This window comes from Microcoleus sp. bin48.metabat.b7b8b9.023 (assembly GCF_013299185.1).
GTDB lineage: Bacteria > Cyanobacteriota > Cyanobacteriia > Cyanobacteriales > Microcoleaceae > Microcoleus.
This window is the reverse complement of the sequence record NZ_JAAFKG010000038.1, coordinates 1-49,649: the sequence shown is the minus strand read 5'-3', so window position 1 is coordinate 49,649 and position 49,649 is coordinate 1. Positions and strand designations below refer to the sequence as shown.

Genomic DNA, 49,649 nt, shown 5'->3' with positions numbered 1-49,649 from the left:
CCACAGATGGAGAGGACTGAAGTCCTTACTACGAACCACAGATGGAGAGGACTGAAGTCCTTACTACGAACCACAGATGGAGAGGACTGAAGTCCTTACTACGAACCACAGATGGAGAGGACTGAAGTCCTCACTACGAACCTGATTTTAAGTCTTGAGTGTCGCAATTGTCGATCGACCTACAGCCCACTGGATAAGCCGATTTGTAAGTTGTCGATCGCTTGCCAAACAAAGTATAGCGGTTATCGCGCACTTGTTCGTACAGGCGATCGCCCATCCACTTCATTCCCGGCATTGCCCGGTAAGCTGCCACAAATACCTCGCCAGCAGGCAATATCCGCCCGATTTCCTCGGCTGCATCGCTACCTTGCCAGCGTTTTTCGGGATTATTCTTATCTATCAAAATCATCCCCATTTCGCAATCCTCAGCAGTTATATTAAACCGCTTTAATCCCTCTAAATCTTGCATGGAAATATACTCAAATTTCTGGCCTCGATCTAGATTTTCAAGTGACTGCACCAAGGTGACGCAGAGATTGCAATTGCCGTCGTAAATTACGTTATAATTCATAAGTCAATAACCTAGAAAACTGGGCGGTTGAAACCGCTTCTAGACAAGCAAAACCAGCCTCCGCGGGTTGAATGCAATGCGGTTAAAATACATTATCTTCTTCAGTCCGCGGAGGCGGACATTGTTTGTATAGACGCGGTTTCAACCGCCGTCTGATCTATGGAATTATAACTCATAATTTCCAATTTTACCGCTAACTTCTAGCGACAGGAATCTCGATCGCAAATTCCGTACCTTGACCCGGTGCGGAATTGCACTTCAGCCGCCCGCCGTGCTTTTCCACCACAATTTGATAACTGATAGACAGCCCCAAACCAGTACCTTTCCCCGGTTCTTTCGTAGTAAAAAACGGATCGAACAGCCTTTCATGAACATCTATCGGAATCCCCGGCCCGTTGTCAGCAATCCGAATCACAATATAAGCAGGACGGCGAATAGAATCAGCACAAACAGCAGCCTGTTCGTATTTTACCTCAGTACAAATCCGCAGCGTCGGCGAAGGACAAGAAGGAATAAACGCCTGTTCCCCGTCGCCCCACTTTCCGGTTTCCATTGCCTCTTCCAAAGCATCAATTGCATTGCCAATAATATTCATAAATACCTGATTCAACTGTCCTGCATAACACTGTAAGCGGGGCAAATTGCCGAACTCTTTAACCAGCGTAATTTTCGGATGTCCTGCTGTTTCTTTCAACCTGTGCTGCAAAATCAACAAAGTGCTGTCAATCCCTTCGTGAATGTCCACCTGTTTTTGTTCTGCTTCATCCAATCGCGAGAAATTCTTCAGTGACAGCACAATCTGGCGAATTCGCTCGGCTCCCATTTTCATTGAACTTAATAGCTTTGGCAAATCTTTGAGCAGAAATTTCAAATCTATATCATCTATTTCTTCTCGAATTGCCTCTGTTGGTTCCGGGTATTCGCACTGGTAAAGTTTCAGCATTTTTAGCAAGTCTTGAAAGTAATCGTCAGCGTGCATGACGTTGCCGTAAATGAAGCTAACTGGATTGTTGATTTCGTGAGCGACGCCAGCTACTAATTGCCCCAAACTTACCATTTTTTCATTTTGAACCATCATGCTTTGAGTTTTATGCACGTCCCGCAGGGCTTTCGCTAATTCTTCATTTTTAGTCCTCAATTGACTTTCGGAAAGCCGCACTGCTTCTTCGGCTTGTTTGCGATCGGTAATATTTTTGCGAATTGCTACATATTGATGGGGTTCTCCCCGAGAATTTAAGAAAGGTACAATCGTAGTATCCAACCAGAATAATCTGCCGTCTTTAGCTTGATTTTTCATTTCTCCCCGCCAAACATTTCCCTGGCGGATTGTTGACCAAAGCTGCTTGAAAAAATCAGTTGGGTGATAGCCGGAATTGACAAGTTTGTGGGTTTTGCCGTTCAATTCTTCCCGAGAATATTTAAACAGTTCGCAGAATTGATCGTTGACGTAGGTAATAACGCCGAATTCGTTGGTATTTGAGACAATTGCCGATTGATCTAAGGCAAATTTTTCAAATTCTAATTCTTGGAGAGTTTGGCGCAATTCTGCTTCGGCTTGTTTGCGATCGCTAATATCGGTAATCATCCGCAAAACCCCGGCAAATTCGCCCTCAGCGTCGAACATTGGTGTCGCTGAGACGATCGCCCACAAGTGAGAGCCATCTTTGCGGGTAAACTGAAAATCGTGGCGTTCGCGAATGCCTTGCCGCCTGCGCTCTACATAACTTTCGGCTATTTCCCGAGCCTCGTCATCGATAAACTCAAATAGCGATCGCCCCAGCATTTCCTCCACAGTATACCCCAGCATTTCGGCCATCCGACCGTTCGCAAAAGTCGTGCTGCTGTCGGCGTCAAACATCCAAACGCCCTCCGAAGCAGTTTCGACGATGCAGCGGTAATAACTCTCGCTTTCCCTGACAGATTCAGTAGCTTGTTTGCGATCGGTAATATCAGTTTCCACCGCAATAAAACCTTCAAGTTCCCCGGTTTCTCGATAAATTGGGGCGATCGAAAGCGCCACCCAATAACCCTTTCCATCCTTCCTGTAATTGTAAATTTCCTGATTAAACGGCTCGCCTGTATCCAAAGCCGATCGCAGTTCAGCAATAGTTAACGGATCTGTTTGAGGGCCTTGCAGCACATCACCCGGTTTTTTTCCCAGCATTTCTTCTAACACGTAACCGCTAATCCGAGTAAATGCTTCATTCACCCATTCAATGCAGCCTTGAGCATCAGTAATAATCACACCATTTTGCGTTTTTTGAGCCACGATCGCCAAGCGCGACAATTCTGTTTCAGTTTTTTTGCTTTCGGTAATATCTTGAGAAATACCCAGAATGTACTTAGGCGAGCCATCTGCGTCAAACAAAGGAACTTTTTTTGTGTGCAAAATCCGTTTTCCCCGGTGCGGAAGTTGGATGATTTCTTCTGGTATATCAACCTCTTTTCCCGTGGCAAATACTTCTATATCTTGTGCTTGGAAATAATTTGCCTGATCGGCTTCCAACAAGTCAGCAGCATTATTTCCCAGCACTTCGTCGCTCGAATAGCCAAACAATTCTTCGCTAGCAGTATTCCAATAAATAAATCTTTTTTCCACCGCATCTTTAATAAAGACGCTAACCGGCAGATTTTGCAGTACCGCATTCAGAAAATCTTGAGTGTTTCGCAGCTTTTCCTCAGCGCGCTTGCGCTCAGTAATATCCAAAATCACTCCGTCGAGATAGACAACCTGATACGGAGAATTTGCGATCGGCGAAACCGACGAAACTACACCCGACAAAAATTCCTCAATTTCTTCTTGTTCCTCTTGTCTTTCTCTAGCCTCATCCCCCTCGCCACAAACAGCTTGTCCTTTTTCGTAAACCCAGCTAATTTCGCCGTCAGCCCGGAAAATGCGGTATTCCAGGATATACGGAGTTCTAGTTGCTACACTTTTTTTGAGAGCATCCTCCATGTTTTTTCGGTCTTGAGGATGGATAATGCTCGCAAAAGAACGGACGCGATCGTTGATAAAATCAGAGGATGGATAGCCAGATATTTCTTGAACAGCCTCGCTCAAAAACGCCATTGTCCGTATTAATTCGCCGTCGGGCCCCGTCCAGTCGCAGTTGCAGCGGTATACAGCACCGGGAATATTAGCTACTAAATTTTTATATCGTTCTTCGCTGCTTAACAAAGATGAGCTGTCTTCGTTATGGCGATCGCCATTCTTAAATTTAGAAGAATTCGAGGAAATTTGCATGATTTTTTCACTTGTGACTGCGGGGGCAAGTGTTAGAGTAGATGCCTATATAAAAAGTGAATTTAATTGGCGAAATAATACGCTATCAACTAATATAGTACAAAATTACTTGTCCGAACATTCAAAAAATTTGAGGGCGACTAATAGGCAGAGCTAATCAAGGATATTATGTAGAAGGCAGAAGGCAGTTCGGCAAGGGATTGTATAACGGATGTAACGGATGGATGTTCGGGGAAAATTTTTCCAATTCTCCAACTCCCCCAATCCTGCAATCCCCGACTCTCCCGCTCCCCCAATCCTCCACTCTCGTTACAATAAGATAAGTTGCCTTGCTACCGATCGCCCTCAAACAAAAACCATGACTCAACAACAACCCCGGATTTGCATTCTCGGCGGAGGCTTCGGCGGACTCCACACAGCCCTCCGCTTGAGTCAGTTACCCTTCTCCAAAACCGAAAAACCCGAAATAGTCCTAGTTGACCGTCGCGATCGCTTCCTGTTCGTTCCCCTACTCTACGAGCTCCTCACCGGCGAACTCCAAACCTGGGAAATCGCCCCGCCCTTTGCCGAACTCCTACAAAACACAGGCGTGCGCTTTTGTCAAGGCACAGTCTCCGGCATCGACGTGGAGTCCAAGCGAGTGCAGTTGCACGACGGGCCAGAAATTCCGTGCGATCGCCTAGTATTAGCTTTAGGTGGCGAAACACCCCTAGATATGGTAAAAGGAGCCGTTGAATACGCTTATTCCTTCCGCAGCCTCGACGACGCCTACCGCTTGGAAGAAAGACTGCGGTTTCTCGAAGCTAGCAACCCCGACAAAATTAGGATTGCGATCGTCGGCGCCGGTTATTCGGGAGTAGAATTAGCTTGTAAATTAGCCGATCGACTCGGAGACAAAGGTCGCGTCCGATTAATCGAGCAAGGCGACACGATTTTGCGGACATCACCCGAGTTCAACCGCGAAGCCGCCAACAAAGCATTAGAAAAACGCAAAGTCTGGATCGACTTAGAAACAGCAGTAGAGGCGATCGAATCCCACACCATATCCTTGCTCTACAAAGGACAATTAGATGTTCTTCCCGTAGACATAGTATTGTGGACAGTAGGAACCCAAGTTAGTCAAGCAGTGCGATCGCTCCCCCTGAAACAAAACCACCGCGGTCAATTAATAGTTAACTCCCAGATGCAAATCATCGACCATCCAGACATATTTGCCTTGGGAGACTTAGCCGAATGTCACGACGCAACAGGTCAAAAAATCCCATCCACAGCGCAAACAGCATTCCAACAAGCTGACTACACCGCCTGGAACATATGGGCCTCGTTGAGCGATCGACCATTACTACCTTTCCGGTACCAGCCGCTAGGAGAAATGATGACATTAGGAATAGACGAAGCCACCCTGACAGGTTTAGGAATCAAACTCGACGGACAACTAGCACACATTGCTCGCCGCCTAGCCTACCTCTATCGAATGCCAACATTTGACCACCAACTAAAAGTTGGTTTCAACTGGATTAGCAAGCCGATTCAGGAGTTGCTGAAAAAGTAATATAGCGGTTATCAGAAAGATGAGGTACGTTGTTGGGCTTGGGCCCTCTTGATTTAAATGGTTATGTAAGCTGTCAGTTATACCTCATCTTTTTGAGAAAGGCTATAGATAAGACGGCGAATAGAATTCGCGTCTACACAAACTATGTCCGCCTCCGCGGACTGAAAAAAATAACTTAATGACCTTCGCCCAGTCTTATTCTGATTCTTCAACCTGCGGAGGCAGGTTTTGTTTGTGTAGACGCGAATTCTATTCGCCCGGTATTCTATTACTCGTTTTCAAATTTATTCTAACCAATGACAAAAATTATCTTTTTAGATGCAGCAGGCACACTATTTTACGTTCGCGGTAGCGTCGGCGAAGTCTACGCAAAACTAGCCAAAAACTTCGGAGTAACAGTTAATAGTAAAGACTTAAATACAGCATTTTACCAAAGCTTCGCCTCAGCAAATCCGATGACATTTCCAGGAATCGAAGCAGCAAAAATTCCCCAACTAGAATTTGAGTGGTGGCTAGCAGTTTCGGCAAAAGCTTTTCAAATAGCAGGCGTTTTCAATCAATTTTCAGACTTTCCCAAATTTTTTGCCGAACTCTACGCTCATTTTGCCACCCCCGAACCTTGGTTCGTCTATCCCGACGTATTCCCAGCATTAAATAAATGGCAGCAACAAGGAATCGAATTAGCAGTAGTCTCGAATTTCGATTCGCGACTTTATCCAGTATTAAAAGCCCTCAATTTAGCAGAATATTTCACATCAGTCACAATTTCCACCGAAGTTGGTGCAGCCAAACCCCAGGCGGAAATTTTCACCGCAGCTTTACAAAAACACAACTGCACAGCCGAGAACGTCTGGCATATCGGCGACAGCTTCAAAGCCGATTATTGCGGTGCCAAATCCGCAGGCTTAAAAGCAATTTGGTTGAACAGAGAACAGGAAAAAGTAGCAACAGACAAATTGCCTTTAACAGAAACGAAATTAGAACAGTGCAGCCGCCTTGATTATTTGGCAATTTAACCTGATAATGATCGAGATGTAAAATCGTGTCCGCTCAATTACCCGCAATACAAAAGGTTTGTAGTGAGGACTTTAGTCCTCTCCAAATCCGGACTAAAGTCCTCACTACAAACCAATCTTAGTACGATCGTTAGAACAGTGCAGCAGCCTCGATTATTTGGCAGCTTAACCTGATAATGATCGAGATGTAAAATCGTGTCCGCTCAATTACCCGCACGGACTAAAGTCCTCACTACAAACCAATCTTAGTACGATCGTTAGAACAGTGCAGCAGCCTCGATTATTTGGCAGCTTAACCTGATAATGATCGAGATGTAAAATCGTGTCCGCTCAATTACCCGCAATACAAAAGGTTTGTAGTGAGGACTTTAGTCCTCTCCAAATGCGGACTAAAGTCCTCACTACAAACCAATCTTAGTACGATCATTCGATCGGACATGATATAATATTTATTCCCGTTAATTGACAGGACTCGATATCAATTCTGCAAATCACCGAATAGCCGGGGTTTGAAGCCTTTACTCAGGTCGGCAGATTGTGATAAGAACGGAGTTTAAATCTCCGTTCTTATCACTTCGCTGTCAACTGTCAACTGTCAACTGTCAACTGTTTAACTCGCCCAACCATGAAACAAACCTCAATTAAAACTCTACTAACAGACACAATGACCGTGTTTTGGGGAGAATGGCTAGATTTGCGAGTCCGAATCCTGCCAATTGCCGCTGCTGGTTTAACATCCCCATTAATTTACATTCTAGCTTTTGGTTTCGGATTGGGCAGTTCCATGCCTAAACCGGCAATTGGTGGCAATTATCTAGAATTCATGCTGCCGGGAATGGTTGCACTTTCATCGATGACAGTAAGTTTTACAGGCGCAGTATTTTCTATTTGTGGCGAACGCCTTTTTAGTAAAACATTTGAGGAATTGCTACTGCTGCCGGTACACCCCCTAGCTTTGCACGCAGGCAAAATGCTAGCCGGAATACTGCGGGGACTGCTAACTTCGGTTTCCGTGATTTTAGTAGCAGTTGTGTTTACTCAAAAGCTAGTATTTTTGCATCCGCTATTTTTGTTAGTGATAATTCTCAACTCCGCTGTATTTGCGGGCCTGGGAGTGATAGTGGGTTTAAACGTAAAATCTCTCGAATCAGTCGGATTGTACAACAATTTTCTGATAACTCCGATGTCATTTTTAGGTGCGACTTTTTTCGATCCCACGTCGCTACCGATCGCCCTAAAAGGCATAGTTTATCTGTTACCGTTAACTTATGCCAGCATTGGATTGAGGGCTGCTGCCTACGATATCGGCAAGTTTCCTTGGTACAGCGTACCTGTTTTGTTGGTGGCTGCGATCGCCTTTTCTGCGATCGGCGCCCGCCAGTTTTCTACCCAACAAGACTGAAGGAAGTCCGCACTCAAATCATCTCCCATCAATTACCCATTTCATTTGTCCGCAAGCGGTCTCAACCACTCAATCCTCACAGGAGTAGCTAACTAGGATTGAATATTACCAGAAAGAATTGGTTGAAAGTCGCAACCCTTGGGCGTAGAAATTAAAATCAGACTATTCATTACTCCAATCCTCTGACTTTTAGGTAGAGGTAGCTTTTAAACTGTCAACTGTCAACTGTCAACTGTCAACTGTTGAAGCCTCGATCGCACTTGCAGGGCCTTTTGTGGCGATCGTATCAGTCACCTTAAAGCCAGCAGAGGAAAGCAAATGATAAAATTCATCTTCCCTCCGCATAAAAGTACCGCCTATCACAAACAAAGTTAGGCTACCCATACCAATAAAAGGGGACATTTTGCCTGAAGGCAGCATAAAATCAACAATCAGCAGGCGATCGTTAGCTGTCATAGCTTCATAGCAACTTTTAAGAATTGTAATAGCACGCTCATCATCCCAATTGAGGAGCACACGAGAGAGTAAGTAAAGATCCCCACCACCCGGCACCGCCTCAAAAAAGCTGCCTCCAACGACTTGACACCTATCTGCAACTCCAGCCGCGTGCAAAACCTGAGGTGCATCCACAATCACATCTTCGCGATCGAACAAAATAGCTTGCATTTGGGGATTAGCATTTAGAATAACAGCCGTGAGAGTTCCAATGCCCCCTCCAACATCCACAAGCATCTTAAACCCAGAAAAATCATAAGCTTCAAGCACCGGAAGCAGCCACTCCCTTGTTGTCTCCTTCATCCACTCATTGAAATTTATAGCCGCCTCAGAATTCTGCGTCAAATAGCTATAAAAACTCATCTTAAAAGTATGTTCAAAAGCCGTTTCTCCCGTCTTTATACTGTACAATAAATTCCCCCATCCCTGATATAGTTCATCACCCATTGCCAGAACTGTACCTCGTAAAGAATCAGAAGTACCAGTCAAGAGATGCTTGCCCAAAGCATTCAAGCAAAATTTGTCATTATCTTCCATAGAAAACACACCAACACTTACCAGCATACGCATCAGGTGATAAATACCCTGAGAATTTACACCAGCAGCTTCCGCAAGTTCATCAGCAGTCTTAGAACCATCACTCAGAATATCTGCTATTTCAAGTTTAGCCGCTACAAAAAGAGCCTGGGATTTTTTAAATCCATACATCATTTCTAGTAACACTGACGATGATTTTTCGTTTTCAGCTTGGGTATTTTCTGTGTATAAAACCATTATTTCTCCAATTATAAGTATTTGGTATGTTGTTGGGCTTCAGCCCCAAGAGCTCTTTGGTATGTTGTTGGGCTTCAGCCCCAAGAATTCTTTGGTATGTTGTTGGGATGCGAGCCCTAAGAGCGCTGAAGCGCAACTACGTACCTCAGAGCGCTGAAGCGCAACTACGTACCTCAGAGCGCTGAAGCGCAACTACGTACCTTAATCATCCCATCCTTTTCCATAATCTCTTACCGGATATTCTGTCCATGCACTTCTTAGCCACTCTCTTCCTTGATACTCTAAATACCAATGTACGCTACTTGCTGACCAATCATAAGGAGATTTTGCCCAGCCATGTTTGACAGGATTGTAATTGATATAATTAATAGTTGTATAATAATGCCTTTCGGAACGAATAGCGCGATCGCTAAACGAACACCACACTTTACCTGTAAAATTATCCTCCCTATTCCATTGTCGAGCCAACGGGCCGTGAATCGAACGAAATAGCATACTTAATCGTCGCATATTAACATGATGGACTAAGAGATGATAATGATTTGGTAAAACTACCCAAGCATTAATTTCGATACCATCGGAAATAAACTTCTCAAAAATTGAATCTAAAAGTTGGTGACGGCGTTCCTGAGTATTAATCCGAGATTTATGCTCAAAACAACTAACTGTAAGATGATAAAATTCAAAATCTCGCACTGGATGAGGTGGAGAATGAGCAGGATATCCCTTAGCCAACCTTTCATTAACAATTTGCACCCGTTGTTCTAAAGTCAATTTCCGATATTCATACATAAAAGGTACGTTGTTGGGCTTTAGCCCTCAAAAGGTACGTTGTTGGGCTTCAGCCCTCCGAAAGGCACGTTGTTGGGCTTTAGCCCTCCGAAAGGCACGTTGTTGGGCTTTAGCCCTCCGAAAGGCACGTTGTTGGGCTTGGGAGCTCCGAAAGGCACGTTGTTGTGCTTCAGAGATCCGAAAGAGGGCTAAAGCCCAACAACGTACCTACCTAATCAATAAATCCTCTAAGTTGTTCGGCCATAACCTGAACATGAGGAGGGTAATTCATAGTAATATGATTTCCCGGTACCTCTCGAACCTCTATCCCTCCCCCAGCCACATCAATCCATGGCAATTCAGGATTTTTAGGATTAACTTCATTTTGTTCGCTAGCACGAAAAAAGATAATTCGACCCGGATAAGCTTGAGGGATGTAATTTCGCATAGCTTGACCGTGTACTTTAAACAGATGAAGAAACTCACGAATTTCAGGCAATCCAAAATCGGGAGGAACTACCCTATTAGCAATCTTTACTTGCTCCAAAAAGTAGAGAAGTTGGTCATCTGGCTCAAGCTGTTGGAGGACATCCAAAGAAAGAGACAGATCGAAACCAACACCTAGTATATAAACCAGAATAGCTGTATCATCTTCTCTCGCTAAAACAGGCATTTGACCGGGGCCAGGAGTATCTATCAGAGTTAGCAATGCTACTTTTTGACCGATCGCATTCAGTTGTTGCGCCATCTCAAAAGCAACCGTGCCACCAAAGGAAGAACCTCCTAGGAAATAGGGCCCTTCAGGTTGGCGAATCCGCAGCGCTTCGATATAGCGAGTCGCCATTTCCTCAACAGTAGTACAGGCATCTGTTTCATCAACCGCAGCAGGTGCTTGTATTCCCACAATAGGCCGCTCTGAAGCGAGATAACGTGCCAAATCCCGATAAATGTAAACGTGTCCGCCTACCGGATGCACTAAAAACAAAGGTTGTTTCAAACTCCCCCGCCGAATCTCCACTAATAAGGACTCAGAAGCTGACTGGGATTGCCGATTATCGCTCGCAGACAACCCGGAATCATCTTTAATTAATTCAGCCAAAGCTGCAATAGTTGATGATTGTAACAGGCTGTGGGGAGACAAGTTTTGTTGCAGTTTTTCGTTTAACTTAGTTATTAGTTGAACTGCTAATAATGAATCCCCTCCTAAATCAAAAAAGTCATCATCAATTCCCACTTGCTCAATTCCCAGAAATTCTTGCCATATCGCAGCAATAGTTTGCTCAGTTTCATCTCTAGGAACACTATAAGTATTTTGTAGATTCGGCCGAGAATGGAGTTGTGCTGAATCTACATTTGGGGAATTGTCATCGGGTAAAGATCCAATTTGAATCGGTTGCTCGATTCCTGGTGGTTCAATCCAGTAACGTTGGCGCTCAAACGGATAGGTTGGCAATGGGAGACGATAACGCTGCTCATCAGCATAAAATTGAGACCAATCTATTTGTACTCCTCCTAACCAGAGTTGACCCAATGTAGTAAGTAAGAAAGCTACATCTGAGTTTTGGTCTTGCGGATGGCGCAATGAAGAAAGTATAATCTGTTGAGATGGCTTATTTTGGTGTTGTTTTGCTAGCGCGTTCAATGTCCGTCCGGGGCCCACTTCTAGCAATATTTGATTGGGCTGGTTTAATAGCTGTTGTAAACCCTCTGCAAACCTTACTGTTTGACGCAGGTGTTGAGCATAATAACTGGGGCTTGTTGCCTCCCCTGCTGTAATCCAATTCCCAGTAACATTGGATATGTAGGGAATTTTTGGTGATTTGAGCTTGACTTTTTTCACCTCTTCGGTAAATGGCTCTAAAATTGGCTCCATCATTTGTGAATGAAAGGCATGGGATGTGTGCAACCTGCGACACTCTACACCTTTTTCTTTTAGTTTTTGTTCCAATTCATCTACGGCATCGATGGCACCTGAAATCACGCTTAGAGATGCTCCATTGATCGCAGCTAGATCCAGCTTATTGCCGAGTAAGGGTTTGACTTGCTGTTCTGTAAGTGGCACTGCAAGCATGGAACCAGCAGGCAGTTCTTGCATCAATTTACCTCGTGCAGCTACCAAGGATAAGCCCTCTTCCAAGGAGAACACGCCAGCCAAACAAGCTGCTACATATTCGCCAATGCTATGACCAATAATTGCTTGAGGATGCACTCCCCAAGACATCCACAATTTAGCTAAAGCATATTCGATCGCAAATAATGCAGGTTGTGCGATCGCAGTCTGTGTTAGTTGGTTGGTAGCTGCTTCTGCTTCTGCTGCGCTTGGATAAAGTACGTGGCGCAAGTCAAGGCCCAAGTAAGGTTTCAGTATTTCCGAACATAGATCCATCTGTTCGCGAAATGTTGGTTCAACTTGATAAACCTCCAAGCTCATATTGATGTACTGGGAACCCTGTCCTGAAAACATAAATACGACAGGTGGATTTTTGGACTCTTGGAAGTTGGTAAAAACTCGTTTTGAATCGAGATTCTCAAGGGCTGTTAAACCATCTTGGCTGTCATTGCAAACCACTATGCGCCGATGGTTAAAAGCCTTGCGACCGACTTGCAGCGTGTAAGCCACATCAGCCAAATTTACATCGGTGTTTTGTTTCAAATACTTGCTTAAGTTGGCAGTAGCACTATCAAGTGCCGAGCTAGTTTTTGCCGACAAAACTAACAGTTGCGATGGGCGAGATTCTCCTGATGCTTCTACAAGAGGCGCTTCTTCAAGAACTACATGAGCATTTGTTCCACCAATGCCAAAAGAACTAACTCCAGCACGACGGGGTGATTTACCTGCTTTCCATTCGGAAAGTTGGGTATTGACATAAAAAGGACTGTTGGCAAAATCAATCTTAGGATTTGGCTGTTCAAAATGCAAGCTAGGGGGTATTAGCTGGTGTTTGAGAGCCTGGACAGTTTTGATTAAGCCAGCGACACCAGCCGCAGTATCTAAATGTCCGATATTGGTTTTTGCCGAACCGATCGCACAAAAGCCTTTTTTCTTAGTTTCCACAGAGAAAGCTTGCGTCAGCGCAGCGATTTCGATCGGATCGCCCAGGGGTGTTCCGGTGCCGTGAGCTTCTATATAGGTGACGGTTTCAGGGGGAATCTCGGCTAGTGCTAAGGCATCTGCGATCGCCTGCGCCTGACCGTCTATACTAGGAGCTGTGTAGCCAGCTTTCACAGCACCATCATTATTAATAGCGCAACCTTTGATTACCGCATGAATGTAATCTCCATCTGCGATCGCCTCCTCTAATCTTTTCAAAACCACAATTCCCACACCGCTACCGCTAACAGTTCCCTGTGCACTAGCATCAAAAGCTCTACAGTGCCCGTCTGGAGAAAGAATCATGCCCTCTTTATAAAAATAGCCTGTCTTTTGATTGACACCTATAGACACGCCACCAGCCAAAGCCATATCGCATTGGTAATTTAGCAAACTTTGGCAAGCCATGCCGATCGCAACTAATGAAGTCGAACAGGCTGTTTGGACAGTAACACTCGGCCCCTTCAAGTTTAATTTATAAGAAACGCGAGTTGACAGAAAATCTTTCTCATTGGCGATCGTAAGTTGGAAATCTCCAACCGATTCTCTAAGCTGACGATTAGGATAAAGGTTATTCAAAAAATAAGTATTGAAACTCCCTGCGCCTGCGTATACCCCAATCGAACCTTCGTAAGTTTCGGAGTTGTAGCCCGCATTTTCTAGAGCCTCCCAAGCCGACTCCAAGAAAAAGCGGTGCTGTGGATCTGTGATTTCAGCTTCCCTAGGATTCAACCCAAAGAATGAAGCATCAAACAACTCAATATCTGCTAGTACCGCTCTGGCTTTTACATAGCGAGGATCGTGCACGACTGATGGCTCAATCCCGAAAGATTCTAGTTCTTGTTCCGAGAAGAAAGAAATAGATTCCACACCATCACGCAGGTTTTCCCAAAATTCATCAACATTTTTCGCGCCAGGAAAGCGACCCGCCATGCCGACGATCGCGATACCTTCTAGAGAAGATTGGGTGGTTTTTTCAGAGTTATCCATTTTGATTCTTTCCTGGTAACAATACTTTGGACAATTGAATCGGTATGTTGTTGGGATGCGAGCCCTCTTAGGTATGTTGTTGGGATGCGAGCCCTCTTTGAGGATGGTATGTTGTTGGGCTTGAGCCCTCTTTCGGGATGGTATGTTGTTGGGCTTGAGCCTCCTTCCGGAGCGCTGAAGCGCAACTACGTACCTAAGAGCGCAACTACGTACCTCATTTGGAAAATTTAGAGTTATCGATTTTTATTCTTTCCCTTTAGCGCTTGTTTTTGCTTTTGGCTGTTCATGGCATCTTTTTGTTTTTTGATCCGCTCTTGACTTGACCCAACAGAGGATTGTTCCGCAGCCTCCTCACTTAAATATTTAGCCAAAGAGCTGATGGTTGGATATTTAAACATTTCAACGATTGACACATCTCTGTCCACCACTTCGCGCAGTTGGCTGTGAGCCTGAGCCATCAATAATGAATGACCTCCTAAATCGAAGAAATTATCATCTACACCTACTTTTTCCAAGTGTAATAGCTGTTGCCAAACAGTAGCGATAGTTTGTTCTATCTCAGTTTTAGGAGCCACATAAGTTGCTGACAACTCTGGGTTAATAGCCTCAGGTTCAGGCAGTGCCTTACGGTCTACTTTGCCATTGGGTGTAAGTGGGAAATTAGGCAAAAATACAAAGCTAGAAGGCACCATATAGTCGGGCAGTTTTTGCTTCAAAAAGTTGCGCCAACTGCCGATATCTGTGTGTTCTAGTCCGAGGTTGGAAATAATATAAGCGACTAAGCGCTGGTTGCCGGAGACATCGGAGCGGCTGATAACTAGAGACTCCTGCACATCTGGGTGTTGGCTTAATACCGCCTCAATTTCTCCTAATTCGATGCGGAAGCCCCGAATTTTTACTTGGTGATCGATGCGGCCTAGAAATTCGATATTGCCATCGGGTAAGTAGCGAGCTAAGTCGCCTGTTTTATAGAGGCGAGAACCCGGTTCGTTGCTAAAGGGGTTGGGAATAAAGCGTTCCGCAGTTAGTTCAGGTCGGTTGAGGTAGCCCCGCGCTAAACCTGCACCGCCAATATAGATTTCTCCGGGAATGCCGATCGGCACAAGCTGCAAATGGGCATCCAACAGATAAACTTGCGTATTGGCGATCGGGCGACCGATGGACGGCGGCTCTTGACTATCGGTACATTCGGCGATCGTTGCACAAACGGTGGATTCGGTCGGCCCATAAGCGTTAAAGAATCGACGACCCGGTGCCCACTTAGCCACAACATCGACGGAAACAGTTTCTCCCCCAACAATAATTGTTTGCAATGTAGAAAGCTCTTCAAAAGGAACAACTCCCAAGACTGCTACTGGTAATTCAATGTGGGTAATAGCTCGATCGCGCAATACCTCAATCAAATCAGAACCTGCCAAAAGAGCATTATTGATTGCGATACAGAGAGTTGCCCCCGAACACAAGGTAATCACCCAATCGGAAGTTGCAACATCAAAGCTCAAGGAAGCAAATTGGAGAACTCTGCTGTTCGGTTGTACGTCGAATATCTGAATCTGTGCTATAGCCAGGTTGCATAGTCCTCGATGCCCGACAAGTACGCCTTTTGGCTTCCCTGTAGACCCGGAAGTGTAAATCACATAAGCCAGGTTCTCAGAGGTTAAGCTGAATTCAGGATTTTCCTCACTCTGTCGCTCAATAATTTCCCAATCTGTGTCCAGACAGACAACTCGCGCTTGGTGTTTGGGAAGAGATTCAACTAACCGCCTCTGAGTCAACAGCACTGGTACTTGGGCATCTTCTAACATCAAGGCCAAACGCTCTGGCGGATAAGCTGGATCTAGTGGTACATAAGCCCCGCCAGCTTTGAGAATGCCCAGCAGTCCCACTACCATCTCCAAGGAACGCTCTACACAAATCCCCACCATTACTTCAGCGGTGACACCTAATTTGCCCAGATAATGCGCTAACTGGTTTGCTCGTTGGTTCAGCTCTTTATAGGTAAGTTGTTGGTCTTCAAATACTAGGGCAATAGCATCGGGCGATCGCTCTACCTGCTCTTCAAACAACTGGTGTATGCACGCATTTTGAGGGTAATCGGTTGCGGTATTATTCCACGCTACTAACTGCTGCCGTTCCCACTCAGTTAAAAGGGGTAATTCTGAGATTTTTTGCTCTGGATTAGAGACGATTCCTTCCAGCAGGGTTTGGAAATGTCCAACCATCCGATCGATCGTGTCAGCATTAAACAAATCTATGCTGTACTCAAAACGACCGACTATGCCCTCCGATGTCTCCTGTAATTCCAGGGTTAAATCAAACTTTGCCGTTTCAGTATCAATATCTAACTGGCTCCAATTCAGAATCGAATTAACGCCTGACATTGGGGGTTGGAGAACAAAAGCAACTTGGAACAGCGGGTTTTGACCCAAATTTCGCTCCGGTTGCAGTGCTTCTACCAACTTCTCAAAAGGCACATCTTGGCAAGCAAATGCTTCCAAAGTAACTTCTCGCACCCTTTCGAGCAACTGCCGGAAAGTCGGGTTGTCCTTGAAATCGGTACGCAGTACCAAAGTGTTGACGAAGCACCCAATTAGCTGCTGAATCTCCGGCTGGTTGCGTCCTGCGGTGACAGTGCCTACAACAATATCGGTCTGTCCCGTGTAGCGATAGAGCAAGGTTTTGAACGCTGCCAGCAGTGTCGTGTAGAGGGTAACGCCTTCTTTCTGACTCAATTTCGCGATCGCCTCGCTCAAAGTTTGAGGTAGCGCTAGACATTGCCTTGCACCCCGAAAAGTTTGGATTGGCGATCGCGATCGATCGGTGGGCAGTTGCAGCGTTGACAGATTCGCTAGTTGCTGTTTCCAGTATCTCAGTTGGTTTTCCAGCACCTCTCCCTGTAGCCATTGCCGTTGCCAATAGGCAAAGTCCGCAAACTGAACCGGCAGTTCTGGCAGGGGCGATCGCCAGCCCAAACAAAAGGCGCTGTAGAGTGTCGCCAGTTCCTTCATAAACAAGCTGTACAGAGAAACACCATCGATCGCGATGTGGTGTATGGTCAGGAACAACCTGTAATCCGCCTCGCCCAACCGCATGAGAGTACCCCGCAGCAGTGAGTCTTCAGTAAGGTCAAAAGGCTGCTGCGCTTCCAAAGTTGCCAGCCGCAATGCTTCAGACTCCCGTTCTGCCTCTGGCAATTCCCCAATATTCACCACTGGCAGGGTGAAATTAAAGGCATCTTTAATCACCATCACTGGCTGCCCATCCACGAGAGCAAAGGTCGATCGCAAAATTTCGTGACGCTTGATGATTTCGTTGATGCTGCGCTCCAGAGCAGCAATGTTGGCGGGACCAGGTAGGCGAATGGTAATCGGTTCGTTATAAAAAGGTAGATCGGGAGCCAGTTGACATAAAAACCACAGTTGTTGCTGGCTGAAGGATAGAGGTAAGTCCCGATGCCGCGAAATCGGTTGAATCGAGGAAGGCTGGGGTGTTGGAGATTTTTGAGTGGCGATTTCCAGATTGCGAGCCAGATCGGCGACTGTGGCAGACTCAAACAAGGTACGCAAAGGTAACTCTACCTGGAAAGTGTCTCGGATTCGAGTTGCAATCTGCGTGACTAGCAGAGAGTGACCTCCCAATTCTAAAAAATTGTCGCGAATACCCACTCGCTCTAGTCCCAGAACTTCGGCCCAGATTCCTGCCACCACATCTTCCACAGGAGTTTGAGGTGCGACATAATCTTGTCCTAGTTCGGGAATTTTAATGGCAGGCGCTAGTAGCTTCTGACGGTCTATTTTGCCGTTGGGCGTGAGCGGCATGGTTTTCAGGAACACAAAGCTGGAAGGCACCATATAGTCTGGCAACTTATCTTTCAGGAAGTTACGCAACTTGCCCGCTGTCGTGCGTTGCAAAAATTTTAAGAAGCCTTGAGTTTCTAGGAGGTAGTCGATACTCTGCTGAATCACAGCTTTTTCACTCGCTGTGAGAGATAACTCAATTCCTGCCTGATTTCCTTGACACCAAGCGACAGTTCCCTCAAAACATCGCTCTTCGGTATCTCCCGGTAGCACGAGGCGCAAGTGCAGGCGTTTACCTTTTGACCAATTATCTGGCACTCCGATCGCGCAAATCCCACCGATCGATATATCCTCTGTTTCTAGCTTAACTGAGCGATCGCCATCAAATTCTGCTAAACACTCGCTTTTAAAGGGTATTCGTTCTGCGGTGACCTTGGAAACAACATAAGCGGCGATCGAGCGCTTCTGTCCGGGGACATCTTCTTGTACTGCTACCACTGCTACCTGCACGTCGGGGTGTTGTCCCAGCACCGCTTCAATCTCGCCTAGCTCAATGCGGAAACCGCGAATTTTCACTTGGTGGTCGATGCGGCCTATAAACTCGATGTTGCCATCCGGCAGATAGCTACCCAAATCGCCCGTACAGTAAAGCCGATCGCCTGTATGGGGATGAGTGATGAAGCGTTTGCTAGTCTTTTCCTCATCTCGCCAATAGCACCTGGCTAAACCAATTCCCCCAATATAAAGCCCCCCGACTACTCCCTCTTGACATGGTTCCATCGCTTCGTCGAGCACATAAAAATGCTGGTTGGTCATTGACCCACCGTAAGGGATACTTTTCCACGTGGGGTCTATTGTGTCGATGGGATATAAAATCGACCAAATGGAAGCCTCCGTTGCACCTCCTAAGCCGATGACAGCAGGGATTAAAGATTGGTCTAGCTGAGACCTTGAATCAAGGCACTGGCCGGGCTGGACGCCCGCCCTACTCAACTGAGGTTCAATATCTAAATCTAAACTTTGCGACACCCACCTAGTAGAAACTAAATTTTTGATTCGATCGGGCAAAGTCAAAGGTATCCAATCGCCGCTGAGAAGGACTAATCGCAGAGACGAAGATAAATCTTTGCTATGAACAGCCGCATAATCTACCAGCATCTGCATCAATGCCGGTGCAGAGTTCCAAATAGTGACTTGTGCTTGCACTATCAAATCGACCCAGTGAGCTGGATCTGGCGTTGCTGATACTTGAGGGATTACAACCGTTCCTCCTGCTACCAGCAAGCCGAAAATATCATATACGGATAGGTCAAAGCTCAGGGAAGATAGAGCTAAGACCCGATCGCCCGCTCCCACTTCAAAGCGTTGGTTGATATCGAGTAGAGTGTTGACAGCACCCCGATGTTCGATCGCTACTCCCTTCGGTTGACCAGTAGAGCCGGATGTGTAAATCACATAAGCTAAATTATCCGATGTCACCCCACTGTCTGGATTTTCGTCTCTGGAGCGATCGACAGTTTCTAAATTTCCATCCAAACAGATGACACGCGCTTGATGTGAGGGAAGAGACCCGACTAAATGCTGTTGTGTAAGCAACACTGGCGTTTGGGAATGTTCCAACATAAATGCCAGTCTATTTGCCGGATAATGCGGATCTAGCGGTACATAAGCTCCCCCTGCTTTCAGAATACCTAATAGACCTACAACCATCTCCAGCGATCGCTCCACACAGGCTGCCACCAATACCTCTGGCCCAACACCCACAGTCTTCAGATAATGTGCCAACTGGTTAGCTTGAGAGTTTAAGTCCTGATAAGTTAGCTGCTTCCCTTCAAAAATTACGGCAATGGCATCAGGCGATCGCTCTACTTGGAACTCAAATAGTTCGTGAATGCACCTATCCGGGAAATTATCTAACATTTTATTTTTCCTTATATCGAGGTATACAGAGTTTTTTTTTCTTTGTTTTCGTAACTATTGCTGAGTTAAGCTGATCCAGCCAAAAGGCTTAAATTATTAACAAAAATGCCGTCATACATAAGGGGTTAAACCCCTTTATACAAGCCCATAAACCTAGTCACTGGCATCGTTATATTTTAGTTGCTATTCCTAAACTCACCTATTATATTTCTATAAGGTTCACTTAGCGCTAATGTCCGAAAATTAAGTACGTTGTTGCGCTTTAGCGCTCTCATATATAAGCCAATACGGTTTACTTAAGATGATCCTTCGAGAGGAACGAAGCAATCTCCGTATCTATTTTTCATAGGGTTTTACCCCCAGGGCGGTATACCAGTAAACGGTATTGATATATAAGCTAGAGCGCTAAAGCGCAACAACGTACCTTTATTTAATGTGAAACTTGCATCCATGACTGATGTACCAAAACCCTTGAAAAAGGGTATTGCCAATAATCGAAAGACGAAAATGTAGAATAATTTTTAACTATCAAATTTTCAGAAAATTTATACCTGCCACCTTCTCCTTATTAAATTTTCTGCTGAATAGGAATCTCAATCACGAACTCCGCTCCCTTACCTCGTGCTGAAATACAAGTTAAGCTCCCCTGATGTTTTTCCACCACAATTTGATAGCTAATAGCTAACCCCAAACCAGTACCCGATCCCACAGGTTTCGTAGTAAAGAAAGGATCGAAAATTTTTCGACATACTTCCTCAGTCATCCCCGCTCCATTGTCGGCAATAGATATCTCCACTTTATTACGGTTTACGACTCTGGTGCGAATGCAAATTTTTCCTTTATTATGCGTCACAAATTCTTTTTTCTGTGCAGCTACTGTGGGAAAAACCGCAAATGACTCTTCTATCGCATCAATCGAATTGTTGAGTATATTCATAAATACTTGGTTCAAAAAGCCGGGGTAACACTCTACCCTAGGCAATTTTCCATACTCTTTAACAATTTCAATACCTAATTTTGAGGTGCTGGCTTGTAGCTGATTTTGTAACAGCAGCAGAGTGCTATCGATCCCTTCATGGATATCTACTGGTTTCATTTGAGCCTCATCCAAGCGCGAGAAATTCCGTAGCGACAAGATAATCTGGCGAATGCGCTCTGCCCCTACCTGCATCGAATCAATCAATCTAGGAAAATCTGAAATTATGAATTCGATATCAATATCTTCTGCATAGTTTTGAATCTCAGGAGTTGCATTAGGCAATTGCTGCTGGTAAAGATTCAGCAACCCCAGCAAGTGATCGACATAGTCACTAGAGTGGGTAAGATTGCCATAGATAAAGTTAATCGGGTTATTAATTTCGTGAGCTATACCACCAACCAATTGCCCCAGACTTGACATTTTTTCAGTCTGAATTAGTTGAGTCTGTGTCGCTTGCAATTCCTGTAAAGTAAGTTCAAGCTCAACTGCTTGTTCTCTCAAAAGTCTATTTGTTTCTTGTAACTCCAGCGTCCTTGCTTCGACTTTCTGTTCCAGCCTTTGGTTGTAATCGTCTAATTGCTCGTTGGCTGTTTTCAATTTTTGAGTTGCGGCTTCCAATTTACCATAGAGCATCGCATTTTTAAGGGAGATAGCTATCTGTGAAGAAAGTATCTTCAACAATTCCAGCCTCTCCGTTGTAAAGGCACCTACTGTCAGATTATTCTCTAAATAAAGAATTCCAATTAGTTTGCCTTGATTAATAAGAGGCATAGACAAGATTGACTTCGGCTTGGTTTTGATGATGTAAGGATCGTTGATAAATATTCCTGAAACTGCTGCATCATTTAATGCGATATTTTCTTTGGCAATGCGAACATAATTAATCATAGAAATAGGAATATTGTCACTTGTTTCAAATGGTGAGTCTGAATACAATACAACCGCATCACTATCCACAACACCTGTAGCTTCTATCAAAAGCTTTCCATCTTTTTCTAGAATCAGGCAGCTACTTGTAGCTCCGGCATTTTCCATCACAATTTTAAGTAACTTATTCAGCAACTTATCCAGCACTATTTCCTCAGCCAAAGCTAGAGATGCTTTGTTGACAGTAGACAAATCCAATACCGCCGAATTTCCTCCTGCGACCGATGTTGTTGTCTTATTAATCTCTAGGCCTATGGATTCTCGCTTTAGAATCTCGGAAAATACCAAAGGATATCTAGACTCTAAATCTTTAACTTTGGCATTGGCTCCCCAACGAATATATCCATAGTAAGCCTGTGTCAGATAAATTTGAGCAAACTTGTCTCTGCCCAGGGATAAATAAAACTCTGCCGCTAGTTCTGAAGCTAGTGCTTCTTCCTGAATGTATCCTTGTTCTTTAGCTCCCGTTATAGCTCGGTCATAATAGTCCATTGATTCTACAATTTGCCCTTGAATCCTTGCTTTTTCGGCCTCCACAAGTTCGTACTTATGCTGGAAGTTAAAGGGGGCATGGAATGCCCATTTCTGCATTTGTTGTTGATTAGCTTCTACCAAGCTCATATATTGTTGTTGTTCGGCCTGAGAAACTTGAGGATAAACAGCGAGTAGAGCAAGGGAATAATAGAAGTTATGAGGAGCAGAAACTACCATACCCATGACGTTACCTGCGTGTTCTGCGCCTAAACTGGCGCTGGCAAGAGCATTCTTAGGTTCTTTAAATAGATAAGAAAGAATTGTTTTGGCAAGATAGGAAACATATAGCAAAGTTCGATTGTTAGTTTCAATAAAAACAGGCAGCATTTGTGTTTCATTAAAACTTTCGCCAATCAACTGACATTTTTCTCCACTTCTATCTTCAAGATTTAGCGTCATTTGGTGGAATATTTTGATGTAGTAGATTGAATAGTCTTGTTTTAGCTTGATTGCCAAATCAAGATATTGTCTTTGCTTCTGATCTACAATGTCTAATCGCTCCCCCGTCAAAAATATGCTCGCGCAATAAACAGTAATACAATAACCAGCATATTCTATATCTCCAGTTTCCAGTCCACTTTGTAGCCCAGAGAGTAAGGGTAACAACGCTTCTTTACCATGCGCTTTCCAATGTATAACCAAACCATAAAATATTTGATGTACTTTACATATAAGCGAGTTCGCATTAAATTTATCCAACAACTTTAAAGCCAAGTTGCCTGCATGATATCCAGCATCTATATCCCCGATTGCCGAACACAGTATTACACTATAAGAAACATACGCAACAGCACTAAGAGGGGAGTTGCCGTGTTCCAGGCAGATTTTAACCAAGCTCACTATAAGCAGGGGCAAAATTTCGGGATTAGCAGCAACAGCAGGAGAAACAAGGGATGTCATTATCCTTAAAGCCGCTATTTTGTAGGGGTCTGTCATTTCTGGGATATTTTCTAAGTCACTGAGCTTTGGTAACTCAAAAACAAAACCCCCGTCGCCCACTTCATTTGACAAGGAAACACCCAGCATATCCAATACTTGCAGACCCGTATCAATGGCTTTTAACATCTGATTTTGAGCCATATAAAACTGGATTTGGAGCTCGTATACCCTCACTCTTTCGAGCAGAGTATTTGCTTTTTGCAAAACAACTTCAGCCAGGGTTGCTGACCTTTCGTAATTGGTATTAAGATATTCCGCTTCTACGGCTTCTACATAGAGTGATAGTGTCATATTGTAGTTGGTCTGCCAACTGTTTTCTGCTAAGAGTTTTAACCCTACTCTTAGTTGTGTGACAGCAGCTTCATAAGCTGACGCTGCTTTGGCTTTCCGACCAGCTATTAAATTTAAGTGAGCCAGGTTATATTTTTCTTCTTGCTCGGTAAGGAATTCCACTCCGACATTTAGCTGGTTAACAATATCAAAGATATTGTCTTCTAGGATGTCTGGATTCATATTCTGTAACAAGAGTTGACCAATTTTCAGGTGCGTAGCTTTTTGCTGCTCAGCAGGAATCAGAGAATACGCCGCTTGCTGCACTCGGTCATGCAAAAATCTGTAGGAAACTTTGTAATTATTAATTTGTAATTGGGTTCCTTGAGTATTGGCTACTACCAAGGACTCATTACCCTGGCACAGTAACGGTATTTTGCAAGCACTTTCTCCCAAAGGCAAAATTAGACCAGTCTGAAGCCCCTCCCATAAAGCAGATGCCGTTTCTGATATAGATTTTTCATTGACTATTGCCAAAACATCCAAATCAAATCGGTTCCCAATACAAGCTGCTAACTTTAAAACTTTCTGGGTATCTGAAGGTAGTTTTTCAATGTTTCTGGCGATGAGTTCAACGACATTATAATCGGCGATTCCTACAGTTTGAATCTGTCCCATATCCCACTGCCATCTGCCAATGCTGAAGTCGAATGTCAACAGCTTTTCTGCGTAAAGGGTAGTGAGTAGCTGAGTTAAGAAAAAGGGATTTCCTTGAGTTTTATTGAAAACTAGCTCAGCTAGTAATTGCCATCTTTGTGTTTCATATCCATCGTTTCCTACAAGTAAACTTTCTTCCTCAAGTTGTTCTTGTTGAGCGAACAAGCAAGTCAGAGAAGATGCTGCTGATAAGAAGCTTTCACCCAAAGTATCAGCAACTAATTGACTGACGGTATTAAATGTCAACGGTTGAAGGATGATATTATTGACGATCGATCCAGATGAATAAATACTATCTAAGGTCTGCATTAAAGGATGAGCTGGGCTGACTTCGTTATTTCGATATGCTCCAATCACCAATAAATATTTGCTATCTCGGTCAGTTAGCAGCACATGAATCAATTTCAAAGAAGCAGAATCTGCCCACTGCAAATCATCTAAAAATAATACTAGGGGATGTGCTTTTTGGGTAAAAACATGAATGAATTGTTGAAAAACATGATTGAAACGGTTTTGTGATTCGCTTGCCCCTAGTTGAGTAACTTCGGGTTGCTCGCCAACAATTAATTGTAATTCGGGAATAACGTCAATTATGACTCTAGTATTTTGACCTAAATTATTTAAAATCTCCTGTTTCCAAAAATTTATTTTTTCAGAACTTTCTGTTAACAATTGTCGAATTAGTTCTTCAAACGCTTGAATCAAGGCTCCATAGGGAATATTGCGTTTAAATTGATCGAACTTACCAGCGATAAAATAACCCCTTGCTCTGACAATGGGTTTGTGGATTTCATAAACTAAGCATGATTTACCTATTCCTGAGTAACCGGAAACTAGCATCATCTCGGCTGTTCCAGCACTAACTCTATCAAAAGCATCCATTAGATTGGCTACTTGTGTTTCTCGTCCGTAGAGTTTTTGGGGGATCAGAAAATGACCTGATTTATCACACTTGCCCGGAATAAAGTTACAATCTTTTCCATTTTGCTGCAATTGATTTAGACATTGTTCTAGATCCGCCTTGAGACCATAACCACTTTGATATCTATCTTCAGCAGTCTTGGCTATTAATTTCATTACAATGTCAGAAATTGCTTTGAGAATCTCGCCATTTTGAATTTGAGATTTGGAGTAATCGCTGCTAATTTTTACCTTCCTATTTTGCTCTTTTGCACATATAATTTTCCAGGGCGATACAGGCTGTTTAGCGATATGGCAGTGAACTAATTCCATTGGATCTGTAGCTTTAAATGGCAGTTCACCGCACATCATTTCATAGAATGTGATACCTAAAGAGTAGAAGTCTGTGCGGTAGTCAATTGAGCGATTCATCCGCCCAGTTTGCTCTGGTGACATATAGGCAATTGTGCCTTCTAGTAAATTGGGATGGCTGAGTGTTTGGGTCGATCTAGACAATCGCGTAGCAATACTAAAGTCAGTAATTTTTACTTGGAGGGTGGCAGGATGGATGATGATATTTGTTGGTTTAATATCTTTATGAATAATTTGCTTGTCATGCAGCTTACCCAGAGTATCTGCTAACTGAATAGCGATTGATAAAAAATCTTTTAGTTTAAGCTTGTGATTGCTCAAAAAGTTTTTGAGTGCTTCTCCTTTTGAATCTTCTAATATCAATGCCAGACCATTGCGATGATTTTCTAATCTGTAGGGCTTGACAACACCTTCTAAATTGAGATTTCTAGAGAGTTCGTATTCATGTCTCAATTGCATAATCTCTTCGAGATTAGGATATTCTGCTCTCAAAATTTTGATGATTACAGCTTGTCGATCTTGCTTCCTCTGAGCCCGATAAACTACTGTATTCAAACCTTCGTTAATTTTTTCTATTAATTGGTAGTTAATCTTAATACTCATAAGTATTTAGTTAAATTAAATCTAGTGAGTGAATTATGTTATAATATACCACAGTCAAGCTAAAAGTGTGCTTTTATACACAATATCTGAGAGCTTTTTTTGAGAGCTTTTTGGGAGTTTTTTGCTTGACTATGTTTGTCATACAAACTATCTTAACGTACTTGGGGTCTGATTAGAATCCGTAATTTCCACATGATTTTCATTTTATTGCTACTACCAAAAGCGATCGCAAGTTTTGCCACCCTCTAAATACCAATAAAAAATTAGGATTGTTTATTGTATAGTTGGTTCGCTCAAACCTGATGTTCTTTTCGTCTGAACAAGTAAGCAAATTGGTATTCCTAAATTCGCGGTATAATTAGAGAACAAAAGGGTGCATCTGGTTTTTGAATATGGCTATAGCATGACCGCATATAAGTTATTAGTTATAATCTCATATTCACTGCGGTCATGCTTCGCCCCGGAGCGATATATTTTCTTGCACAAGCCGCTGCACCCAAACAAAATTATATTTTTTGGGAGGCAGAAGGCAAAGGTAATTATTTTTTATACTTGCTAATATTTCCCCAGCATCGTTTACATGATATCTGCCACTATAACAACAATACTCTTGAATGCCAGATGCTGGTGATAACTATGAGTACCTCTTTGGAAAGAGATTTGGTAATATGAGGCAACTTTTTTAGACAGGGATTTTTTGATAATACTTACCATCTTTTTGTATTGTGAATCTGTCTAACCATTGTTAGTTATAGGTTTTAACGGGGTTGTCACCCAGTCAGCTTACCAGAAAGAATTGGTTGAAAGCCCCAATCCCGATCGGGAGAAATTAAAATCAGACTATTCATTACTCCAATCCTCTTCCTTCTAGGTAGAGGTTGCTCTCAAACAGTCAACTGTCAACTGTCAACTGTTGAAGAACATTCTACCAGACTCATTTAAACCCACATTCCCCCACTTCAATAGCACTACAGAATATAGTATATTGCCACCTTTGTATGACTAAGTAAAAAATACTTACATATTTTAGGCTGAAAAAGTGAGGCTATCAAAAAAATATCAAAAATATTATATACCAAGGAGTTTTATTGTCTTGTGTTCGCTCCCCAGACTAACCCCCGCTAGCGAGCGCGGTTTTATGTGTCGAATTCCAAATAGGAATTCTTTTGTACTGTTTTGATTCTAGGGATGTTCGCCATTTCCCCGTTCTCTTTTCCCGGTCTACCGATTTTTCGTCCCCGTTGCGAAGCATCGCAAACTTTGGTGTTAGGGTTTATGTCTCCATTGACGGACAGTGGGTAGCGTGACCTTTGTGATTTTATGATACATCTCAAAAAGCCGTCCTAGAAAGACGGGGTTTTAGACCCATTTCTCTGATAAAAAAAACCCGCGCTGGCGGGTTTTTTTATGCGGGAAATTAGCTCGAAGTTGGCTTAAAGCGATCGATAAACGCGATAATTGATTTCGGGGAAGATGTTGTCGATCTCCTGAACCTTCTCCAACCAGCCGGAATCGACTTTGCCTTCTTTGACTTCATCGTACAGCTTGTGGAAACGCATTAAGTGCGATCGCGTCCGCCGCACCGCATAGGGAACCATCGTCCCTGTACGCATGATAAACGCCCAGTCAGACGATTGAGCTAACAACACTTCCCGCGCAGCTTGGTTCAAAGCCCGCAACTGCAACTCATCCTCTGCTTCCATATTTCCCAATTCAATCATCCGTTCCGCGGCTTTGTGCAAGTGCGGGTAAATCCAAGCATTGGTATCGTTGAGCCAATATTCGTGGAAACCCCGGAAACCCCAGCTAGACTGGGACGGACGGCATACTTGTTGAGTGGGATTTCCCCGCAAATAATCGGCTAGGTGCGTCATGTCGTAGGTATTTTGGTCGTACCAACTCTTGCGGAACAGGTAGTCTAAGAACCAAGGCCCTTCGTACCACCAGTGACCGAAAAGTTCGGCGTCGTAAGGTGAAACGATAATCGGAGGACGCTGCATGATGCCGTTGAGGTGCTCGACTTGGCGTTCGCGATTGAAGGCAAAGTTGCTGGCGTGTTCGGCTGCTTTTTCCCGCGCCCAATACGGATCGTATAACTGTTTGTCGCCTAAACCCAATCCGCGACCGGTGATTTTGTGATATTTAATCCCGGTGTTTTTGCGCTGGCCGTTGGGCATGATGTAGGGTTTGATGTAGTCGTATTCGGCTTCCCAACCTAAGTCTTTGTAAAATTCGCGGTATTCGGCGGCGCCCGGATAGCCGACTTCGGATGACCAAACTTGCTGGGATGATTCGTGATCCCGACCGAATGCTGCTACTCCGCATTCGGTGAAAATTGGGGCGTAGCTACCGTAGCGGGGACGCGGGCGGGCGTAAAGGATGCCGTGACCGTCTGTGAGGAAGTAGCGGAGGCCTGCGTCGGCTAACATCCTCTCTAAGCCTTCGTAGTAGGCGCATTCGGGCAGCCAAATGCCTTTTGGGCGGCGGCCGAAGTTTTGTTCGTAGCTTTCGCAGGCTACTTGTATTTGCGCCCAAACTGCTTCGGGGTACATTTTCATCAGCGGTAGGTAGCCGTGGGTGGCCCCGCAGGTCATGATTTCAAGGTTGTTGCTGTCTTGAAATTGTTTGAAGGCTTTGACTAAATCTCGATCGAACTTTTCCCAATAATTCCGAACTTGGGAGAAGTGGGCGGTGTAATGTTCGGCTAAGTACCGAACGTGACCGTTGTCGCTGTTGTGTTCAATTTCGAGCTCGGCTAGTTCTTCGAGTTTTGCTAAGTGGTCGTCGAAACGGTCTTGCAGCAAGGGGTCGCGCAGCATGGCTACCAAGGGCGGTGTCATGCTCATGGTAATTTTAAAGTCGATGCCGTCGCGTTTTAGTCCTTCAAAGACTTGCAGCAGGGGAATGTAGGTTTCGGCGATCGCCTCAAACAGCCATTCTTCTTCTAAAACGTAGTCGCTTTCGGGGTGGCGGACAAAGGGCAGGTGGGCGTGGAGAACGAGGGCGAGGTAGCCAATAGCCATAATGATTTGGATGACGCCTGTAGTTAGGGACAGCTTTAAAATATTTTAAGATTTTATCAAGAAAACGGGTTTAAAACCCCGTTCTAGAAGGACGGCTTTCTCTTCAAGCCTACGGTTAAAGCGTGGTTCCTTGTAAAGATTTGCAACACAAGCAACAATATTAGTCTACCACTGGTAGCATAAGAAAATCGTGATGAGGTCGAAGTCATGCTAATTTTTGAGTTCAAAACTTACGGTAAACTAGAACAATTTAATGCTGTCGATGCAGCAATAAAGACTGTACAATTCATCCGTAACAAAGCAATTCGCTTTTGGATGGATAACGAAAAAGTTAACAAATTTGACCTCAACAAATATAGTGCTGTCTTAGCGAAAGAGTTTCCGTTTTGCGACGAATTAAATAGCATGGCTAGACAGTCCAGTGCAGAAAGAGCCTGGTCTGCGATCTCACGATTTTACGATAACTGCAAAAAGAAGACTCCCGGTAAAAAAGGTTTTCCGCAGTTCCAAAAAGACAACCGTTCCGTTGAATACAAGACATCGGGATGGAAACTAGCATCAGACAGAAAGTCTATCACTTTCACTGATAAGAAAGGAATTGGAAAACTGAAACTAAAAGGAACGCGCGATTTGCATTTTTACTCGTTGACTCAAATTAAACGAGTCAGATTGGTTAAACGTGCAGACGGGTATTACGCTCAATTTTGTATTCAAGTTGACCGCTCAGAAGTGAGTGAAATTACTGGGAATACTATTGGATTAGATGTCGGACTGAAAGAGTTCTACACTGATTCTAGTGGCGTTGCCGTCGAAAATCCACGATTTCTGGGGAAGGGAGAGCGTAGGTTAAAGAAAGCCCAAAGACAAGTATCAAAACGAGTCAAAGGGTCGAAGAATCGGATGAAAGCTAGAGGGATTCTGGGTAAGTGCCATCTCAAGATAAGTAGGCAACGTAAAGATTTTGCGATTAAATTAGCAAGATGCGTAATCCAGTCAAACGACTGTGTAGCCTACGAGGATTTGAGAATCAAGAATATGGTGAAGAATCACTGTTTGGCGAAATGTATTAACGATGTTTCTTGGTATGTGTTCCGAGTTTGGTTGGAATATTTCGGCAAGGTGTTCGGAAGAATAACGATTGCCGTTCCACCAAACGGAACAAGCCAAGAATGCTCTAGTTGCGGAACGATTGTCAAGAAAAGTCTATCAACACGAACTCATGTTTGTAGGTGTGGGTGTGTTTTAGACCGCGACGATAATGCAGCTAGAAATATCCTCAGGAGAGGATTGAGTACGGTAGGGCATACCGGAACTTGGGGTAATACCCATAACGCTTGTGGAGAATTGACCGCTACTGATTTAGAAGTAATTCTCGATCGGCAAGTCAATTCGCTGAAACAAGAATCCTCGTGTATGAATGACTCGGGAGTGTCAATCTGAAATGAGACGCACAAAGTGCTGTGTTTTTTTTACAGACAAGAGCGAGCGGACTGAAGTCGGCACTACAAACGGAGCGAGCGGACTGAAGTCCGCACTACAAACGGTTTTTTATGGTAATCAAGCAGACATGGTATTATAAAACTTCATTAAGTTTGTAAGCATTAGTAAGCAATCATAGTATCATATAGTCACAAGGGTCGTACCGGCGAAAATTATCGCGAGCGTTAAAAAATGGAGAGTCTAAATGCAACTAGCAGAGAGACACATCATTAAATCCAGCGAACACCGTTTTATTGAAATAGACGAATTAGCCTTTAAATCCAAAAATTTGTACAATGCCGCTAACTACGTTATCCGTCAAAGTTTTGTCTATGGATGGGGTTATATAAATTACAACGAAATGAACCGTTTGATGAAATCTCATCAAGCATATAAAGAATTACCAGCCAAGGTAAGTCAACAAATATTAATGATATTAGACAAAAATTGGAAGTCTTTTTTTGAAGCAGTCAAAGCTTACAAAATCGACTTGCGCGTGATTTAGCGGTCGCCCGAAATTACCAAAGTATAAAGATAAAGTCAAGGGTCGGAATATTCTTGTTTATACAATTCAAGCGATTAGTAGCAAGGAACTAAAGAAAGGAATTATCAAGCTGTCCGGTACTAAGATTTTAATTAAAACCCAGGTCAAACCAGAGCAAATTTGTCAAATTAGATTAGTGCCAAAATGTGATTCCTATGTAATTGAGGTAATTTACAATGCCTGTACCCAGCCGGAGCCCACCGTCGAAAATCAAAAAGAATTAGTAGCTAGTATCGATTTAGGATTGAATAATTTAGTAGCGCTAACTTCAAATCAGCCGGGATTTGTCCCATTACTGATTAACGGGCGACCACTCAAATCAATTAATCAATTCTACAACAAGCGTAAGGCACAACTGCAATCTCAATTAAAAGGAAACCGCTGCTCCTCATCACGCCTTGGGCGCCTGACTCGTTGCCGCCATCAAAAAGTTGATAATTACTTGCATCACACCAGTCGGCAGATAATCAATCTGCTCGCATCCGAAAAGATAGGGACGCTAGTAATTGGCAAAAACCAAAAATGGAAAAATGAGATTAATTTAGGCAAGAAAACCAATCAAAACTTTGTCAGCATTTCTCATGCTCGGCTAATTGAAATGTTGAAATACAAAGCCTCATTGGTCGGGATAAAGGTAATAGAGCAAGAGGAATCCTATACTTCCAAATCTGATTTTTTTTCTTTAGATCCAATTCCTGTCTATGGAAATATTGGCTCTGGGGATGTCACATTTAGTGGTTCGAGAATTAAGAGAGGATTGTACAAAACGTCGTCAGGTCGATTGATTAATGCCGATGTTAATGGGTCTTATAATATATTAAGAAAAGCAATCCCAAATGCTTTTAGCGATGGGATAGGTCGTGGGCGTAGCTCAGCCGAGGCGGGTCAATCCGCTCAAAGTGAAAGGGAAAGGGGAGGGCCGGGTGCCTCCCACGTCATGTCATAGATGACTATACTTTTACCAGCTATAAATCTTACTAAATTCTAATTTTGTGCTTGCTGCTGGATTAAGACTGCTGCTGTTTGAGAGTCTACTGGCTTTGAGAAAAAGAATCCTTGGGCGAACTCGCATTTTAATCCTTTGAGTATCGATAGTTGGGAGGCTTCTTCGACTCCTTCTGCTACTACATCCATTCCTAAATTGTGGGATAAAGTCACGATCGATCGCACAATTTCAGTAGGGTCGATGCCTCCTTTGGCGAGGTCGAAGTCGCCTCCCATCCTGCTGACAAAGGATCGGTCTATTTTTAAGGTATTGGTGGGGAAGCGGTGCAGGTAGGAGAGTGATGAATAGCCGGTGCCGAAGTCGTCGATGCACAGGTGTATGTTTCGGGCTCTAAGCTGCACCAGCATGGCTGTGACTGATTCGGAATTTTCTATGAGTACGCTTTCGGTAATTTCTAGCTTTAAACTGTTGCCGTCGAGGTGACTTTCTTCGAGAACTCGATCGATATATTCGATTAAATCTGGCTGAGAAAACTGTTTGACTGACAGGTTGACGCTGACGCTTAAGGGCGGGTTGCTTTGAAATAGCTGCTGCCACTGGCGGATTTGCTGGCAAGCTGTGCGGAGTACCCAGCGGCCCAGCGGTACGATCACTCCTGTTTCTTCGGCTATGGGAATAAATTCGTTGGGCGAAACTAAGCCTCGTTCTGGATGCTGCCACCGCACCAGGGCCTCAAAACCGATAATTATGTTATTGGCGATCGACATAATCGGCTGGTAGTGAATGATAAACTGGGGTGTTAGGGATAAGGGAGGTAAGCCCGATCGGGCTGATTGCACAGAGTCTTCTTCTCTAGCGGGGTCTCTAATTGATTCGATCGCCCGTCGCAGGTCATTTTCTAGCTGCAACAGCTTCAAAGCGTGGGCGTGCATGGAACTATTGAAAACTTCGTGTCGGGCTCTGCCGAGTTCTTTGGCGCGGTACATGGCCGTGTCAGCATCGCGCAGCAGGCTTGTCGGTTCCTCGTATTCGCCGGAGCTCAATGCAATGCCGATGCTGGCGGTGATAAAGACTTCGTGTCCGTCTAGCATGATGGGGGAGGTGATTGTCTTTTGCAATCGATTGACTATGTTGGTAGCTTCATTTACGCCGTCGATGTCTTCTAGCAACAGCACAAATTCGTCTCCTCCGAGGCGGGCCACTGTATCTCCGACTCTGAGACAAGCTGTGAGACGCTGCGCGATCGCCACTAGCAGTTGATCGCCGATCGCATGGCCGAGGGAGTCGTTGACTACTTTAAATCGATCTAAATCGAGAAATAGCACTGCAAACATATAGTCTTTGCGCCGTTTTGCCAGCATCAAAGAGTGTTCCAGCCGATCGGTAAATAGCGATCGGTTGGGCAATCCGGTAAGGGCATCGTGAAAAGCGTCGTGCAGCAATTGCGCTTCGGCGAGTTTGCGCTGAGTGATGTCGTGGCAGTTGATCACGATGCCCTTGACTGCCGGATCGTGGAGTAAATTGGTGGCTACAGCTTCTACATAACACCAGGAACCGTTGCGGTGGAGCACTCTATACTCCAGGGGACACTGGCTTGTTTTGGGGTTTTCAATGGCTTTGTGGAGGGTTTGGGCGATCGCCGCGCAGTCGTCGGGATGAACAGTCCCTAGGGCGCTGCGCCCGATCGCCTGGTGGGGCGCGTAGCCTAAAATTCGCTTGACGGAAGGGCTGATGTAGCGAAATATGCCCTCGGCGTCGAGAATGATCGTGATGTCTGTGGCGTTTTCAATCAGCGATCGAAATCGCTGTTCGCTTTGTCTGAGGGCTGATTCTGCCTGTTTCCGATCGCTGATATCGAGGACTACTCCGTCTATAATGATGTCCCCGTTTTTGTTTTTGGAAAATCTGGCGCTGTCTTGCACCCACTTGACTTGGCCTGAATTCAACAGGATCCGGTACTGGCGATCGCAGGGCAACAGACTGGCACTCGATGCTGCTACGCTGCTGTCAAAGGAACTTTTGTCATCGGGATGGATGATTTTGGTCAACAGTTCAGGGTACGCCATTGCTTCTTCTGGCCCGATCCCAGTAAGTTCGCGCACCCCCGGACTAATGTAGGGCATGGAGGTTGTGCCGTCTGGATGCAGCACGGCGCGGTAGACTGAACCGGGAATGTTGGCTGCCATTGTGGCTAGCTGTTGCTGGATGCCGCGGACTTCGGCTTCAGCGCGTTTGCGCTCTGCGAGTTCGGTTTGGGCTTGTTGGTAGAGTTCGGCTTGGTGGATCGCGATCGCACATTGATCTGCGATCGCTTTTAGTAGCGACAGTTCTTCGGCGCTCCAATAGCGATCGCGATCGCACTGATAGATACTAATTCCTCCCAAAAATGACTGATGGTAAAGCAGCGGTGCGATCGTGACGGTGCGAAACCCTACAAACTCTGCTGATGCTTGCAGGGACGGGCACAGGCCCGATAACTCTTCGATGACGACGGCTTCTCCTGACGCGAGGGAGGTTTGGTAGTGTTGGGCAAATACGCAATTTATTCCGATGAGTCCTTGTTTCTCTGCCGCTTTGCTGATATAGCGAACTATAATTCTGCCTTCAGCATCTGGCTGCAAGATCGCGCAGCCGCTGATTTCGAGAGATTCGTGCAGTTGATCTGCGGTAGTTTGCAGCACTTCGTCGAGTACCAGGGTTTCGCGCATGGCTTGGATGATGCGGTTGACGATCGCCTCACGAGTCGCTTGCCGCTGAATTTGGGCGATCGCGAATTGTTGCTGGCGGCGCATTTTGTATTCTTGGAGCGATCTTTCTAATACTGTTGGCAGCCTAAACAGCCGCCCTTTTAATACAAAATCGTTCATGCCGGCTTTGATGCACTCAACTGCCGCTTCTTCTCCCAAACTTCCCGTTACTAAAATAAATGGTATTTCTTGCCCTAATTCCTGCATTAATTTCAACACTTCTAAACCGTTAAACCCAGGGAGGCGGTAATCTGACAGCACAGCGTCGTACTTGCAATTGTGGAGCAGTTGTCTGCACTCTGTTGCTGTTTCGGCAGTATCGTAGTTAAAATTTACTCCCCCCGCTTCTAACGCGAGCACTATTAATTCCAGATCTTCTGCCATGTCTTCGACTATCAACAATTTTAACGTTGATTCTGATACTATTTTTAGTAAATAGTTTGTTTGAGTTCTATCTAACATACGGTATTGTGGAGTATTAAATTTGTTGTTCGTGTTTTGATAAATGTCACTTTTAGATTTAGTTTCCTTGATTTTAACTCGGGATTTTTAGCATAAATAGCTATATTCTTGAAACATTATTTAGAACTTGCAAGCGAGGGGTAGTCGCACGGACTGTGAGTTATTAAACTGTATAATAGTTTTAAATTCTGAATTCAAAACTACTATGGCGGTTTTCTTTTGAAGGGAGCTACGCGCTTAGGAGTTCGGAGGAAGAAAAGGAAGCACCAATGCCCTGTGCAGGCCAATGCCCAGGATCACCTAATTTACCTGACAAAGAGGATAATTTAAGAATCTAGATTACTGTTTGAGATTGTTTGCCCTAGTTTAAAGTAAAAGGTGGCTCCTTGACTAGGTGGGCTCATGCCCCAAATCGTCCCGCCGTGGCGGTGAATAATCCGCTGGACGATCGCCAAACCGATCCCCGTACCTTCAAATTCTCTCTGGGAATGCAGCCTCACAAAGGCTCCAAAAAGTCGATCGGCATATTCCATCGGAAAACCCACGCCGTTATCCTTGACAAAAATCGTTCCATCAGGTAAGGAATCAATAACTATTGTAGCCGGAGTGCGTCCGCGGCTGAACTTAACGGCGTTGCTAATCAAGTTGCTGAACACCTGTTGCAGCAAGGTGGGATCTCCCATCACCGTCGGCAAATCTCCGACGGCAAATTCAACGCTGTCGGGAGTTGGGCCCAGATCTCCGGCTGTTCGGGGTTTAGTCAATTTAATCGCAGTTTGCACCAGGCGGGTGAGATCGATCGGAATTTGCACTAACTCGGTGCGGCCCACCCGCGAAAGAGCGAGTAAACCGTCAATCAACAAACTCATTTTTTGGCTGCTGTCATCAATCACTTCCATGTAGTGAACGATTTTAGGATCGTTCAAGATTTCAGTTGATTCTAAGCGTTGTTTCAAAGCATTAACAAAACCTGAAATATGGCGTAAAGGAGCGCGGAGATCGTGGGAAACAGAATAGCAAAAAGATTCTAATTCTTGATTGGCAGCCTCTAATTGCTCAGTGCGTTGCGACAAAGCTTGTTTTGTCTCAACCAACTCAGTAATATCGCGAGAAGTGCCAATTAAAGCATAAACCTCGCCATCGAGATTCCTGAGAGGAATTTTAAAAGTGTCGAAGTAAACAGTATCGCCGGACAATACAAATTTTTCTTGCAAGTGTAGAGTTTCACCTGATTCAAATACCAGCAAGTTTTCACGCACAAATTTTGTGGCAACTTCAGGGGAAAAACACTCAGACACGGTTTTTCCTTGCATTTCTTTTCGGCTGTTGAACCCTGCCATTTTTGCCAAAGATTTATTGACAAAAACCTGACGCATCTCTTCGCTTTCTACAACAAAAATGCGATCGGGTAAAGCATCAAAAAAAGTCTCAAGTTCGGCGGTACGCTGGGCGACTTGAGCTTCTAAAGTTTCGTAGAGCTGTTTGAGTTCTGCTTCGGCTCGTTTGCGATCGCTGATATCTTGACCGATGCCGATGTGTCGGCCGTCGGAGAGACGAATATTTGCCCAAGTAGTGTCAATTATTCGCCCGTCTCTAACTGTTGTTTTGAAGTCTTTCCAGTTCTCAGTTGCTGCTTGGATTTCATCCAAAACGTATTGGCGGTATTCTGCCTGCGGGTAGCATTCGGCAAAGATATCGTAGTTTTTGAGTTCTGCAAAACTCCAGCCCAGCACTTTTTCCCAGTAGCGGTTTACCCACTCTATTTCACCGCTATGTCCCAAGAATGATAGCATGACTGGCACGTTGTCGAAGATTGTTTGCAGCACTTCGTTTTGCTCTTTTAAGGATTCTTCGGCTTGTTTGCGTTGCGTAGCTGCCACCACGGCATCGCTGATGTCGAGTATCGAACCGATAATTTGCTGAATTTGTCCCCCTGGGGTTCTTTTGAAAATTGTCGATCGATCGTGCACCCAGCGCCATTCCCCATTTTTGTGTTTGATTCTGTAGTCAGTGTCACTTGTAGCGTGAGGGTTGGTGCTGTTTGTCAGCAACTGCATACTTGCACTTAACTTGTGCAGATCCTCGGGGTGAACTAAGGTAGAAATAGCTTCTGTACCCAACTCTTGCATTTCTTGGGGAGTGTAGCCCAGGATGGCTGTGACGGCTGCATTGGCATAGATATTTTCCTGCGCTTCTGTGTCGTAAATGTACAGAAAGTTCGGGAGGGTTGTAACAATGCTTTCTAAAAGTTGTTGCTGTTTTTGCAGATCTAATTCAGCTTGTTTGCGCTGTGTCAAATCCAGCACAAAACTCACCCCAACTTCCTGGCTTCCTTCTAAAAATGCAGCGCCTAGCAGCACCGGAACGCGGCTGCCGTCCGAGCAGATGTATTCTTTTTCATAGGGAATAGCTGTGGTGGTAACTGTCATTTCTGCAAGTTTTTGTTCGTCTAGGCTGCGGTACTTTGGCGGTGTCATTTTTAGCCAGCTAATTTTTTTTTCAAGCAAATCGTGTCTTGTGTATTTTACTAGGTTTAAAAAAGCCTGATTTGCGTCGGTAATCTGACCGTTAATTTCCCAAAAAAATATGCCGATAATATTAGAGTCAACTACGCGCCTAAACCTAGCTTCGCTTTGACGCAACTGAGCTTCGACTTGTTTGATTTCTGTGATGTCCCGGGTGATGCTTAAAACTGTTTCTACTGAATTGTCCTCAGCAAATTCGGGAATTACTAGACTTTGATAGTATTTTGTCCCATCGGGAGTGGGAAAGTCAAATTCGATGGTTTCTTGTTTGCCGGTGCGACAAACTTTGACACACGCTTCGTCCCACAGGTTGCAAATGTGGGGGGACATTCCTAATTCTATGTTGCTTTTGCCAATAAATTCTGCGGGGGGTTTTCCGGTTGCTGATTCTACTGCGTGGTTGATGTAAATGTGGCGGAATTTTCGATCGAACCGCGCTATGATATCGGTAGCATTTTCCGCTAGGGCGCTGAAGGCCTGTTGGCGCTGGCGAAGTTGTTCTTGAGTGCGGTGCTGTTCGGTGATGTCTCTGGCAAAAGACAGAATTGAAACTAATTTTCCTTCTGCATCGAGCAGTGCAGAATTGTACCACTCGCAGTAAATTACCGAGCCATCTTTGGTAGAGTTGCGTTTGCGGCAAACGTTGCGGGGTTCTCTGCTGTAAAACATTTGATTTGCCGCAGCGCTGACTTGCTCGAAGTCTTCTGGATAAATTATTGAGCATTCGTGCCAGTATTGGCCGATTATTTCTGGTGCACTCCAGCCAAATATTTGTTCGGCCATTGGCGACCACCGCACTACCCGCAGTTCGCTATCCCACTCTATAACTGCCATTGGCGAGTTTTCTAGGTGAAATTCCCGCTGCGAGTTGGCTTGTTTTATTTTGGTTTGAAGTTGCTGGCGGAGTTCCTTGGCTGCGACAAAGCGCTCGCTGATTTCCTGTGCGTTTGCTACACCGGCTTTGGCTATCTGAGCAATGGTTTCTGCTGTTTGTTTTTCGAGTTCGTTCCAAGCGAGTTCGAGGGCTGATTCCGCCTGCTCTAGCTCAGTGATTCTGTTCTGAAATAGTGAGGCACTTTCCACTGGAATTTCAGCCATATTTTTGACAGTTAAGCAAGTGTTACGTTGAGACTTTTAAATTAAAATTTAAAAATTTAAAATGTGTAGTTTATTGTTTAAATTATACACTTTTCATTTTTAATTTGTGCGTGGCGCCGATTTTGAGTGGCGGCGGTGCTATTAAAGACGGCAGGTATAGGTTTAGCGTGCAGATCGGCACTTGCGATCGATCGCGCCAAAACTCTCTTCACCCAAGTACGGGCGCACTCTGCTCTGTATATTTTTGCACAGGATTGTGGTTTTAGGCGATCGAAATAATACTGAGGCAGAGCTGTGCGCGAGCCGATCGCGCATCCGTAGTAGAGCATTGGGTGTGCCGATCGCCAGCAAGACGAGTCCGGCGGGCGAAAACTAACCCCGGGAAGTGCATTATTAGCCACCAGTGGCCCAAATGGTCGATCGATCTTGTTTGCGAACTCTGCCGGTGTGAAGTACAAACCGTACCCACCCGACAAATAATCTCAAGTCGGTTTCGTCAATAAACAGCTAAAATATAATCTTAAACTTATTCAGTCTTTATAGATAGCTTATGACTGCTGCTGCACCCTCTTCGATAAAAAACCAAACTCAGTACGAAGCTGTTATCGGTCTCGAAACTCACTGTCAATTGAGTACGAATACTAAAATTTTCTCCAGTTCTTCTACCGAATTTGGCAATGCTCCAAATACTAACATTGACCCCATTTGTATGGGAATGCCTGGAGTGTTGCCAGTATTAAATCAAAAAGTGCTGGAGTATGCAGTAAAAGCAGGGCTAGCTCTTAACTGCGAAATCGCACCTTACAGTAAGTTTGACCGCAAGCAATATTTCTATCCCGATTTGCCCAAAAATTATCAAATTTCTCAGTTCGATTTGCCGATCGCTACTAACGGTTGGCTAGAAATTGAACTGGTGGACGAAACGGGCAATTCTACTAGAAAAAAAATCGGCATCACTCGCTTGCACATGGAGGAAGATGCAGGCAAATTGGTTCACGGCGGTAGCGATCGCCTCAGCGGTTCTACTTATTCAATGGTAGATTACAACCGCGCCGGCGTGCCTTTAATCGAAATTGTTTCGGAACCGGATTTGCGAACGGGCGCGGAAGCTGCCGAGTACGGTCAAGAATTGCGCCGGATCGTGCGTTATATCGGTGTCGGCGACGGGAATATGCAGGAAGGTTCCCTGCGGTGCGACGTGAATATTTCGGTGCGCCCCGTTGGCAGAAAAGAGTTCGGCACGAAGGTGGAAATTAAAAATATGAACTCTTTTAATGCGATTGAACGGGCGATCGATTACGAAATCGATCGGCAAATTCAAGCGATCGAAAATGGCGAAACCATCATCCAAGAAACGCGGCTTTGGGATGAAAACAAGCAGTGTACTTTCAGTATGCGGATTAAGGAAGGTGCGAGCGATTACCGCTATTTCCCGGAACCGGATTTGCCTCCGATCGAGGTTTCGGCAGATCAATTGCACGATTGGAAAGCTCAACTGCCGGAATTGCCAGCAGAAAAACGATACCGCTACGAAACTCAACTAGGTCTTTCTCCCTACGACGCGCGGGTTTTGACTGACGACAAAGCGGTGGCTGAGTATTTTGAAAAGTCGATCGCCGCCGGTGCTGTGGCTAAACAAGCTGCCAATTGGGTGATGGGCGATATCACTGCTTATCTGAAAAATGAGAAACTGGCGATCGCAGAAATTCCTTTCCAACCGCAGGATTTGGCCGAATTGCTGGGGCTAATTGATGCTGGCACGATCAGCGGCAAAATCGCTAAGGATATTTTGCCGGAGTTACTAGCAAACGGCGGTTCGCCTCAGAAGTTGGTTGAAAGCAAGGGTTTGATTCAAATTTCTGATACAGGGGCGATCGATCGCGCGATCGATGCCGTGTTGGCCGCCAATCCCAAGGAGCTCGAACAGTACCGGGCTGGCAAAACTAAGCTGCTGGGCTTTTTCGTCGGCAAGGTGATGAAAGAGACAGGCGGCCGGGCCGATCCCAAATTGACCAATGAGTTGCTGGCAGCCAAGCTTAACAGCCCAGCCTAAACAGCAGTTAAGGGTGTCGTGTAGCGGATAGAGTGGCGGGCGATCGGTTTTTCCTGATCCCGTCCTTCCCGCTTCATGGTAACTTTACAATTAAGTATACATTTCTTGACAATATCTTCACATTTGGGGGTATCACCCCTCAGTCCTGTCGTGTTATATTGTGTTATGTAGATGCACCCTGATGGCAAAGAGAGTTACTTTCGTAGCTCTCTCTTTTTTTGTCTTTTTTTTGTGGGACACGGACGTGAAAATACGGATGAGCGGTTTCTGGAAGGTTTCAATCATGATGTGTAGCCGATAGAGTGGCGGGCAATCGGTTTTTCCTGATCCCGTTCTTCCCGCTTCATGGTAACTTTACAATTAAGTATACATTTCTTGACAATATCTTCACATTTGGGGTATCACCCCTCAGTCCTGTCGTGTTATATTGTGTTATGTAGATGCACCCTGATGGCAAAGAGAGTTACTTTCGTAGCTCTCTCTTTTTTTGTCTTTTTTTTGTGGGACACGGACGTGAAAATACGGATGAGCGGTTTCTGGAAGGTTTAAATCGTGGTATCGTGTAGCGGATAGAGTAGCGGGCGATCGGTTTTTTCTGAGTCAGCCGCGCGATCGCCCGAAGCGCTTCATGGTAACTTTACAATTAATTCTATATTTCTTGACAATATCTTAATATTTGGGGGTATTACCCCTCATGCCTAATGTGTTATAGTCTGTTATGTAGATGCACCCTGATGGCAAGGAGAGTTACTTCCGTAGCTCTCTCTTTTTTTTGTCTTTTTTTTTGTGGGACACGGACGTGAAAATACTGATGAGCGGTTTCTGCTTGGAAGAATCCCGAATTGTGGAACCGGGAGGACGCTTGTCACGAAGGAAGATACCTGAAGCAACTGCCAATCTTCAGCCCGCAAGGTTTAAATCGTTGCGCCAGCTATACTTTTTCATCAAAGCCTGACAAACTGGGCTTCGCCCCTCATTCTCAAGATGTTATATCATGTTAACAAGATGCACCCTGATGGTCGGGAGAGTTACTGAGGTGACTCTCCTTTTTTTTGTCTGAATGGGGAGAATGGGAGAGGGGGAGAGGGGGAGAATGGGAGAGGGGGAGAATGGCGAGAGTTGGTCATACTGATTACTGATTGCCGATTGCCGATTAGCAATTACCCATTAGCAATTAGCAATTACCCATTAGCAATTACCGCTGGAAGTCGATTACTATCAATTTGAGTTATTAAGTAATTTGCATAGTATGAGCGAACAAGCTAGCGAGCTAATCAAGCAAGGGATTTTGCAATATCAGGCGCACCAATTTGAGGAGGCGCTGGATTCTTGGCAGGAAGCCCTGACGCTGTATCGCTCAATGGACGATAAGCGCCGATCGGGTGCGGCATTGGGTAATATGGGCGTGGCTTACGAGGCGCTGTTGAATTACGATCGCGCGATCGACTGTTATCAGCAGCATTTGGTGTTAGCGCGGGAAATTGGCGATCGCCGGGGCGAGGCAAATGCTTTGGGAAATCTGGGCAATGCTTGCTGTGCCCTTGAGGATTTTGCGGGTGCTATGGATTACCAGCAGCAGCGTTTGGCGATCGCGCGAGAGACTGACGATTTTCGCGGAGAGTTGGAAGCTTTGGGCAATTTGGCCCTGGCTTGCGATGCTAATGGAAATTTGCCCGGTGCGATCGACTGTTATCAGCAGCAATTGTCGATCGCGCGCGCCCAGAAGGACGATCGCGTTGAGCGCAGTGCTCTCAAGAGTTTGAAGCTGGCTTACAAATATTTAGCCGATTACGAGAAAGCCGACGAGTACCGACAGCAGCAATTGGCGATCGTGCGGGAACTATTTTTAACCGATAAACATCAGGATTTTGTCCAACTTGCAGAAACAGTTGGTTTGAATCCCATCGAAGATTTTGCCGGAGCTGATTTAAGGAATTTTGACTTGAACTACGCTGATTTAAACGGTGCAGATTTGCGCGAAACCAACCTCCAAGGTGCAGATTTGACCTTGGCGGATCTCAGCGGTGCTTTGCTGAGTTCTGCTATTTTAATTGATGCTACTTTGTGCAATGCTAATTTGCGGGATGCTGAACTCAGCAGCGCCAATTTGAGCGGTGCAGATTTGCGAACCAAGTTGCCGAGGGCAAATTTAACCGGTGCAAATTTAACTGGGGCTAATTTGAGCAGTGCTTATTTACCGAATGCAATTTTAGTTAATGCGAATTTGACAAACACTGATTTCAAAAATGCTGATTTGAGCGGTGTTGATTTGAGCGGAGCCAATTTAAACGGTGCAGATTTGAGTCGCGCTGATTTAAAAAATGTGGTGGTGGAGAATGCCAGGTTTGTTGGTTGTTTGGGGATTTCAGAAGCGGTCAAAGTTGAGTTGACGGCGCGGGGCGGGATTTTCGAGTAAAATGGGAATGTTGGTAATTGTAGAGGGGAATAAAAGATATGACTGCCGTAACAGCAAAACGATTCTCGATCGCCGAATATCACCGTTTGGCAGAACTTGGTTTTTTTGAGTCCGATAACCGATTTGAATTGATTCGCGGAGAAATTATCAAAATGGCTGCTAAAGGTAGGCTTCACTCTATTTGCAATACTCTTTTAGTTGAGGAGTTAATCATTTTACTGGCAAGACGTGCTCGCCTGCGCGTACAGGAACCAATTATTTTGTGTGATGAGAGCGAACCAGAACCCGATCTAGTTATTGCCCGCCGTTCTGACAATTCTTTATCTCCTCACCCTCAATCTGCTGATATTTTGTTGGTAATTGAGGTTTCTAATTCTACTTTGAAATACGACAGGGAAACCAAATTATCTCTCTATGCTGAATCGGGAATTTGTGATTATTGGATATTTAATTTGGTAGATATTCAACTGGAAATGCACAGCGAACCTTATCAAAAACAAAGAGGTGGTTTCGATTATCGAGTCAAACGAGTGGTTTTGCCGAATGAGTTTGTGGTAATTCCAGGTTTCCCAGATTTGTCTCTCGATTTATCTGCGGTATTTCCCGCACAGATCGATGAGTGAAGGTGAGGAGTATGTAGGCATAAGCCGGGGCGCAGCCATCGCCCCGATTGATGGTATAATCCAAAAGTGCGATCTAACTACTCAGCAAAATACCGCTATGACCGCTGAAAATCTCACCTCGCCAGCCCAAAATATCCAGTTATCTGGCATCAGTTGGCAAACCTACGAAACCTTGCTTGCCGAATACATTGACCGGCCGCTTCGGCTGAAATACAATGGTGGCAATCTAGAGATTTTGGAACCTTCACCAGAACACCAATTTTACAAAACAATAATCGCCAGATTTGTGGAAACCCTAGCTGAAGAATTCGGACTGAACATTGCAGCCGTCGGTTCCACAACTTTTAAGCGTCCAGAGCTCAGCAGTGCAGAACCCAATGAATGTTTTTACATCCAGAATTTCTCTGCAATTAAAGGAATAAAAAGAATTGACACGAATCAAAGTCCGCCCCCGGATTTAGTAGTGGAACTCGATCTCACGAGTTGTTCGGAAAATAGCTTGCAAGTTTATGCTGATGTCGGCGTGCCGGAAGTTTGGATTTATAACGGCGAACGCTTGATTATCAATATATTAGAAAACAGAGCATACGTTTTGTGCGATCGCAGTTTAGCATTTCCCACTGTACATATTTTAGAAATTGTCGGGTTTTTGCAACAGGCGGAAACAATGGATTATTTAGAATTAGTTCAAGCATTTCGGAATTGGGTGAAAAACGAAATACTACCAACCAATTAAGCTAAAGCGATCGCGGGTCAGAAAAATTAGGTACGTTGTTGGGCTTCAGCCCTCTTATCTTTGGTTATACGAGCAGTCAATTATACCTCATTTTTTTGACAAAAGCTATAAATTATCAAAATCATCAAAGATAAAATTTTGCTAAATAGTTTTGCTTAATAGTGATAAAATAAAATAAAGCACTCGTCAAAATCTCCATCACAGTCTGGCAGAGCCAGCACTTCTACCGATATGCGATCGCTAGAGTCTCACAACAAATACCCAGATTGCTTGTGGATGCAACTAGAAGCAATTCCAGTGCCATCGGTTGCAGCCCAAACCCAGCAGCTCGACATTCACTTGAGCCTCAATTTTAACGAGCATTGGGAACCGCTGCTGGGCGGCCGCGTTAAATTTGGTCTGCAAGGCGGAACGCTCAAACTAAATCTGGAAAACTGCGAAATTCCGGTAGCATCGCGTCAGTTAGTCGGTGATTTTGAGCTGTCGCCTATCGACAGCAGCACAGAGGTTTTGTCAACCGAAAGTCAGCCGGAAGTCCGAGATAACGAGAAGGCGGAAAAAATCCAGGAAACTGACTGCACGTTTTGTCATGTTTCCACAATCGGCGACGATACAAAACCCGCTTGGATTTTTTCATTAAAACGGGGCAAACCAGTATTAAAAGGTTTGCTAAAAAGTGCGAAACTGGGAGAATTTCCCGCCAAACCATTGCGGATTGCAGCGGCTTTTGAAGTTGCGAAAGAAGATATTTATCTCACAGATGCGGAGGGTTTGTGGCCGCACGATATTACGCCAAATCAACATTCGGTTTTAGAAAGAATCCTGACTGTATATTTAGCAAATAAGCTCCAACCGGCTCTCAGTTGGGCGCTATTGTCCTACAATTTGCCTGCGGTGGAACAGCCTGAGGTGGAAATTATCGCGCAGGCTGAAGATGAATTGCAGGAAATGGTCGATCGCATTATAGCTGCTGAAACCGATGATTTTGTAGAACTGGCAACAATCGCCAATCTCAATCCCGCAATGGATTTCGCGGGCGGTAGCTTGCGGGGGACGAGTTTAAGTGCAGTGGATTTTAGTAGTGCAAATCTCCCGGCGGCAAATTTCCGGGGTGCAAACTTAAACGATGCCGATTTTAGCGACGCCAACCTGCAAAATGCTAAATTTGGCGGTGCAGATTTGAGCGGTGCTTTCCTCGGAAATGCCGATTTGAGCGGTGCAGATTTGTACCGCGCCAGTCTGGCTTTAGCAAACCTCAGCGGTGCAGATTTGAGCCGCGCAAATCTACTGGAAGTTAACTTAACAAATGCTAATTTTAGCGGTGCGAATGTCAAGTCGGCCAGGTTTGGGAATAACTCGGGACTTGCGGAAGATGTCAAGCTGAATTTACAGCAGCGGGGAGCAATTTTTGAGGATGTGCAGTCTCTCCAACAACATTAATGATGGTAGAGGAAAGACTGCGTGTTCTTTTCAATTTAGATCGAATCTGGCTCTACCGGAATGATTAAACCACAGAGGCCGCAGAGGACACAGAGGGAGAGAAGAGAGGGATGAATCATTCCGATTAAGAGCGGATTTGATATTATAGCTAAATTATCCCTCATCCTCCAATTTCACAGGAGCGCGCCCAGAAATCACAATAAATCCCACCGACTCAAGAGTCAGGTGCGGGTGGCGAATTCCCGTTAAAACTGCTTGACTCAACAAACTTTCGGTACTAATTTCATCAGCCAAAACCGATTCTAAAAGCTGTTCCGATTTAGAAAGTCGATTCAAACGTAATTGCAATTGATTCACCCGATTTTCGAGTTGAATTGCAGCACTGGTAGCAGAATTATTGCACATTTCGACAAAAGCCTCACGTCCGCGCAACAATTCCTCCGATACCACCCGCCCCTTCTGACAAAAATCATCCCAATCCAGGGAATCTACAAAATTGTCAATCAGCGACGTGCGATTTTTAGACAAATTGTAATCCCGATTCGGGCCGCCTTTCCCCTTATAACCCCGCTGCAAAATTGCCAAAACTTCCGCATCTTCTACTAGAGACATTTGTTCGCTGCGAGCATCTACATACACAGTTTCAAAAATTGGTAAAAACAGAGCATCAGCGCGCCGTTGCAAAGCTTTTAAGTTGTAATTCTCGATATTTTGTGCTTGCAAAACTTGAGCAGCAGGCTGCACATCAGTCTGGATTGAATAATTAAATTGGAAACCGAACCACTCCTTTCCTTCCGCAGCATCCCAACTTTCATCGTGACGCCACATCGCAAAAGCTTGACCCCGATCGTCCCAGCGAACATAAGCGCCCAGTGCATCAATTAATCCCTCGCCAGTTCGATAAAGAACGACATCGGTATTTTGATAAGCAATGCGCCGATTGTAGCTACCGTACTGCTGACAATAGGGAACTAATCGAGTTGTCAAATCCTTGGAGGGAATTAAGGTTTTTTGAGTAGGTTGATAGCGCACCAACCCGGATATACTGGAATGTTCGATTTGTTTGAAGTGGAGGGCTTGACACAACCAACCTTCCGCCGCCCGCTGCATTTCTTTATGGCGTGCGTCGCAGTTATCGAGGGCTTCAAAATACTGAGATGCGCTGTCATCAAGAATATCAATTTCATCGAGGGCGTATTGTTCGTCGATTTTGATTTTCTCTTGTTCGATTTCAGTTTTAATCGATTCTATTTCGCTTGATAAGCCCTTCGCTCCTTCAGCAAACAACTTTTCTTCCAGTGCAATCAGTTTGGTTTCGGCATAAAACTGAAGGCTGGAAATAGATTTGTTGAAGATATCAAATCCGTTTTTTAAGACTTGAAACCAAGCTTCGTGGGGGCTATCGGGCATATCCGGGCCTGCAAACAAACAAAATTGCACTCCCATTTTGCTACCAATGCGATCGACTCTGCTGAGTCTTTGTTCTAGCTGGTTGGGAAACCACGGTAAATCGAAGTGGACTAACCAATCTATAAATTGCAGGTTGACGCCTGTTTCTGCCGATCGATCGCACACCAAGACAAAACAATGCGGTTCAGTCTTAAACCGATGGAGATTCGCCTCCACATCATCCGCTGATTTGGTCGTGTCATGGCTGGCGATCGCCTTTTTACCAAAGATTTTAGCTAAATTTTCCGCAATCTCTTGACAAGTCGTCGTAAAACTGGTGAAAATCGCAATTTTCGGGAAACGTTCGCCCGGAATCGGCCGTTTAATTTGCTGTTGAATTCTGGATAGCAAATCGCGAGGATTGCTGTGATATTCGCGCGGAACCTTCAATGCAACTGCCAAAAATCGCAAAATAGCGATTCGTAACAAACCCAGTCGATCGAACCCTTCCTCGACCTTTGACACGGTGTTGAGCAAGGTTTCTAGCAGTTCCCTTTCTTCGGGAAACGGCGCTGTTTTGGTCAAAATTGCGGTGTCGCTTTGTCCGAATTCGCGATCGAGCTCGGGACTGGATTTTTTCTGCAAGCGAGCTTTGACAACCCGTTCCAAAACATTCAACCAAGTACCGGAAGCGCGGAAAAACAGCAGAAAAATTCTCTGATATTCGCTAGATTTGGGAGCAGCAGCGCGCCATTTATCGAGTACAGTTTGAATTTCAGACCACTGTTCGTCATTGAGATCGTACTCAGCTTTAGGTACAGTATCGCGATCGAAAATCACATCTTCCACCGCATCCCGGCGGTTGCGGAGAATGCGGCGGTGCAGGCGGTAGGTGTCTCTAACGTGGGCGCGAATTGTTCGGATCAGGCGAGATTTTTCTTCGGCTTCTTTGGTTTTTAAGCATTTTTCTAATTCCTTTGCCAATCCGATCAGATAATCATCTTTAGCAAAAAGAGTGCGAAGTTGAGCAAGTTTTGTTTGCAAAACAGCAGGCTGTGTTGTCTCTCGGAAATCGAGTAAAGTTTGACCGATTTCTTGACGGTTCTGCACCTGTGCTTTGAAACTTTCTAAATCGTCAACACGGTAGGTTGTGGGGTCTAGCAAGTGCAGCATCGTGAGAAAATCTTGCTCGCGGCCGATGACTGGCGTTGCAGATAATAACAATAAGTTTTTGCTTTTGTGAGCTAGTTTCTGGCAGAGTTCAAAGGATTGTTGTTGATTGCGATCGCTCGAATTAGCCATGGCTGCGAGTTCTTGCGCTTCATCAACAATCAAAAAATCTAGGTTAGCATTGCGGCTAATTTGATTGATTTCGCTCAAAGAAACAAGCTGCACTCGATCGGCAAAATGAGACAAATAGAATTTATTTTCTAACTCTTGCCGCCACTGTTCGAGCAGGTATTTGGGAACGATTACCACAGCGCGCCCGTTAGCATCGTCTAGCAAGAATTGGCGGAGAATTGTTCCCGCTTCTACTGTTTTCCCCAGTCCTGCTTCATCTGCCAACAAATAGCGCACGATTGGGTCTTCTAGGACGCGCCGCACGACTTCAACTTGGTGCGGGTACAGGTCTATGTTAGCAGAAATTAAGCCCGTCATGCCGCGACTGACGGCGCGCTGTTCGATCGCAGATTGCACAAAAGCCAAACGGCGATCGTGAAAATACGGGGTTTCTTGGCCTTTGACTGCTAAAATGTCGATCGGATCGGCGATCGGGATATTGCAGCGAACGTAAAGCTCGGCTTCGACAGCTTGCAAACTTTGGCTGTCGGGGAGATCGATTTCGTACTCTAATTTATCTTCATCCCAGTCATAAACTCGACCAATTATCCACCTTTCGTGACTTGTGCTCCAGAGGTAGCAGCGGGTTTGACGCTGAAGTCGGGCTTCTTGTAGCAAACCGAGGGGTACAGTTTTGCGGATGCGGTTTTTTACTGAGCAAAAATATTCAACTATGGCGTCTGGGTGGGATACCTCGACAACTTTTCCGATTCCCATATCGTTTTTGGGCGATCGAACTAATGAACCAACATCAATCATAATTTTAGCCTGACAATATCTGTTAGAATACACTAACGCCTGAGGGAATAGAATAACATTAGTTTGTAGTAAGGACTAAAGTCAAATGGCACTGAAAAAGTGGCCAAAAAAAATCTGTAAGGCAAGATATACATAGATAATTGCCTTACAAACCAAAATATCTGTTTCCATTATGCCAAATCGTGCGTCCATTCTCACACAACA

Annotated in this window: 21 protein-coding genes and 1 pseudogene; 10 read left to right on the top strand and 12 right to left on the bottom strand. The window is 44.7% G+C overall.

Translation table 11 applies throughout. The features are described from left to right. Window positions 1-133: 133 nt before the first annotated feature. Both QZW82_RS20565 and QZW82_RS20560 read right to left on the bottom strand, forming a co-directional pair. Window positions 134-571, bottom strand: coding sequence for a DCC1-like thiol-disulfide oxidoreductase family protein (locus tag QZW82_RS20565; RefSeq protein WP_293151999.1), 438 nt, complete (start codon window positions 569-571; stop codon window positions 134-136). Window positions 572-764: 193 nt separating this feature from the next. After that, a complete protein-coding gene (locus tag QZW82_RS20560; protein ID WP_293151996.1) occupies window positions 765-3,815 on the bottom strand; it encodes a PAS domain S-box protein in 3,051 nt (1,016 codons plus the stop codon). A 358-nt stretch (window positions 3,816-4,173) separates the two neighbouring features. Between QZW82_RS20560 and QZW82_RS20555 the strand changes: the two genes are divergently transcribed. From QZW82_RS20555 to QZW82_RS20545, 3 genes are all read left to right on the top strand, one after another. Continuing rightward, window positions 4,174-5,367, top strand: coding sequence for an NAD(P)/FAD-dependent oxidoreductase (locus tag QZW82_RS20555; protein ID WP_293151993.1), 1,194 nt, complete (start codon window positions 4,174-4,176; stop codon window positions 5,365-5,367). A 296-nt stretch (window positions 5,368-5,663) separates the two neighbouring features. Continuing rightward, window positions 5,664-6,383, top strand: a complete 720-nt coding sequence (locus tag QZW82_RS20550) for an HAD-IA family hydrolase (protein ID WP_293151990.1) — start codon at window positions 5,664-5,666, stop codon at window positions 6,381-6,383. Window positions 6,384-7,008: 625 nt separating this feature from the next. Continuing rightward, on the top strand, window positions 7,009-7,785 hold the full coding sequence (locus QZW82_RS20545) for an ABC transporter permease (protein ID WP_293151987.1): 777 nt from the start codon (window positions 7,009-7,011) through the stop codon (window positions 7,783-7,785). A 228-nt stretch (window positions 7,786-8,013) separates the two neighbouring features. Here the strand turns inward: QZW82_RS20545 and QZW82_RS20540 are convergent, their stop codons facing one another. From QZW82_RS20540 to QZW82_RS20515, 6 genes are all read right to left on the bottom strand, one after another. Continuing rightward, complete coding sequence (locus tag QZW82_RS20540) at window positions 8,014-9,054, bottom strand: methyltransferase (RefSeq protein WP_293151984.1); 1,041 nt, start codon at window positions 9,052-9,054, stop codon at window positions 8,014-8,016. A 201-nt stretch (window positions 9,055-9,255) separates the two neighbouring features. Beyond that, window positions 9,256-9,846 (bottom strand): transposase, encoded by a 591-nt coding sequence (locus tag QZW82_RS20535; RefSeq protein WP_293151981.1) that lies wholly within the window; start codon window positions 9,844-9,846, stop codon window positions 9,256-9,258. Between the two features lie 211 nt (window positions 9,847-10,057). After that, entirely contained in the window at window positions 10,058-13,906 is a 3,849-nt protein-coding gene (locus QZW82_RS20530; protein WP_293151978.1) for a beta-ketoacyl synthase N-terminal-like domain-containing protein, read from the bottom strand. 233 nt (window positions 13,907-14,139) lie between these two features. After that, window positions 14,140-19,623 (bottom strand): non-ribosomal peptide synthetase, encoded by a 5,484-nt coding sequence (locus tag QZW82_RS20525; RefSeq protein ID WP_293151975.1) that lies wholly within the window; start codon window positions 19,621-19,623, stop codon window positions 14,140-14,142. Between the two features lie 568 nt (window positions 19,624-20,191). Next, window positions 20,192-25,864, bottom strand: a complete 5,673-nt coding sequence (locus tag QZW82_RS20520; protein WP_293151972.1) for an ATP-binding sensor histidine kinase — start codon at window positions 25,862-25,864, stop codon at window positions 20,192-20,194. Window positions 25,865-27,297: 1,433 nt separating this feature from the next. Next, window positions 27,298-28,887 (bottom strand): glycoside hydrolase family 57 protein, encoded by a 1,590-nt coding sequence (locus QZW82_RS20515; RefSeq protein ID WP_293151969.1) that lies wholly within the window; start codon window positions 28,885-28,887, stop codon window positions 27,298-27,300. Window positions 28,888-29,094: 207 nt separating this feature from the next. Here QZW82_RS20515 and QZW82_RS20510 point away from each other — a divergent pair, with 207 nt between their 5' ends. After that, window positions 29,095-30,327: an RNA-guided endonuclease TnpB family protein gene (locus QZW82_RS20510; protein ID WP_293151967.1), complete on the top strand. Its 1,233-nt coding sequence runs from the start codon at window positions 29,095-29,097 to the stop codon at window positions 30,325-30,327. A gap of 244 nt (window positions 30,328-30,571) precedes the next feature. Next, a pseudogene (locus QZW82_RS20500) lies at window positions 30,572-31,856 on the top strand (transposase). A gap of 38 nt (window positions 31,857-31,894) precedes the next feature. Here the strand turns inward: QZW82_RS20500 and QZW82_RS20495 are convergent. The 3 genes from QZW82_RS20495 to QZW82_RS20485 all read right to left on the bottom strand — a co-directional run bounded on the left by QZW82_RS20495 (window position 31,895) and on the right by QZW82_RS20485 (window position 39,164). Then, the gene (locus tag QZW82_RS20495) at window positions 31,895-35,065 is read right to left on the bottom strand and encodes an EAL domain-containing protein (RefSeq protein ID WP_293151961.1); all 3,171 of its coding nucleotides are present in this window, start codon (window positions 35,063-35,065) and stop codon (window positions 31,895-31,897) included. A 326-nt stretch (window positions 35,066-35,391) separates the two neighbouring features. Further along, entirely contained in the window at window positions 35,392-38,688 is a 3,297-nt protein-coding gene (locus tag QZW82_RS20490; protein ID WP_293151958.1) for a PAS domain S-box protein, read from the bottom strand. 77 nt (window positions 38,689-38,765) lie between these two features. Further along, complete coding sequence (locus QZW82_RS20485; RefSeq protein WP_293151955.1) at window positions 38,766-39,164, bottom strand: hypothetical protein; 399 nt, start codon at window positions 39,162-39,164, stop codon at window positions 38,766-38,768. Window positions 39,165-39,238: 74 nt separating this feature from the next. Here QZW82_RS20485 and gatB point away from each other — a divergent pair, with 74 nt between their 5' ends. The 5 genes from gatB (at window position 39,239) to QZW82_RS20460 (ending at window position 45,956) form a co-directional block, all read left to right on the top strand. Beyond that, on the top strand, window positions 39,239-40,741 hold the full coding sequence (gene gatB, locus QZW82_RS20480) for an Asp-tRNA(Asn)/Glu-tRNA(Gln) amidotransferase subunit GatB (protein WP_293151952.1): 1,503 nt from the start codon (window positions 39,239-39,241) through the stop codon (window positions 40,739-40,741). Window positions 40,742-41,990: 1,249 nt separating this feature from the next. Next, window positions 41,991-43,157, top strand: a complete 1,167-nt coding sequence (locus QZW82_RS20475; RefSeq protein ID WP_293151949.1) for a pentapeptide repeat-containing protein — start codon at window positions 41,991-41,993, stop codon at window positions 43,155-43,157. A 38-nt stretch (window positions 43,158-43,195) separates the two neighbouring features. Next, entirely contained in the window at window positions 43,196-43,780 is a 585-nt protein-coding gene (locus QZW82_RS20470; protein WP_293151946.1) for a Uma2 family endonuclease, read from the top strand. Further along, window positions 43,773-44,516: a Uma2 family endonuclease gene (locus QZW82_RS20465; protein ID WP_293151943.1), complete on the top strand. Its 744-nt coding sequence runs from the start codon at window positions 43,773-43,775 to the stop codon at window positions 44,514-44,516. Before QZW82_RS20470 ends, QZW82_RS20465 begins: the two co-directional genes overlap by 8 nt. A 231-nt stretch (window positions 44,517-44,747) precedes the next feature. Then, window positions 44,748-45,956, top strand: a complete 1,209-nt coding sequence (locus QZW82_RS20460) for a pentapeptide repeat-containing protein (RefSeq protein ID WP_293151940.1) — start codon at window positions 44,748-44,750, stop codon at window positions 45,954-45,956. A 153-nt stretch (window positions 45,957-46,109) separates the two neighbouring features. On the opposite strand, the gene dpdE is transcribed toward QZW82_RS20460, so the two are convergent. After that, a complete protein-coding gene (dpdE, locus tag QZW82_RS20455) occupies window positions 46,110-49,445 on the bottom strand; it encodes a protein DpdE (RefSeq protein ID WP_293151937.1) in 3,336 nt (1,111 codons plus the stop codon). Window positions 49,446-49,649 lie beyond the last annotated feature (204 nt).

Bases quoted from the DNA above. Each gene is read 5' to 3' on its own strand.
- QZW82_RS20565 (WP_293151999.1), bottom strand. From the start codon at position 571: ATGAATTATAACGTAATTTACGACGGCAATTGCAATCTCTGCGTCACC.
- QZW82_RS20560 (WP_293151996.1), bottom strand. From the start codon at position 3,815: ATGCAAATTTCCTCGAATTCTTCTAAATTTAAGAATGGCGATCGCCAT.
- QZW82_RS20555 (WP_293151993.1), top strand. From the start codon at position 4,174: ATGACTCAACAACAACCCCGGATTTGCATTCTCGGCGGAGGCTTCGGC.
- QZW82_RS20550 (WP_293151990.1), top strand. From the start codon at position 5,664: ATGACAAAAATTATCTTTTTAGATGCAGCAGGCACACTATTTTACGTT.
- QZW82_RS20545 (WP_293151987.1), top strand. From the start codon at position 7,009: ATGAAACAAACCTCAATTAAAACTCTACTAACAGACACAATGACCGTG.
- QZW82_RS20540 (WP_293151984.1), bottom strand. From the start codon at position 9,054: ATGGTTTTATACACAGAAAATACCCAAGCTGAAAACGAAAAATCATCG.
- QZW82_RS20535 (WP_293151981.1), bottom strand. From the start codon at position 9,846: ATGTATGAATATCGGAAATTGACTTTAGAACAACGGGTGCAAATTGTT.
- QZW82_RS20530 (WP_293151978.1), bottom strand. From the start codon at position 13,906: ATGGATAACTCTGAAAAAACCACCCAATCTTCTCTAGAAGGTATCGCG.
- QZW82_RS20525 (WP_293151975.1), bottom strand. From the start codon at position 19,623: ATGTTAGATAATTTCCCGGATAGGTGCATTCACGAACTATTTGAGTTC.
- QZW82_RS20520 (WP_293151972.1), bottom strand. From the start codon at position 25,864: ATGAGTATTAAGATTAACTACCAATTAATAGAAAAAATTAACGAAGGT.
- QZW82_RS20515 (WP_293151969.1), bottom strand. From the start codon at position 28,887: ATGGCTATTGGCTACCTCGCCCTCGTTCTCCACGCCCACCTGCCCTTT.
- QZW82_RS20510 (WP_293151967.1), top strand. From the start codon at position 29,095: ATGCTAATTTTTGAGTTCAAAACTTACGGTAAACTAGAACAATTTAAT.
- QZW82_RS20495 (WP_293151961.1), bottom strand. From the start codon at position 35,065: ATGTTAGATAGAACTCAAACAAACTATTTACTAAAAATAGTATCAGAA.
- QZW82_RS20490 (WP_293151958.1), bottom strand. From the start codon at position 38,688: ATGGCTGAAATTCCAGTGGAAAGTGCCTCACTATTTCAGAACAGAATC.
- gatB (WP_293151952.1), top strand. From the start codon at position 39,239: ATGACTGCTGCTGCACCCTCTTCGATAAAAAACCAAACTCAGTACGAA.
- QZW82_RS20475 (WP_293151949.1), top strand. From the start codon at position 41,991: ATGAGCGAACAAGCTAGCGAGCTAATCAAGCAAGGGATTTTGCAATAT.
- QZW82_RS20470 (WP_293151946.1), top strand. From the start codon at position 43,196: ATGACTGCCGTAACAGCAAAACGATTCTCGATCGCCGAATATCACCGT.
- QZW82_RS20465 (WP_293151943.1), top strand. From the start codon at position 43,773: ATGAGTGAAGGTGAGGAGTATGTAGGCATAAGCCGGGGCGCAGCCATC.
- QZW82_RS20460 (WP_293151940.1), top strand. From the start codon at position 44,748: ATGCGATCGCTAGAGTCTCACAACAAATACCCAGATTGCTTGTGGATG.
- dpdE (WP_293151937.1), bottom strand. From the start codon at position 49,445: ATGATTGATGTTGGTTCATTAGTTCGATCGCCCAAAAACGATATGGGA.